This is a genomic window from Collinsella sp. AF15-51 (assembly GCF_003462845.1).
In the GTDB taxonomy this organism is placed as follows: domain Bacteria; phylum Actinomycetota; class Coriobacteriia; order Coriobacteriales; family Coriobacteriaceae; genus Collinsella.
The window spans coordinates 1-57671 of record NZ_QRYG01000007.1 but is presented as its reverse complement, the minus strand read 5'-3'; the positions used below and the strand labels follow the sequence as shown (position 1 = coordinate 57671).

The 57671-nt window shown below is 61.7% G+C and carries 45 protein-coding genes and 1 riboswitch (1 of these 46 running past the window's edge); of the genes, 17 read left to right on the top strand and 28 right to left on the bottom strand.

Annotation, left to right across the window (positions count from 1 at the left end; all coding sequences use genetic code 11):
- On the bottom strand, window positions 1-295 hold the beginning of the coding sequence (locus tag DWW51_RS05005) for a hypothetical protein (RefSeq protein ID WP_147344029.1). 377 nt of this gene lie to the left of the window's left edge; 295 of the gene's 672 nt are visible here — the first part of the coding sequence; it begins with the start codon at window positions 293-295; the stop codon falls past the left edge of the window.
- Window positions 296-529: 234 nt separating this feature from the next.
- Between DWW51_RS05005 and DWW51_RS05000 the strand changes: the two genes are divergently transcribed.
- On the top strand, window positions 530-1198 hold the full coding sequence (locus DWW51_RS05000; protein WP_117773728.1) for a hypothetical protein: 669 nt from the start codon (window positions 530-532) through the stop codon (window positions 1196-1198).
- A gap of 270 nt (window positions 1199-1468) precedes the next feature.
- On the opposite strand, the gene DWW51_RS04995 is transcribed toward DWW51_RS05000, so the two are convergent.
- The 5 genes from DWW51_RS04995 to dnaK form a co-directional block, all read right to left on the bottom strand.
- A complete protein-coding gene (locus tag DWW51_RS04995; protein ID WP_117773727.1) occupies window positions 1469-3769 on the bottom strand; it encodes a hydratase in 2301 nt (766 codons plus the stop codon).
- A gap of 297 nt (window positions 3770-4066) precedes the next feature.
- The gene (locus DWW51_RS04990; RefSeq protein ID WP_117773726.1) at window positions 4067-4483 is read right to left on the bottom strand and encodes a heat shock protein transcriptional repressor HspR; all 417 of its coding nucleotides are present in this window, start codon (window positions 4481-4483) and stop codon (window positions 4067-4069) included.
- Between the two features lie 72 nt (window positions 4484-4555).
- Window positions 4556-5521, bottom strand: a complete 966-nt coding sequence (locus DWW51_RS04985; protein WP_117773725.1) for a DnaJ C-terminal domain-containing protein — start codon at window positions 5519-5521, stop codon at window positions 4556-4558.
- 107 nt (window positions 5522-5628) lie between these two features.
- Window positions 5629-6471, bottom strand: coding sequence for a nucleotide exchange factor GrpE (locus DWW51_RS04980; RefSeq protein WP_117773724.1), 843 nt, complete (start codon window positions 6469-6471; stop codon window positions 5629-5631).
- 2 nt (window positions 6472-6473) lie between these two features.
- The gene (gene dnaK, locus DWW51_RS04975) at window positions 6474-8366 is read right to left on the bottom strand and encodes a molecular chaperone DnaK (RefSeq protein WP_117773723.1); all 1893 of its coding nucleotides are present in this window, start codon (window positions 8364-8366) and stop codon (window positions 6474-6476) included.
- A gap of 657 nt (window positions 8367-9023) precedes the next feature.
- Here dnaK and DWW51_RS04970 point away from each other — a divergent pair.
- The gene (locus DWW51_RS04970; RefSeq protein ID WP_006235216.1) at window positions 9024-9209 is read left to right on the top strand and encodes a DUF362 domain-containing protein; all 186 of its coding nucleotides are present in this window, start codon (window positions 9024-9026) and stop codon (window positions 9207-9209) included.
- A gap of 238 nt (window positions 9210-9447) precedes the next feature.
- On the opposite strand, the gene DWW51_RS04960 is transcribed toward DWW51_RS04970, so the two are convergent.
- Genes DWW51_RS04960 through nadA form a run of 4 tightly spaced genes read right to left on the bottom strand, consistent with a single transcriptional unit; the run spans window position 9448 to window position 13314 of the window.
- Complete coding sequence (locus tag DWW51_RS04960; protein WP_117773721.1) at window positions 9448-9993, bottom strand: transcription repressor NadR; 546 nt, start codon at window positions 9991-9993, stop codon at window positions 9448-9450.
- Complete coding sequence (nadC, locus tag DWW51_RS04955) at window positions 9993-10853, bottom strand: carboxylating nicotinate-nucleotide diphosphorylase (RefSeq protein ID WP_117773720.1); 861 nt, start codon at window positions 10851-10853, stop codon at window positions 9993-9995. Before nadC ends, DWW51_RS04960 begins: the two co-directional genes overlap by 1 nt.
- 3 nt (window positions 10854-10856) lie before the next feature.
- Complete coding sequence (locus DWW51_RS04950; protein ID WP_369832563.1) at window positions 10857-12260, bottom strand: L-aspartate oxidase; 1404 nt, start codon at window positions 12258-12260, stop codon at window positions 10857-10859.
- Between the two features lie 28 nt (window positions 12261-12288).
- A complete protein-coding gene (gene nadA / locus DWW51_RS04945) occupies window positions 12289-13314 on the bottom strand; it encodes a quinolinate synthase NadA (protein ID WP_117773719.1) in 1026 nt (341 codons plus the stop codon).
- Window positions 13315-13606: 292 nt separating this feature from the next.
- Here nadA and DWW51_RS04940 point away from each other — a divergent pair, with 292 nt between their 5' ends.
- Both DWW51_RS04940 and DWW51_RS04935 read left to right on the top strand, forming a co-directional pair.
- Window positions 13607-14329 (top strand): LytTR family DNA-binding domain-containing protein, encoded by a 723-nt coding sequence (locus DWW51_RS04940; protein WP_117773718.1) that lies wholly within the window; start codon window positions 13607-13609, stop codon window positions 14327-14329.
- On the top strand, window positions 14329-15606 hold the full coding sequence (locus DWW51_RS04935; protein WP_117773717.1) for a GHKL domain-containing protein: 1278 nt from the start codon (window positions 14329-14331) through the stop codon (window positions 15604-15606). The genes DWW51_RS04940 and DWW51_RS04935 overlap by 1 nt, the downstream gene beginning before the upstream one ends.
- Before the next feature lie 74 nt (window positions 15607-15680).
- Here the strand turns inward: DWW51_RS04935 and DWW51_RS04930 are convergent, their stop codons facing one another.
- Complete coding sequence (locus tag DWW51_RS04930; protein WP_117773716.1) at window positions 15681-16256, bottom strand: hypothetical protein; 576 nt, start codon at window positions 16254-16256, stop codon at window positions 15681-15683.
- A 136-nt stretch (window positions 16257-16392) separates the two neighbouring features.
- On the opposite strand from DWW51_RS04930, the gene trxA reads away from it, so the two are divergent.
- The 7 genes from trxA to hypE all read left to right on the top strand — a co-directional run bounded on the left by trxA (window position 16393) and on the right by hypE (window position 22830).
- A complete protein-coding gene (gene trxA / locus DWW51_RS04925) occupies window positions 16393-16713 on the top strand; it encodes a thioredoxin (protein WP_117564566.1) in 321 nt (106 codons plus the stop codon).
- Between the two features lie 220 nt (window positions 16714-16933).
- Window positions 16934-17182 (top strand): hypothetical protein, encoded by a 249-nt coding sequence (locus DWW51_RS04920; protein WP_006235225.1) that lies wholly within the window; start codon window positions 16934-16936, stop codon window positions 17180-17182.
- 1 nt (window position 17183) lies between these two features.
- Window positions 17184-17696, top strand: coding sequence for a nickel-responsive transcriptional regulator NikR (gene nikR, locus DWW51_RS04915; protein ID WP_197032176.1), 513 nt, complete (start codon window positions 17184-17186; stop codon window positions 17694-17696).
- Between the two features lie 42 nt (window positions 17697-17738).
- Window positions 17739-20207 (top strand): carbamoyltransferase HypF, encoded by a 2469-nt coding sequence (hypF, locus tag DWW51_RS04910; protein WP_117773715.1) that lies wholly within the window; start codon window positions 17739-17741, stop codon window positions 20205-20207.
- Window positions 20208-20338: 131 nt separating this feature from the next.
- Window positions 20339-20599 carry a HypC/HybG/HupF family hydrogenase formation chaperone gene (locus DWW51_RS04905; protein ID WP_117773714.1) on the top strand — a complete coding sequence of 87 codons (261 nt, stop codon included), beginning with the start codon at window positions 20339-20341 and terminating at the stop codon, window positions 20597-20599.
- A complete protein-coding gene (gene hypD, locus DWW51_RS04900; protein ID WP_231501575.1) occupies window positions 20599-21714 on the top strand; it encodes a hydrogenase formation protein HypD in 1116 nt (371 codons plus the stop codon). The genes DWW51_RS04905 and hypD overlap by 1 nt, the downstream gene beginning before the upstream one ends.
- Window positions 21715-21795: 81 nt before the next feature.
- On the top strand, window positions 21796-22830 hold the full coding sequence (gene hypE / locus DWW51_RS04895; protein WP_117637957.1) for a hydrogenase expression/formation protein HypE: 1035 nt from the start codon (window positions 21796-21798) through the stop codon (window positions 22828-22830).
- A gap of 181 nt (window positions 22831-23011) precedes the next feature.
- Here hypE and DWW51_RS04890 read toward each other — a convergent pair whose 3' ends face one another.
- Window positions 23012-27562 (bottom strand): FIVAR domain-containing protein, encoded by a 4551-nt coding sequence (locus tag DWW51_RS04890; RefSeq protein ID WP_117773713.1) that lies wholly within the window; start codon window positions 27560-27562, stop codon window positions 23012-23014.
- A gap of 167 nt (window positions 27563-27729) precedes the next feature.
- A riboswitch (cobalamin riboswitch) is annotated at window positions 27730-27857 on the bottom strand.
- Window positions 27858-28120: 263 nt separating this feature from the next.
- Between DWW51_RS04890 and DWW51_RS04885 the strand changes: the two genes are divergently transcribed.
- Window positions 28121-28786: an HAD family hydrolase gene (locus DWW51_RS04885; RefSeq protein WP_197032175.1), complete on the top strand. Its 666-nt coding sequence runs from the start codon at window positions 28121-28123 to the stop codon at window positions 28784-28786.
- 475 nt (window positions 28787-29261) lie between these two features.
- Here DWW51_RS04885 and DWW51_RS04880 read toward each other — a convergent pair whose 3' ends face one another.
- The 4 genes from DWW51_RS04880 to DWW51_RS04865 form a co-directional block, all read right to left on the bottom strand.
- A complete protein-coding gene (locus DWW51_RS04880; protein WP_117773711.1) occupies window positions 29262-29819 on the bottom strand; it encodes a hypothetical protein in 558 nt (185 codons plus the stop codon).
- A 235-nt stretch (window positions 29820-30054) separates the two neighbouring features.
- Entirely contained in the window at window positions 30055-30591 is a 537-nt protein-coding gene (locus DWW51_RS04875; protein WP_117735368.1) for a PTS glucose transporter subunit IIA, read from the bottom strand.
- A 140-nt stretch (window positions 30592-30731) separates the two neighbouring features.
- Entirely contained in the window at window positions 30732-32171 is a 1440-nt protein-coding gene (locus DWW51_RS04870; protein ID WP_117773710.1) for a glycoside hydrolase family 1 protein, read from the bottom strand.
- A 170-nt stretch (window positions 32172-32341) separates the two neighbouring features.
- Window positions 32342-33334 carry an AraC family transcriptional regulator gene (locus DWW51_RS04865; RefSeq protein ID WP_117773709.1) on the bottom strand — a complete coding sequence of 331 codons (993 nt, stop codon included), beginning with the start codon at window positions 33332-33334 and terminating at the stop codon, window positions 32342-32344.
- A gap of 114 nt (window positions 33335-33448) precedes the next feature.
- On the opposite strand from DWW51_RS04865, the gene DWW51_RS04860 reads away from it, so the two are divergent.
- Together DWW51_RS04860 and DWW51_RS04855 are read left to right on the top strand one after the other, a co-directional pair.
- Window positions 33449-36040 carry a glycoside hydrolase family 2 gene (locus tag DWW51_RS04860; RefSeq protein WP_117773708.1) on the top strand — a complete coding sequence of 864 codons (2592 nt, stop codon included), beginning with the start codon at window positions 33449-33451 and terminating at the stop codon, window positions 36038-36040.
- Window positions 36041-36205: 165 nt separating this feature from the next.
- Entirely contained in the window at window positions 36206-37060 is an 855-nt protein-coding gene (locus DWW51_RS04855; protein WP_117773707.1) for a MurR/RpiR family transcriptional regulator, read from the top strand.
- A gap of 143 nt (window positions 37061-37203) precedes the next feature.
- On the opposite strand, the gene DWW51_RS04850 is transcribed toward DWW51_RS04855, so the two are convergent.
- A complete protein-coding gene (locus DWW51_RS04850; protein ID WP_055250846.1) occupies window positions 37204-37824 on the bottom strand; it encodes a helix-turn-helix domain-containing protein in 621 nt (206 codons plus the stop codon).
- Between the two features lie 391 nt (window positions 37825-38215).
- The gene (gene pyrE, locus DWW51_RS04845; RefSeq protein WP_117655467.1) at window positions 38216-38896 is read right to left on the bottom strand and encodes an orotate phosphoribosyltransferase; all 681 of its coding nucleotides are present in this window, start codon (window positions 38894-38896) and stop codon (window positions 38216-38218) included.
- Between the two features lie 435 nt (window positions 38897-39331).
- On the opposite strand from pyrE, the gene mgtA reads away from it, so the two are divergent.
- On the top strand, window positions 39332-42100 hold the full coding sequence (gene mgtA / locus DWW51_RS04840) for a magnesium-translocating P-type ATPase (protein WP_117773706.1): 2769 nt from the start codon (window positions 39332-39334) through the stop codon (window positions 42098-42100).
- Window positions 42101-42179: 79 nt separating this feature from the next.
- Here mgtA and DWW51_RS04835 read toward each other — a convergent pair whose 3' ends face one another.
- The 7 genes from DWW51_RS04835 to DWW51_RS04805 form a co-directional block, all read right to left on the bottom strand.
- Complete coding sequence (locus tag DWW51_RS04835) at window positions 42180-42866, bottom strand: hypothetical protein (protein ID WP_117773705.1); 687 nt, start codon at window positions 42864-42866, stop codon at window positions 42180-42182.
- A gap of 35 nt (window positions 42867-42901) precedes the next feature.
- Entirely contained in the window at window positions 42902-43639 is a 738-nt protein-coding gene (locus DWW51_RS04830) for a hypothetical protein (RefSeq protein ID WP_117773704.1), read from the bottom strand.
- Between the two features lie 76 nt (window positions 43640-43715).
- Window positions 43716-45278, bottom strand: a complete 1563-nt coding sequence (locus tag DWW51_RS04825) for a zinc ribbon domain-containing protein (RefSeq protein ID WP_147344027.1) — start codon at window positions 45276-45278, stop codon at window positions 43716-43718.
- A 20-nt stretch (window positions 45279-45298) separates the two neighbouring features.
- Entirely contained in the window at window positions 45299-45748 is a 450-nt protein-coding gene (locus DWW51_RS04820) for a hypothetical protein (protein ID WP_117773702.1), read from the bottom strand.
- A gap of 145 nt (window positions 45749-45893) precedes the next feature.
- The gene (locus DWW51_RS04815; RefSeq protein WP_197032174.1) at window positions 45894-47438 is read right to left on the bottom strand and encodes a helix-turn-helix transcriptional regulator; all 1545 of its coding nucleotides are present in this window, start codon (window positions 47436-47438) and stop codon (window positions 45894-45896) included.
- 336 nt (window positions 47439-47774) lie between these two features.
- Window positions 47775-49088, bottom strand: coding sequence for a DUF4038 domain-containing protein (locus tag DWW51_RS04810; RefSeq protein ID WP_117773700.1), 1314 nt, complete (start codon window positions 49086-49088; stop codon window positions 47775-47777).
- Between the two features lie 210 nt (window positions 49089-49298).
- Window positions 49299-50726, bottom strand: coding sequence for a PTS transporter subunit EIIC (locus DWW51_RS04805; protein WP_117773699.1), 1428 nt, complete (start codon window positions 50724-50726; stop codon window positions 49299-49301).
- A 490-nt stretch (window positions 50727-51216) separates the two neighbouring features.
- Between DWW51_RS04805 and DWW51_RS04800 the strand changes: the two genes are divergently transcribed.
- Together DWW51_RS04800 and DWW51_RS04795 are read left to right on the top strand one after the other, a co-directional pair.
- Window positions 51217-52554 carry a prolyl oligopeptidase family serine peptidase gene (locus DWW51_RS04800; protein WP_117773698.1) on the top strand — a complete coding sequence of 446 codons (1338 nt, stop codon included), beginning with the start codon at window positions 51217-51219 and terminating at the stop codon, window positions 52552-52554.
- Window positions 52555-52816: 262 nt separating this feature from the next.
- The gene (locus DWW51_RS04795; protein ID WP_117773697.1) at window positions 52817-54328 is read left to right on the top strand and encodes a nucleoside hydrolase-like domain-containing protein; all 1512 of its coding nucleotides are present in this window, start codon (window positions 52817-52819) and stop codon (window positions 54326-54328) included.
- Between the two features lie 281 nt (window positions 54329-54609).
- On the opposite strand, the gene DWW51_RS04790 is transcribed toward DWW51_RS04795, so the two are convergent.
- The 3 genes from DWW51_RS04790 to DWW51_RS04780 all read right to left on the bottom strand — a co-directional run.
- Window positions 54610-56040, bottom strand: coding sequence for a 6-phospho-beta-glucosidase (locus tag DWW51_RS04790; RefSeq protein WP_117773696.1), 1431 nt, complete (start codon window positions 56038-56040; stop codon window positions 54610-54612).
- Between the two features lie 358 nt (window positions 56041-56398).
- Entirely contained in the window at window positions 56399-57043 is a 645-nt protein-coding gene (locus DWW51_RS04785) for a DUF4867 family protein (RefSeq protein ID WP_117773695.1), read from the bottom strand.
- A gap of 123 nt (window positions 57044-57166) precedes the next feature.
- Window positions 57167-57671, bottom strand: a 505-nt coding sequence (locus tag DWW51_RS04780) for an alpha/beta hydrolase (protein ID WP_147344025.1), incomplete at its 5' end; no start/stop codon positions are given.

Sequence of the window (57671 nt, the reverse complement as noted above, 5' to 3'; positions counted from 1 at the left end):
CCTTGAGCAACTCGGACGCCCTGTCGATCAGACTAGAATCCGTGGTATAGCGCATAGCCCCAAGCTGAATACGTGGATAATTACTAATACCCAGCACAGCCGGCTGCTCATCAAAATCAACGGTAATGGTCTCGGGCTTGTCGTCGCCGGTCAGAAGTTCGACAGATTGAGTCACAGGCTTGACCACCGGCTCCGTCACCGCAGCAGGTAGAAACGCCATGCCGACAGTGCCCATGCCAACCACGGTAATCGCAAGCGCCAAAACAATCAATCCAATTCGGGCAGGACTTCTCACAGCAAAGCACCTCGCAACGCAAACCTTCGCTACCTGCACTAATGATATCGCCAGCCAGCATTATTACCAAAAGAAGCCGCGCGCTCCTCACCACCACAAAGGGGACAGGCACCTTTGTGGTGGTTTTCGACGCTAACGGTCGACCATCTCGCGCCATGAGATTAAACTTGAATTGTTCTCTGAACATATCCATTTCTGCCTATCCTCAACAGATCTTTGTCTCGAGGAGCGCATATGAAGCCGTCTCATTCCACCGGTCGCAACGTCATCGCCATTCTCGCCATACCCATCGTGATGCTCTTCCTTATCGTCGCCACGCCCTTTTCCCTTGGCATCGCCTCGCCCTTCGATTTATGCGGAATGGTCGACGCCGGCTCGCGTGCCACCTCGCTCTCCTTTATCTGTCGCGGCGTGTTCTACGAAGATGGAATTCCCACCGGAATTTGGCGGTCAAAGTTACCGCTGCTCGGAACGATTGATGGATGCTTCCCCTATTTCAGCCTTGAACCTCAGACGATGAATTATTTGATCGACGACCAGCCACTCGACTCCATCACCCTCGCCTACGACTACGCACCAAACACCGATGAGCGCCACATGAACCAAGTCCTCGACAAGATGCTTGGACAGTGCGGGCTCACCGAGGAGGCCGGTCGAACCATCTATAGCAACCAGAAATTAAAGCGAACAGAACTCCGCCGTGTCGGAAAAATCAAAGGGCGAAACGGGGCCGCCTACTGGGATGCCTGGGCAACACGCGACAAGGGCGAATTCGGACACAGCACCTATATGGTCACTGTCTACACCAAAGACGGAATTAAGGACAATGTTGACGATTTCGCGTCATCCAAACTCGGCATCCCCAAAACAACCAAACCCGCCAACCCGGATGAAATCCTGTAGAGGCGCTTATTGGAATGTCGCTCAACGTGCACACCGACATTGAGCTCACCCCCACCACCACAAAGGTGCCTGACCCCAATGTGGTGGGTTTCGACAAAAAGAAGCCGCCCCAATAAAAGAGGCGGCATCAAGCAAGTCTATTTATTAGCATCCCTCAAGACCCAACGAGAACGCAGAAATGTAGCCCGGGGCCACCCTTTGCCGAACGCGACCCTCGCGAAGCGCGTGAGCGGGCGGGAAAGGGTGGCCCCGGGCGGACAATTAAGTGCGTTACTCGGCAGCGGCCTTGAACTTGTTGTAGTTGATCAGGCAGCCGGCCTTGACGATGGCACGCTCCTCTGCCGTCATGTCGGCAATGTAGAGCTCAATCTGCTCAACAGCACCGTCGGCGCGCACCACGTAGGCGGCGATGTCCTTTAGGTCGCCATCGAGCGCGGCACGGATGCCCGGCACAAAGACGTAGTCGCCCACCTCAAAGTTGGGCTCGGCCTCCATCTGGAAGGGCACCATGCCCCAGTTCATCACGTTGGAGCGATAGCGCTTGGTGGCGTACTCGTGGACGATATTGGCCAGGCCGCCAATTACGCGCTGGCAGCTCGCAGCCTGCTCGCGGGCAGAACCGTCGCCCGGCTTCTTGGCATAGAGCATGGAGCCGTACTCAGTCGCCTTGGCATCGGCCGCAACACCCGCGCCGGCCAGTGCCTCGAACACACCGGCAAGCTCGGCATCGAGCGCCGCCAGGTCACCCGCGGCCTCGCCGGCCACGCGACGCTTCTCCACGGCGTCGACCTCCTTGGAACGACCGACGTAGGCCGGATCGCGGCGGCTCAGCGTAAACTCGGCCAGGCCCAGCGGGTTGGAGCGGAAGGAGCTCGTCTCGCCCGAAGGAATGAGCTCGTCGGTCGTAGTGACCGGGTCCATGATCTTGGAGCACACCTTGAGCAGAATGTCGTCGCCGAGCGGCTCCATCGCGGGCCACGGCTTGATGTTGGGGCCTTCGACCAGCTCGTCGGCAGGCTCCGCCTTGCCAAAGCCCCAGTACACGCGCTTTTTGTACGGCGCGTCGTCAAAGGTGTACTCGCAGGCCTCGTCCCAAGTCTCCTCGGGCAGATCGGTCGCCGGCGTCAGGACGCCGCCGTTGGCAGCCGTCGCCGCAATGGAGCGAGCGTCCATCAGGGCCACGGCGCTCAGCTGGCCATTGCCCGGCTTGGAACCCTCGCGGTTGGGGAAATTGCGCGTGGTGTGGCGGATGGACAGGCCGTTGTTGGCAGGCGTGTCGCCGGCACCAAAACACGGGCCGCAGAACGCCGTGCGCACGATCGCACCGGCCTCCATGAGGTCGTAGATGTAGCCGCGGCGTGTAAGTTCGAGCGCCACGGGCTGGCTCGTGGGATAGACCGACAGCGAGAACTCGCCGCAGCCGGTATTGGCGCCCTTGAGCACGCGGGCAGCCTGGACCACGGAGTCATAGTTGCCGCCCGAGCAGCCGGCGATAACGCCCTGCTGCACGTGCAGCTTGCCGTCGACGATCTTGTCGAGCAGGCTAAAGTGCGTCTTGCCCTCGCCGATCTTGGCGGCCTCGAGCTCCACCTCGTGCAGGATGTCCTCGAGGTTCTCGTTGAGCTCGTCGATCTCAAAGCCGTTGGAAGGATGGAACGGCAGTGCGATCATGGGCTTGATGCTCGACAGGTCGACCTCGACGCAACCGTCGTAGTAGGCGACATCGGCGGGCTTGAGCTCGCGATAGTCGTCGCCGCGGCCGTGCATGGTCAAAAACGCGTGCGTGTCCTCGTCGGTGGCCCAGATGCTCGACAGGCAGGTGGTCTCGGTGGTCATGACGTCAACGCCGTTGCGGTAGTCGGTCGTCATGCTCGCGATGCCCGGGCCCACAAACTCCATGACATTGTTCTTGACGTAGCCCTTGGCAAAGACGGCGCGAATGATGGCGAGCGCCACGTCGTGCGGGCCGACGCCGGGGCGCGGGGCGCCCGTGAGGTAGATGGCCACGACGCCGGGATAGGCGACATCGTAGGTGTCGCGCAGCAGCTGCTTTGCCAACTCGCCGCCGCCCTCGCCCACGGCTATGGTACCCAGGGCACCATAGCGGGTGTGCGAGTCGGAACCCAGGATCATCTTGCCGCAACCGGCGAAGTTCTCGCGCATAAAGGAGTGGATGACGGCGATGTGCGGCGGAACGAAGATGCCGCCGTACTTCTTGGCTGCGGAAAGGCCAAAGACGTGGTCGTCCTCATTGATGGTGCCGCCCACGGCGCACAGCGAGTTATGGCAGTTGGTGAGCACGTAAGGCAGCGGGAACTGCTCCATGCCCGAAGCGCGCGCCGTCTGGATGATGCCGACAAAGGTGATGTCGTGGCTCGCCATGGCATCGAAGCGAATCTTGAGTGCCTCGGGGTCGCCCGACGTATTGTGCGCCTGGAGGATCGAATACGCGATGGTGCCGCGCTTGGCATCCTCGGGTGTCTGCGTAATACCGCGCTCGGCAGCCTCGGCCGCAGGCACAACCTCGCTGCCGCCGCGCAGGTAGATGCCGTCCTCGTACAGCTTGACCATACTGTCTCCCACTCTGCCCAAAAGATTTGGGCGCATAGCATACATTCGTTCAATATCGTGCCATAGAACGGTTGCGAGTGGGTTACGAATCTGCACGTTCACTTTATCTCAGTAAAGCAGAGGACGAGTTGGGTGCCAGGGGCAGACTTAGACGCCGAAATGACGAGAGTGGATAATCTCCCACTTTGAGCCTGCAAACAGGCCAAAAACGGGAGATTATCCACTCTCATTCTGTGGGCACTCATTTAAGTCTGTCCCCAATGAGTGCCCAATGAGTGCCCGGCAGCATCGGCGGAGCTATAGGTCGCCACCCGTACCTAGCAGTTTGCGCATGACTTGCTCGGGGTTAACCGAGCCGTCGCGCGGGGCCAGGGCGGTGATCTTCTTCTGCATCTTGTACTCGTGCAGCTCGTCCTCGAGCTGGCGCACGCGAGCGCGGAGCTTTTCGTTCTCGTGCTCACGCTCCTCGGCACGCTCCTTCATATCGAGGATGCGCACCACACCGGCAAGGTTGATGCCCTCGTCGGTCAGCTGGTTGATGAGCTCCAGGCGCTCGATATCGGCACGCGAATACAGACGCGTGTTGCCGCCCGAGCGCTGGGGGTTCACCAGGCCCTTGGACTCGTAGACGCGCAGAGTCTGCGGATGCATGCCGGTCAGCTCGGCCGCCACGCTGATCATGTACAGCGGTTTGTTCCTATTGTCCTCGGCCATACTACCTGACCCCTTTCCGTCTCGTTATCGTCCATCATAAGCCCGCGGGCGCGGGCGTGCGCCACGACCGCCCTAGTACGTCGCCTTGTAACGGTTGACCTTCTCGCGGTAGTCGCGCGTGTCGGTCTCCCGCAGCTTGGTCATGGCATCGCGCTCGTCGTCGGACAGGTTCGTGGGGACCTGCACCTTAATCTCGACAAGCAGCGCGCCTGTGCGGCCACGGTGCTTAACGTCGGGCGCCCCCATCTCCTTAAAGCGGAACTTCTTGCCCGTCTGGGTACCCGCGGGCACCTTCAGACGAACCGTCGCACCGCCGGGCGTCGGCACGTCCACCGTGCAGCCGAGCGCCGCCTCATAGACCGAGACTGGTACCTCCATGGTCACGTCGGCACCTTTACGCTTAAACAGCGGATGCTCCTCCACGTGCGTGGTCACGACCAGGTCGCCGCGCTCGCCGCCGGCAACGCCATACTCGCCGCGACGTTTGTAACGCAGCTTGCCGCCGTCGACCGCGCCTGCAGGCACCGAGACCGTAATGGTCTGCTGCTCGCCTGTCGAGGGAATGCGATAGGTGACCTTGTGCGTCACGCCGCGAAACGCGTCCTCGGCAGTTACGTCGACAGTCAGCGACAGGTCGCCGCCCTTGCGCGCGCGGTTGCGGCCCGCGCCCGCACCGGCAGCGCCCGCGGCCCCGGCAAAGCCCGAGCCCCAATCGCTGCCCCAGGCGCCGTTGCCGCTAAAGATGCTGTCGAAGATGTCGCCCCAGCCGCTGGCGCCCGCGCCGGCACCGTAGCCGCCGCCATACGCGCCGCCTGCGCCCGGCATGCCGCCAAACATGAGCATCTGGTCGTACTCTTTGCGCTTCTTCTCGTCCGAAAGCGTCTCGTAGGCCTCGCTGATCTCCTTGAACTTGGCCTCGTCGCCGCCGGCATCGGGGTGATATTTTTGCGCGAGCTTGCGAAACGCGCTCTTGATCTCTTTGTCGGAGGCGCTCTTGGATACGCCCAGGATGTCATAGAAGGTTTTGCCTGCAGCCATCGTAGCTCCTCTCCTGTTTCATCCGCCGCCCAGCGGGCGGCGGCTCATGCTTTCATATGGCACTAGGCCAGAAAGGGCCCCGGGTGTTGCCCCGGGGCCCTTCTCAATTACTCCTCGGTGCTCTCGGCCGTATCGGCCGCAGCATCCTCGGGCGCCGCTTCGGGCTCCGGTGCGGGGCGCTTCTCGCCACCGTAGGTCACCGTCACCATCGCGGAACGCAGGATGCGATCCGCCATGCGGTAGCCCTTCTGGTACACGTCGTTGACGGTCTCGTCGTACTGCGATGCGTCCTCGACACGCCCCACGGCCTGGTGCTCGAGCGGATCGAACGCCTCGCCCTTGGGGTCGATGGGCTCAACGCCCTCGTGCGCAAACACATCGAGCAGCTTGGCATGCACCGCATCGACGCCATCGACGAACTGCTTAAAGTCGTCGGAAAGCTCCTGGCTACGGGCATGGTCGATTGCACGCTCGATATCGTCGATCACCGGCAACAGCGCGGTGACAAGCTTCTCGGTCGCGCGCTCGCGCTCGGCGATACGCTCATTGGCGGTGCGGCGACGGAAGTTCTCCCAGTCGGCCTGCAGGCGGGCGGTACGCTCGGTGGCGTCCTTTGCCTTGTCCTCGGCGGCCTTCTGAGCCTCTGCCGCAGCATCGAGCTCATTGCGCACGTCGGCAAGCTCTTTCTGAGCCTGCTCGAACTTGAGCTTAAAGTCGTTGTCGGCGGCTTCTTCACCGGCGCGGATAGCGGCTTCCACCATCTCGTCCTCGGTCATCGTCGCCTCCTTGTTGGAATCCTCTACCTGGTTCTCGGCAGCCTCGGCGGCCGGGGCCTCGTTGGCCTCGGTATCGTCAACGGCCTCTACGGGAATCTTCACGTCCTTCTCCTCAGAGTCAACGGGGGCGGCGCCAGCGGCGGCCTCCTCCGTGCGAGCTTTACGGGCGGACATGATTATTTGTCCTCGTCGTCCACAACCTCGTAGTCGGCGTCGACAACGTCATCGTCGGCAGGCTGGGCGCCAGCGGCACCGCCGGTCTGCTGCTGAGCGTCGGCGTAGACAACCTGGGCCAGCTCGTAGGCCACGGACTGCAGGGACTCGCCGGCGGCCTTGATAGCCTCGACGTCAGAGCCCTCGAGCGCCTTCTTGGCGTCGGCGATAGCGGCCTCGGCCTTGGACTTCACGTCGGCGGAAACCTTGTCGCCCAGCTCGTTGAGGGTCTGCTCGGTGGAGTAGCACAGGCTGTCGGTCTGGTTGCGGACCTCGACCTCTTCCTTCTGCTTCTTGTCCTCCTCGGCATGAGCCTCGGCGTCCTTGACCATACGATCGACTTCGTCGTCGGACAGAGCGGTGGAACCGGAAATGGTGATCTGCTGCTCCTTGCCGGTGCCCTTGTCCTTAGCGGAGACCTTGACGATGCCGTTGGCGTCGATGTCGAAGGTAACCTCGATCTGCGGCACGCCGCGGCGGGCAGCCGGGATGCCGGTCAGCTGGAACTTACCGAGCGACTTGTTGTCGCGGGCAAGCTCGCGCTCGCCCTGGAGCACGTTGATCTCGACGCTGGTCTGGTTGTCGGCAGCGGTGGAGTAGACCTCGGTCTTGGAGGTCGGGATCGTGGTGTTGCGGTCGATCATCTTGGTCATGATGCCGCCCATGGTCTCGACGCCCAGCGACAGCGGGGTAACGTCGAGCAGCAAGATGCCCTCGACGTCGCCGGTGAGCACGCCGCCCTGGACGGCAGCGCCGTCGGCAACGACCTCGTCGGGGTTCACGGACATGTTGGGCTGCTTGCCGGTCATGGTCTTGACGAGCTCCTGGACGGCGGGCATACGGGTGGAGCCGCCGACGAGGATGACCTCGGTCAGATCGGAGAGCTTAAGCTTGGCGTCGCGCAGGGCGTTGGTGACAGGCTGCTTGCAGCGCTCGAGCAGGTCGCGGGTGATCTTCTCGAACTCGGCGCGGGTCAGCGTGTAGTTGAGGTGCAGCGGGCCGGACTGGTTCATGGTAATGAACGGCAGGTTGATGGTGGTCTGCTGGGCGGCGGAGAGCTCCTTCTTGGCGTTCTCGGCGGCCTCCTTCAGACGCTGCAGGGCCATGGGGTCCTGACGCAGGTCGACACCGTTCTCCTGCTGGAACTTATCGGCCATCCAATCGATGACGCGCTGATCCCAGTCGTCGCCGCCCAGGTGGTTGTCGCCCGAGGTGGACAGAACCTCAAACACGCCGTCGGCGAGGTCGAGGATGGAGACGTCGAAGGTGCCGCCGCCCAGGTCGAAGACCAGGATGCGCTGGTCGGTGCCCTGCTTGTCCAGGCCATAGGCAAGAGCAGCAGCAGTCGGCTCGTTGACGATACGCTTGACGTTGAGGCCGGCGATCTTACCGGCGTCCTTGGTGGCCTGACGCTGGGCGTCGTTGAAGTAGGCCGGGACGGTGATGACGGCGTCGGTGACGGTCTCGCCCAGATACTTCTCGGCGTCGGCCTTCATCTTTGCGAGCGTCATGGCGCTCACCTGCTCGGCGGTGTAATCCTTGCCCTCGATGTCGACGACGGCACGGCCGCCCTGGCCCTCCTTGACCTCATACGGCACGGTCTTGATCTCGGAGGTGCACTCGGAGTACTTGCGGCCCATGAAGCGCTTGATGGAGAACACGGTGTTCTTGGGGTTGGTGACCGCCTGGTTCTTAGCGGCCTTGCCCACGACGCGGTCGCCGTCGGCACGGAAGCCCACGACGGACGGGGTGGTGCGGTCGCCCTCGGCGTTCACGATAATGGTCGGAGAACCGCCCTCGAGAACGGCCATGGCGGAGTTAGTAGTACCAAGGTCGATACCAAGAATCTTACTCATTAGAAATTCCCTCTCTCTTTTGCGTTCGCGTCGCCTCGACGGTCTGTCGCGCGGCGCTTCGGCTTGTCTTTCAGGATGTAGTGTATCCCCTTATGGGCTGGAATATACAAAATCTAAGTCAATTCATATAAGATTTCTTATCTCTGAGAGTTTAGGTTCTCAAATGTGCAGGTAGATGCACTGTTTGAGTTCTCGGCAGATCTATTGAGATCTATGTAGAGTTGACTGAGGTTTGGGTCCGGGGGCGCCTGGGGCTGCCTTGCGGAAAGCTCGTCCCGGTTTGAGCGTGGATTCCGGGACACAGTTTCCTCTTGAAGGCTCAGCCGGAAGCTACATCCCAGTTTGAGCACCGATTCCGGGACGCAGCTTCCGCCGGGCGGTCCAACCGGAAACTAGGGCCCGTTTTTCGGCAAATTTATGGGATGCGCTTTCCGCAAGCGCGCTCAATAGCTCAATATTTCAAGTCACCTTTAGCTAACATTTACGCAGCTCAGCGGCCCCACCTGCGTGTTTTTTAGTAAACCTTGGCATACTCGGCGAACGGTATGAAGATGCCGGCCAGAGGGTATTGCAAACGGTCGCTCCCGTGGTATGTTTTTGCCCGAATCAAACCGACGCGCATCGCCTGTAGCGTCGGTCAACAGAGAGGAAACTACCATGGCTCATCCCGTAATTGATGCCGACGAGTGCATCGCTTGTGGCGTTTGCGTCGACTCCTGCCCCGCTGGCGTTCTGGAGCTCCAGGACGTCGCTACCGTCGCCGACGAGGACTCCTGCGTCGCCTGTGGCGCTTGCCAGGACGCTTGCCCCGCTGGCGCGATCACCGAGATCGTCGAGGAGTAACAACTCCCCCACTTGCACACTCAAAAGTACACCGTGCACAAAAAAGGAGGCTTCCGCATCGCCGCGGAGGCCTCCTTTTTTGTGCGGATAACTAATTTGGCACCGTCGCAGGTTGAGCTCACGTCAGCGAAAACGCCCCTAAGCGAGCAAGGTGACGTGAAAGAGGAGGGAAGCGTACTTTTGTACGCGACCGACGATTGAACGTCAGATTGCCGCTTAGGGACGTTTGCAGCATCGGCTACGACAGATCGTCCTCGTAGGGCATCAGGTCTGCCAAATAGCCTTTCTCCTTGAGCATCGTCTCGATCTCGTCGAGGGTCTGTTCGTCCTCCGCCGCAATGCGATGGAAGTGATAGCCGCTGGTCACCGTCAGCAGCGGGAAGCTCTTGCCGCTCTCGATATCGCGCAGATAGCGCTCGACATCGCGGCGGTTGCGGATGTCCAGGTCGGCCGTGATCTTGCCGTACACACGATGGTTGACGATCACGTTGAGCACGGCGCCACCCGCGTCGACGATACTCGTAAGCTCGTCGCCCGCCTGCTCCACGCTGTGGCGCACCTTAACAAGACGCGTGGGCACGGCGGGGCTACTCGCGGCTTCCTGCAGCACGTAGCCGCGGTTGGTCGCCACAATATCGTGCCCATCGGCACGCAACAGGGCAATATCCTGAACCACGACCTGACGGCTCACGCCAACCTCGCGGGCAAGCGCGCTGCCCGAAACGGGCTCCTTGGCTCCTTCGAGCACGCCCATGATGGCACGGCGACGCTCGCGGGCGTTCATTATTTACCGTCCAGCAGACGCAGGTGCTTAAGCGAGAGGTCGAGGATCGGCGCAGAGTGCGTCAGGGCGCCCGAGCTAATATAGTCAACACCCAGATCGGCCAGGGCGCGAATGTTGCTGGCGTCCACGTTGCCCGAGCACTCGGTCTTGGCGCGACCGGCGATAAGCTCGATGGCGGCGGCCATGTCGTCATGGGCCATGTTGTCGAACATGATGATGTCGGCGCCGGCCTCCACGGCCTCGCGTACCATGTCCAGGTTCTCGCACTCAATCTCGACCGTCGTGGTAAACGATGCGTGGGCGCGTGCCATCTCGATCGCACACGTCACACCACCGGCGGCGTCGATATGGTTGTCCTTGAGCATGACAGCCGTCGACAGGTTGTAGCGGTGGTTGCTGCCGCCACCGATCTCGACCGCGGCCTTCTCAAAGACGCGCATGCCCGGCGTGGTCTTACGTGTGTCGACAAGCACGGTCTTGGTACCCTCAAGCGCCGCAGCCATCTGATGTGTATAGGTAGCGATACCGCTCATACGCTGCAGATAGTTGAGCGCCACGCGCTCGCCCGAAAGCAGCACGCGCGCGTCGCCGCGCACTTGGCCCACGTGGTCGCCGGCGTGTACCTCGTCACCGTCGGCAACATCAAACAGCACCGAGCTCTGCGGGTCCAGCAGCTCAAAGGTGCGGGCGAACACGTCCAGACCGGCGATGATGCCGTCGGCCTTGGCGATAAGCTCCACCGTGGCGGGGCGCGCCGTGGGGCACACGCTCGCCGTGCTCACGTCCTCAAACGTAATGTCCTCGCGCAGAGCCTGCAGGATCAGATCATCGACGACGAGTTTCATGGTAATGGGATTCATGGTCTACTCCTCCACGGCCTGCGTGCCGACGGCACAGGCCAAATCATCGATTGCAAGGGTATCGGAACTCAGGGCGCGATGGCGTCCATCAAGCGCGGGCTCGCCCGCCTGCTCCACGGCCAGCGACTCGCCGGTGCGCATACGCCAAGCAGCGCGGCGACCCCAGACTAGGGACTCGAGCAGGCTGTTGGAAGCTAGGCGATTCTTGCCGTGAACGCCGTTGCAGGCCGTCTCGCCGGCGGCGTAGAGCTCGGGCATCGAGGTGCAGCCGTCCTTGTCGACCCACACGCCGCCCATAAAGTAGTGCTGCGTGGGTGTGACGGGGATGGGCTCATCCAAGATGTCGCGACCGTCCTCAAGGCAGCGCGCGCGGATGTTGGCGAAGTGCCCGGTCACCACGTCGCGCTCGACGGGGGCAAAGCTCAGCCACTCGTGCTCGGTGCCATCCTGCTTCATCTGCTCACGAATAGCGGCGGCGACCACGTCGCGCGGCTGCAACTCGTCAGTAAAGCGCTCGCCGGCGGCGTTGAGCAAAATCGCGCCCTCGCCGCGGCAGCTCTCGCTGATCAGGAAGGTGCGGCCTGGCTGCGGCGAGAACAGTCCCGTGGGGTGGATCTGCACGTAGTCCAGGTGCTCCATCTTAATGCCATGCTCCTGAGCGATGTAGCAGGCATCGCCCGTGAGCTGTGGATAGTTGGTCGAGTGGTCGTATACGCCGCCGATGCCGCCCGTTGCCCACAGCGTGTGACGGGCATGGATCTTAAACGGCTCGCCGGCATGCGCGCCCTCGGCGGCATTTATCAGCTCGTCGGCGGGGCGGACCGAGTTGTCCTCGTCCACGGGAACGGCGACGACGCCGGTGCACACCGTGGTACCATCGCGCTCGGCGGTCAGGATGTCGGTCATGGCCACGTGTTCCAGAATCTGCACGTTATCCAGTTTGCGAACGGCTTGGAGCAGCTTGGTCGTGATCTCCTTGCCCGTAATGTCGGCATGGAAGGCAATGCGGGGGCGGCTGTGCGCACCCTCGCGGGTAAAGTCGAGGCTGCCGTCGGCCTTGCGCTCAAAGTCCACGCCCATCGCCAGCAGGTCGTTGATGACCGAGCGGCTCGAGCGAATCATGATGTCGACGCTCTCGCGACGGTTCTCGTAGTGGCCGGCGTGCATGGTGTCCTCAAAGAAGGCATCGTAGTCAGAGCCCTCGGGTAGTACGCAGATGCCGCCCTGTGCGAGCATCGAATCGCACTCGTCGACCGCGCCCTTGGAGAGCATGATCACGCGCGTGCTCGTCGGCAGGTTGAGCGCCGCGTACAGGCCAGCTACGCCGCAGCCGGCAATGACGACGTCGCACTCCATATCGGGGTATTGCTTGGTTTCCACAGGAATCCTCTCCCTTGAATGTGACATAAGGGACGGTCCCTCATGTCACATTGTTCTAGCGCGCTGCGTACTCGAGCATGCGATCCAGCGTAAGTTTGGCCTGGCCGGCGGCCTCGTCCGACACGCCGATCTGCACCTCGCCCTCGCCCGTCTCCAGGCAGCGCACGAGCTTTTCGAGCGTGATGAGATCCATGTTGACGCAGGTGGGCTGCACCGCGGGGAAGTAGAACTTCTTGCCGGTGCCCTGGCAGCGGCGCTCGAGCTCGTAGAGCACGCCACGGACCGTCACGATAATGAACTCGCTCGCGTCGGACTCCTCGGCATACTTGATGATGCCGGCGGTGGAGCCGATGTAGTCGGCCTCGGCCAGGACGTCGGCCTTGCACTCAGGATGCGCCAGCACGAGCGCGTCGGGGTGGGCCTCCGTCGCGTCGACAATCTGCTCGACGGTGATGATGTGATGGCGCGGGCAGTAACCGTTGTTGAGGATGACGTGCTTTTGCGGCACCTGCCCGGCTACGAAACGGCCCAGGTTTTGGTCGGGAATGAACAGGATATGCTGCTGCGGCAGCTCGGACACGATCTTGACGGCGTTGGAGCTGGTGACGCACACGTCGCTCCAGCTCTTGATCTCGACCGTGGAGTTGACGTAGCAGACCACGGCCAGGTCGTCACCGTACTCGGCGCGGGCGGCGTCGACCGTCTCGCGCTTGACCATGTGAGCCATGGGACAGTCCGCGCCCGACTCGGGCAGCAGCACCGTCTTGGTGGGATTGAGCAGCTTGGCGCTCTCGCCCATAAACTCCACGCCGCACAGCACGATGGTCTGCTGCGGCAGGCTCTTGGCAAGCTTTGCCAGGTAGAAGCTGTCGCCGACGTAATCGGCCACAGCCTGGACCTCGGGCGCCACGTAATAGTGCGCCAGGATCACCGCGTCGCGTTGGGTTTTAAGTTGCTGAATGGCCTCGACGAGCTCTGCGGGCACCGGTGCCGCGCGCTCCGTTGCCGTCGTTGCCGATGCTAGGCCGGCCGCGATATCGCGTGCAAGCTCCGACGCATCCATGTTCGCGCTCTGTGCCATCAAGGCCCCTCTCTTTTGGCGAATCTTGGGGCTTTAGTATGACACCTAGGTTTACAGCTGACAAGACAGCTGTAAACCTAGGTGTAAAGTTGAAATAAAGATTCGATCATGCGGCAGGTCCATTTTCGAACTGGCAAGCTGAGGATAGCCGAGCTCTCGATAGCGCAGGAGGCATCTTTCGCCACCGCGATACCGCTCGGCGCGAGTTGCGCACCATGAGGCACGAACGAGCGCTCCCCCGCGAGTGGTCCGCGCCCAATGTGGCAAAATCAAACTACTAAGGGGGCTCAGAATGCTCAAGATTATTGCCTGCGACGACGACGTCGCTTTTCTAGATAGACTGCACCGGATGATCGACCGTTGGTCGACCGAGACGGGCACGGCGGTCGATGTTGCGCTCGTTACGCGCGGCGAGGACCTGCTGGCGCGCCATGCCGCATCGCGCGCCGACATCATCCTGCTCGACATGATCATGCCGCTCGTCAACGGCATGGACACCGCACGCGAATTGCGCCAGGCCGACACCGCCGTGCGCCTGGTGTTCCTCACCTCGTCGCCCGAGTTTGCGCTGGAGTCCTACGAGGTCCGCGCCTTCGACTATCTGCTCAAGCCCGTGACTTACGAACGCCTGGCGCAGTTACTCGACGAACTTTCGAGCATGCGCCCGGCGGCAACCGACGAGCTCGTGATCAAAACGTCCTTTGGCTACCACGCCCTGCGCCTGTCCGACATCGAATATGCCGAGGCGCGCAACAAGCACGTGGTCTTCCACCTGCGCGACGGACGCGATATCGAGGCACTCGAGTCGTTCCGCAGCGTCGAGGACCGTTTGGCGCAAAATGCCACCTTCTTTAAATGCCACCGTAGCTACCAGGTCAACTTGCGCAACATCGACCACTTCGATCGCACGGACATCGTCATGCGCTCCGGCGTGTGCATTCCGCTGTCGCGCAGCAGCAAGCAGGGGTTCCAAGACGCCTACTTTGCGGTGCGCTTTGAGGGCGGGAGGCGCTGATGATCTCCTCGGTCGAAATGGTCCTTTGGGCAATCCACCACGCCACAACGCTACTCTTTGGCGTCTTTGCTTCGGCGGCGCTGTGCGGTATCGAAATCAATCGACGCCATGCACTCGAGTTGGTGGGGGTCGGAGCCGCAACCGGCGCTGCCTTTTCGATCGCCAATGTCGTTGGCGGAGAGCTTTTTGCCCGTCAGGTCTATCCGCTCGTCGTGCACTTGCCGCTTACCGTCTACCTGTGCGCGCGCTACCGCCTGAGTCCGCTGCTCGTTATGTTGGGAGTCACCAGTGCCTACCTGAGCTGCCAATTCAGCAACTGGATGGGCATCGCCGCGCTCGCCGCCACTGACTCGCAAATCGCGTACTACGTGGCGCGCATTATCACCACGGTCGCCGTCTTTGCGATCCTGCTGCATTGGGCCCGTGACATTGGACCCCGTCTGGCGGTCAAAAGCCCTACCGAGCTCGAGATTCTGCTCATCCTGCCGCTCGTCTATTACGTCTTTGACTATGCCACCAACGTCTACACCACGCTGTTCCACTCGGGCTCGGTGGTAACGGTTGAGTTTTTGGCCTTTGCGCTCTGCGCGTTCTACCTTATGTTCCTCGCCGTCTACCTGCGCGAATACGAAGAAAAGGAAACCGCCGAGCGAGAGCGCTGGATGCTCGAAACCCGCGACAGCGCCGCCATCAAAGAGCTCGAGGCCTGGCGTCAATCTGGGCGCGAGCTGTCGATTCTTCGCCACGATATGCGCCACTTCCTACGCGGCCTGGCCACTTTAATTGAGGAGGGCCACACCGACGAGGCGCTCAAATGCATCGATGAGCTCTGCGAAGCCGGCGACCGAACCGCCGTACGCCGCTTCTGTGCCAACGAGACCGTAAACATTGCGCTTTCGTCATTTAACTCGGATATCAATAGAAACGGCATTACCGCCAACCTGCGCGCCTCCGTACCCCAGAGCGTGCATGTGGCCGATGTCGACCTGTTCAGCGTGCTTTCGAATACCCTGGAAAACGCCATTGCCGCGGCGAGCACCGCCCCCGAGGGCAAGCGCTTTGTCGATCTTGATCTGCGGTTTGAAGACGGGCAGCTGCTGCTTTCGGTTTCCAACACATTTGGACGGCCGCCGCATATGGTCGACGGCATGCCCGTAGCCGGGCACACCGGACACGGCTTTGGAACCAAGAGCATTAAGCTTGCCGTCGAACGCATGAACGGCAACTGCCAGTTCCGCATTAACGGCGATCGGTTTGAGCTGCGCGCTGTGATGTAAGGGCGCGGGCGCGACGGATTTGCGTTCCGCGGGTACGGCTCGCCCGCTCGGGGTCGTTTGTCGACGCAGGCTCGCTACAGCGGCGCGGCCGCCGGGGTCAGCTGCTTGATGTAGGCCCACATGCGCTGCTTAGCGGCCTTGTCGGTGAGTGCCGCCTCAAAGCCGTCGAGCGCGAGCACGCGGCGGCCCTGCACACGGGCGACCAGGCCGGGCTTGAGCATGGCGGTGTCGAAGTCATCGATCGCCACGAGCATATCGGCGTAGGTCTCGCGCATGGCATCAGCCGCGTTGTTGTCGAGCAGTAGCACCGCCTCGGGGTCCAGAGCCTCAAGCGCCTCGCGGAACAGGTCGCACGTCAGGGCCTCGCCCGCCGCGACCGCTCCGTCGCCCGCGCCGGCGACGCTTGCCAGCACACAAAAATCCTCGGGGGCATATCCGATGGCACCGAGCGCCTTGCGCAACGCGGCGCCATCCGCGCCGGCGGCCAGCTCGCCGCCCGAGCACTCGGCTTCATCCAAATCGCCTTTGACCAGCACAATCGGCGAGCACGCGTTGCCCGCGATACGCACACCGCGATCTGCAAGCGACGCGAGCTCCTGCTCGGTCGCCTGAGCGATGGCTTCTTTTTTCTGGCTTTGTGACGTGGGCATGCGCTCTCCAATCGTTTGCGTGCCCACCATTATATAAAAGAGCCGCCCGCGAGTGGTTGCTTTGCGGGCCGCTGGGTATAAGCACGGTCGTACTGAGTTTTACGCGGCCGAGCCGCGTCGTATTATGGAGGTCACCATGGCTGACATTAAGCAGATTACCCCCGAGAACTTCGGCGCTGTCGTCAACGATAGCCTGCCCGTACTGGTTGATTTTTGGGCCCCGTGGTGCGGCCCCTGCCGCTCGCTCTCGCCCATCGTAGACGAGGTTGCCGACGAGCTGGCGGGCAAGCTTGCCGTTGCCAAATGCAACGTCGACGACAACCAGGACCTGGCCATGAAGTATGGCGTCATGAGCATCCCCACGCTGATTGTGTTTAAGAACGGCGAAGAGATCGACCGCTCGGTTGGCGCTCTGCCCAAGGCGAGGCTGCAGGCGCTGCTGGAGAAGCATCTGTAATACGCTTGTTACTTACCCGCCGTCCATGAGCGCTTTTGCACCGCTCGCCGGACTTCTGGATGCACCGAGTGCAACCACGGATAGTATGGTAGTCACAAACAGCCCCCAGTGAACGGGTGCGGGTCGCACAGACTCGTACCCGTTTTCTTATGCAGCTGCGCGCAAAGCGGGCGTAGTAGAATCTGAACCACCATATCGCCCCGTACAAAAGGAGATTCCTATGCATGACGTCGGAATGAACATGAGCCAGCTTGCCATGAGCGTCAAGCAGGTCGACGACACCATTGAGCTCGCTCACGAGTGGAGCCATCAGTTGCTGCATGCGACCGAGAATTTTGACATGGAGCGCATCGGCGCCAAGCTCGAGGCAGCCATGGCCGCGCTGCACGAGGCCCACGACGCACTCGAGGGCTACGAAGAGGCCATCGAGGCCGACCACAACTCCGTCGGCTCCGTGAAGCTGGTGTAACGTGGCCGAACACGAGCACGGCTGCGGGTACGAGCACGAGCATCCGCACGGGGCGGACGGTGACGCAGACTGCCACTGTAGTGGCTCCGGCTCCGAGCTGGTCCGCTTTTCGGTTACCGCACCGGACGACCTGCTGCGCCGTTTTGACGAACAGATCGCGCGCCGCGGCGACGTGGCCAACCGCTCCGAGGCCGTGCGCGACCTGATTCGCGCCTCGATCGCCAAGGAGCAGATGCGCACGCCCGATGAGCATGTTATCGGGTCGCTCACCATGATCTACGACCACCATACCGGCGACCTGACGCGCCGTCTGGACGAAGTGCAGCACGACTACACCGACGAGATCGTATCGACCATGCACGTGCATCTGGATCACCACAACTGCTTAGAGATTCTGGCGCTCAAGGGTCGCGGCGAGCGCGTCTACGAACTAGCCGACCGCCTGCTGGGCCTGCGCGGCGTTAAGCACGGTGAGCTCACGTGCGCCGCCACCAAGCAGAGCCTGGGGCTGTAGCGCACCTGTCCCTATTTGGTCGGTTTTGATGAGGGGTGTCGCATGCGACATGTGCATATTCATGTGACGGGCATTGTGCAGGGCGTTGGCATGCGGCCGTTTGTGTATCGCGAGGCCATGGCGCATGGCATTTGCGGATGGGTGCTCAACGCGGGCGACGGCGTGCATATCGAGGCGCACGCTCCGGCCGATGCGCTCGATGCTTTTGTTGCCGCGCTTTCTGCGCATGCGCCTGCGGCAGCCCGCGTAGAATATGTCGAGGTTGTGGACCTGGCAGCCCACGGTTGGGATACCGCCAATGAACAGGGTTTTCGCATCGTAGCATCGCAGGACCAGACCGCGCACACCACACTTGTCTCGCCCGATATCGCCACCTGTGACGATTGCCTGCGCGAGCTGTTCGACCCCGCCGATCGGCGCTATCACTACCCTTTTATCAACTGCACCAACTGCGGGCCGCGCTTTACCATCATCCGATCGTTGCCTTATGACCGAGCGGCCACGTCGATGGATTGTTTTCCCATGTGTCCCAAGTGTGCCGCGGAGTATGCCGACCCACTCGACCGGCGTTTTCACGCGCAACCCGATGCCTGCTTTGATTGCGGGCCGCATATTACGTGGCGCGAGGCTGTGAACAGCGATGCGTGCGGGAATTCGTCCGCGACACCGGCAGTCGGCACCACACGCGAGGCCAGCGACGCCATTATCGACCGCTGTGTTGAGCTGCTGGCCAACGGCGGCATCGTCGCCATCAAGGGCCTGGGCGGATTCCATCTATCCTGTGACGCCTCCAACGAGCAGGCGGTAGCCGAGCTTCGCCGCCGTAAACGCCGCAGCAACAAGCCACTTGCCGTTATGGTGCGCAGCCTTGCCGACGTTGAACGCCTGTGCCATATCAGCGACGTTGAGCGCGGCTTGCTGGCCGGCAGCATTCGCCCCATTGTGCTGCTGCGCCGACGTGCTGTTTGCGAGAGCGGCGATTCCCCCGACGCCCTCGCGCTCGCGCCGTCCGTCGCGCACGACCTTCCCGAGCTCGGTGTTATGCTCCCCTACACCCCGCTTCAGCATCTGTTGCTTGCCGCGGCAGAAGCCTGCGGTATGCACGCGCTCGTCATGACCAGCGGAAACCTGAGCGAAGAACCCATCGAGACCGACGACGACCTTGCCTGGAAACACCTCGTTGCCGCCGGTATCGCCGACGCGTTGCTCGGTAACGACCGCGCGATCCTCTCGCGCTACGACGACTCTGTGGTACGCGTGGTCGACGGCGCCGTTATGCCCGTGCGGCGTGCTCGCGGATATGCACCCCAGCCGCTGCCGTTGCCGGCGCTCGACGGCACTCCGTCCTGCGTGCTCGCCTGTGGGCCACAACAAAAGGCCACGATTGCGCTCACACGTGAAGGGGCGAACGGCGAGGCAACCTGTTTTGTGTCACAGCATATCGGCGATGTTGAAAACGGCGGGACCTTCGATGCCTGGAACGCCGCGCGCACGCGCTTGGAAGATCTCTTTGACTTGGCGCCCGCCGCCTTAGCCTGCGATGTACATCCCAGCTATCTATCGAGCCAGTGGGCGCGCGAGCAGGCGCGAAAATGCAATCTGCCGCTCGTCGAGGTGCAGCACCATCATGCGCATATCGCGAGCGTAATGGCCGAGGCTATCGCCGCGGGCCAGCTTACAACCGACGAGCGCGTCCTTGGCATCGCCTTTGACGGCACCGGCGCCGGTACCGATGGGACCATTTGGGGCGGCGAGTTTCTTGTTGCCAGCCTTGGCGGCTTTGAGCGCGCCGCGCATTTGCGCACCTGGGCGCTCCCCGGCGGGGCGGCCTCCGTGCGCGACGCCCGCCGCAACGCCTTTGCCCTGCTCAGTGAGCTCGGCCTGCTCGAGCACCCAGGTGCCGCTCGGCTTTTGGACAGCCTCGGCGAGCAAACGCGCAGCGTGACAGCCACCATGATCGAGCGCGGCATCAACAGCCCGCGTACCAGCAGCATGGGGCGTCTCTTTGATGCCGCGGCAGCAATTCTGGGCATCTGCGACAAGGCAACCTACGAGGGCGAACCCGCCATCGAGCTTGAGGCTGCCGCCTGGCGCGCGTTCAGCAGTGAAAGTGCCTGCCCCACCGGCAATATGGCCAGCTTTTCCGTAACCGAATCATCCCGTCCGGACGACTTCCATGTTCTGAACTCCAGACCGCTTTTTGAGGCGCTTTTGGAGGGAATCAGGACCGGCGTGCCCGCCGGCAAGCTCGCGCTCGACTTCCATGTCACCATCGCACGCGCGTCGGCCCGCATCGCAAGCGAGATCTGCGTCCGTGAAGACCTCGACACCGTCGCGCTCTCGGGCGGCGTGTTCATGAACCGACTTTTGCTTCGGCTCCTTACCCACGAACTCAAAGACGCCAGTCTTGCCGTCTTGGTCTCCCACGCCGTGCCCGTCAACGACGGCTGCATCGCCTACGGTCAGGCCGCCATCGCTCGCGCTCGCCTCGCGCAGACAGCATCGCGATAGGCTGTTTTGCCAGCCTGCGCGCCGCCGTCTCACAGGTGTAACGCGTTTGCTCGTGACTCCCGCGAGCGCTACCATCAACTGATGGGTAATTAGGCGCCTATCCAGCGCAAAACGTATAAAAGGGGAACATTATGTGCCTTGCCGTTCCCGGTAAAGTGGTCAAACGCGACGACGACCTTAAGGCGACCGTCGACATGATGGGCATCGAGCGCCCCGTTTCGCTGCGCCTCGTGCCGACGGCACAGGTAGGCGACTATATTCTCGTGCACGCCGGCTTTGGCATTCAGATCGTCGACGAGCAGGAAGCGCAAGAAACGCTCGAGCTCGTTAATGCCATGACCGAACTGGTCGAAGAAGACCAACTGGCCAGCAATCCGGCCGAGGCATACTAGTGGCGGCCGGACAGCCGGCGCGCTCCGGTATCGACTTCTCGGCATTTCGCGACCCCGGGCTAGCTCGCGAGCTCATCGATCGTATTCATGAGCTTGTCGGCAGCCGCAGCATCAACCTTATGGAAGTCTGCGGCACGCATACCGTGAGCATCGGGCGCTATGGCTTTCGCTCCATTATGCCGACGGGGCTCAAACTGCTGAGCGGTCCGGGTTGCCCCGTCTGTGTTACCGCCAACCGCGATATCGACCATGCAATCGCGCTCGCCAAGATGGACGGCGCCATCATCACCACCTTTGGCGACATGATGCGCGTGCCCGGGTCGTCTACCTCGCTCGCCGCGCAAAAGGCGGCGGGGCGCGACATCCGCATCGTCTATTCTCCGCTCGACGCACTCGACATTGCCGAGCAAAATCCCGAACGCCCGGTCATCTTTATGGGCGTCGGCTTTGAGACCACAACGCCCACCATTGCCGCCGCTATCCTGGAGGCCGACGCGCGCGGGCTCCAGAACTTCTCGGTCTACTGTGCTCACAAGACCACGCCGCCGGCTCTGCGTGCGATCTCCAACGACCCCGAGACGACCATCGACTGCTTTATCCTGCCTGGTCACGTCGCTACCATCACAGGCCTGGCACCCTTTAGCTTTTTGGTCGACGAGTTCGAGACCCCCGGCGTAGTCACCGGGTTTGAGCCGGTCGATATCCTGCAGGGCATCTGCACGCTGGTCCAGATGGTTGTCGAGAACAGGCCCGCAATCGACAACGCCTACCGCCGCGGCGTCAATGCAGACGGCAATCCCGTGGCGCGCCAACTGGTCGAGCAGGTGTTTGAGCCGTGCGACACCACGTGGCGCGGACTGGGACCGATTGCGGCTTCGGGTCTTTCCATCCGACCCGAATTCGCGCGCTTTGATGCCGGCGCCCGCTTTGATGTGCCCGTTGAGGCGACGGTCGAGCCACGCGGGTGCCGCTGCGGCGACGTGCTGCGCGGAGCCATCACGCCGAGCGACTGCCCGCTGTTCGGCCACGCATGTACGCCCGAACACCCCGTCGGCCCCTGCATGGTGAGCTCCGAAGGCAGCTGCGCGGCGTACTTTAGATACCGCGACTATTAGGTTCCGCCGTTCTAACGAACGGCGGACCGGTCGACGCTGCGCCTCACCCATATAATTCCACCCACGATTGGAGTTTTCGATATGTCCCGTACTGCCACCGATAGCACTGTCCTGCTGGGCCACGGCTCCGGCGGCCAGATGATGAAGCGCATTATCGATGAGGTCTTTCTGGATGCCTTTGGGTCGCCCGAGCTGCTTGCGGGCAACGATGCTGGTGTCGCCGCGCTGCCCGCAAGCGGGCGAATCGCCATGTCGACCGACAGCTTTGTGGTAACGCCGCAGTTCTTCCCCGGCGGCAATATCGGCCGCCTCGCCGTATGCGGAACCGTCAACGACGTCGCGACCTCGGGCGCTAACGTGCGCTACCTCTCGTGCGGCTTTATCCTCGAAGAGGGCTATCCCATGGACAAGCTGCGCCAGATTGTGCAGACCATGGCCGAAACAGCACGCGAGGCGGGCGTGTCCATAATCACCGGCGACACCAAGGTGGTCGAGCGTGGCGGTGCCGACGGCGTCTACATCAATACCGCCGGCGTGGGCGAGGTGCCCGCAGGTGTGACGCTCAGCGGTGCCAACTGCCGCCCCGGCGACGTCATCCTGGTATCGGGTACGCTAGGCGACCACGGCATCGCCATCATGAGCCAGCGCGAGGGCTTGGCGTTTTCGAGCGCCATCGAAAGCGACGCCGCGCCGCTCAATCATCTGATTGCCGACGTGCTCGCCGCCGCCCCCGACACCCGCTGCTTCCGCGACCCCACGCGCGGCGGCCTGGCATCCACGCTCAACGAGTTTGCCCAGGCCAGCGGCGTTGCCATGGAGATCGACGAGGATGCCGTGCCCGTGCGCCCCGACGTACAGGCGGCATGTGAGATGCTCGGTTACGACGTTCTGCAGGTGGCAAACGAGGGCAAGATGGTTGCCGTGGTGCCGGCCGAGCAGGCCGATGCCGCGCTGGCCGCCATGCGCGCCGCCCGCTACGGCGAAAATGCCGCCATCATCGGTCGCGTGCTGCCACTTGCCGAGGGCGCCCGTCCCGCCGTGCGCGTGCGCACCGGCTGGGGATCGACCCGCATCCTCGACATGCTCGTAGGAGAGCAGCTGCCTAGGATTTGCTAGCGGCTGCTCTGCAAGCTGCCCAGCATCCGGCCACAATCGGCCCGCCCATTTTCACTGGGACGTTGCCCCACTCAAACTGCGGGGAGATGGAAGGGCCCTCCTGCCGAGCTAATCGGCAGGAGGGCCCTTCGCTTTGCAAGACCATACTCCTTGCAGTATTTACCTGGTAGGCAGAGGCTCGCTACGCCGCGCGGCGTTTGGTGTAGACAAACCAGCCGCCGACGGCCCCGATACCGACGATGCCCACGGCAACACCGGCGATGGCAAAGCCGTTCGAGCCCGCGTCCGCAGCCTTGTTAGCGGCGCCGGCGCTCAACGCGGCGGTCTTGCCGGACGTGCCCGACTTTTTGCCGCTCTTGTCTGTCTTGCCGGCGACGGAAGACTCCGTCGAATCCTTCTTGCCGGATTCGGCCTCGGCCTTGGAATCGCCAGCTGCCTTGGCGCCCTCGCTCGAGGAAGCACCGGCCATCTTGGCGGCCACAGGAGCCATTACGCCCGCAAAACCGGCGGTCCCGTTGCCGGCACCGCCGTCCGACCCGGCACCCGGCGTCAGGACGCCCGGCGGCACCGTGGGCTTCTGCGGGTCCTTGCTGCTCGAGCCCTTGCCCGCCGTCACGGCCGTCTTCCAGGCAATCGTCTCTCCCGAGGAGACACGATACGTCGTGAGCGCGCGGAGCGCCTGCTCGGTCGCCATGGCGTTGGCCGCGCCGCCCTTGCTGTGCGCATAGCCGTTGCCGCCGTCCACGCGGTACAGGTCCAGCGCGCAGACCACGTTGGTCACGGCATTTGCAAACCCGTTAACGGGGTTGGTCGGGTCACGGTCGAGCGAAAGCAGCGCGAGGATCACCTGGGCATTGGCCTCGGCAGAACCGAAATCACAGGTACCCGCGCTCATCTTGCCCTTGAGGTAGGAGAGGCCGTTCTCGATGGCAGCATCGACCTTGGTGTCGCCCTCATAGGGCGCCACGGCCTGGATCGCCATGGCCGTCAGGTCCACGTCGCCCAGACGCGTACCCTCCACGGCGTCGTCGCTGCCGAGAAGCTCGCAGACGGCGTCCGCGAGGCTCGCGCGCGTCCAGGCAGAACCGGCGGGTACATCCGAGCCGCTCGCATTAAGCGCCATCAGCGCAAAGATCTTCTCGTTGGCGCGCGCCATATCGGTGCGGCTGCAGATGAGCTCGACCAGGTTGACGCCGTCATAGTCGGTGATGTCCTCGCCGATGGCGGAGAGGGCCAGCGCCACACGCTCGGTCTCAGTCAGAGCGCAGGTCGCACTCCCCCACTCGGCCTTGTGCTTGGCCAGCGAGGCGCGGTAGTTGTCGAGCAGCTTGGAATCGATCTTGCGGCCCGCCTTGGCAAAGTCGTAGATCTCCCACTCGTCGCCGTACTGGAAGGCGTCGGAGCTGCGGCGCACGTCGATGAACGCAGCGGCAGCATCGATGCCCGCAGAGGCGGACTCACTCGTGGCGGGGCTCGCGGCCACACCGGCCACGGTGATGGTAAGCGTCACGGGCTCGGCACCGGCGGTCGTGTCCACCGGCGTGCCCGTCGCGACCACCGTGCCGGCCGAAAGCGCAGTCACCGTATAGTCACTCGAGGCCACGTACAGGCCGTCATCGGGAGCGCCGTCGACGTGCTTCCAGGCGCCCTTCTCGATGCGGTCGATGCCCACGATACCCGAGGCGTCCTTGCCGTCGAGCGTCTTGAACGTCCAGGTGAGGCCGGGCTCGGTCACGCTCCAGCCGTCCGCGTCGTTTTTACCGGTAAAGGTCAGGTCGAGCTTTTGCGCCGAGCCGGCCTTGAGGTAGAGGCTGTCCGTGCCGGCCGTCACGCTCGCAAGCGGATTTTGGTAAGCATAAGTCACGTCGCACGACGCGCTGATGACCTTGCCATCGGCGTCCGTGTCGGGCAGCGTCGCGGTAAACGTGGTGGTGCCAGCCTTGTACGCCGTGTAGCCGATCTCGCCCGCGGTGGCGTAGGCCGCCACGGCAGGATCGCTGCTCGTCACGGTAAAGTTGTCGCGGTTGGTGGCGTTGTCGGGCGCCACCACCGGGCGTGCGTGATCGGTCAAAAACGCGCCGCGCTCGGAGAGCGGGTTGCGGCCCTGCAGGTAGACGGTGGCGCCGTCCTCGTTATAGCCCATCGAGATGGACGTGGCGGCCACGGCTTCTGACGTCAGCGTCACGCTCTTGGAGCCAGCGCCCGCAGATGCGACGTCGCGCGGGGTAACGGTGATCGTGGCACTGCCGGCATGCTTGAAGTAAAAGCAGGCCGAGTAGTCGTTGCTGTAGATGGTCGTAGAATCGCTCGAGGCAAAGTGGAAGCGGCTGAACGAAACGGGCACGTACTCGCCCCTATCGGCGTCGACGTAATGCACGCGAATCTCGAGGTTGCGCACCTCGGAGCCCTGGACGGTAGCCGCACCGTCGGTCACGTTGCTCACGGTGCCGTCGGAGGCACGATACCACAGCTCAAAGTCGTCGAACTGCTTGGCCTTGGCCTTGATCTTGATGGTAGCCACGGTCTGCTCAGAGCCATCGACCTTGTGCTCGGTGGCGGTCACCGTGCCAGTAGCGTTGTCGTAGATGTAGAGCTCGCCCGTGGACTCGTTGATACCGATGTTTCCGCGGTTGGCATCGTCGGTGCCCCAGGTGATGGTGCTCGTGGCCGGGACGCCCTTAAGTGCAAAGACGCCAAGTTTGCGGTAGGCGTTCACAGCGTCGGGCGAAACCTCGAGCATATGGTCGGCAACCGCCTGGCTGGTGCCGTCGTTGGCCGTGAAGCTTACGGTGTAGGTGTCGTCGGGCGTGGTATCCTCGGGCGCCTGGTAGCTGTTGCCCGAGCCAAAGACCGGCGTGCCATTTTTATCGATACCCCAGCTGCTGCCGTTGGCGCCGCAGTTAGCGTTGATGAGGTCGGCGAAGGCGTCGGTGGCCATGTCGGCGGGGTCGACGGCATAGGAGTTGACGAGCGCCGAGGCGGGGGCGTCCATCTTGTTGGTGAGGAATGCGCCCCAGTAGGTGTTGACGAGCTGGCCCGCGCTATAGGTCGCGAACAGCGCGCCCGCTGTGCCCTCGGAGGTCGACACGCAGTTGGACACGATGCCGCCGTCGAGCGTACGCGCAAAGCCCGCGACGCCCTTGCCGGTCACGCTCGTGGAGCAGTTGAGCACGGCACCCTGAACCTTGTTGCCCAGGGGGCCGAACGCCTTGCCGTCCGTCGCCTGCTTGAGTTCACCGGAAAACGAGATGTTCTGCACCACGCCCGTGGAGACAACGCCGTCCATGAGCGACTTCACGCCGCCGCCGTTGGCGAAGGTGATGGTGTGGCCCTGGCCGTCGAGTGTGCCCGCAAGTATGCCCATGGGGGCAAAGAAGTACTCGTCATCGATGGTAATGTCGTTGTCGAGAACGTAATAGGCGTCGGCGTCGGCGGGTTTGAACTTGTTTTCGAGGTCGCTCTGCGAGCTCAGGTGCACTACATTCTGCGGCTGAGCCACGGGCTCGGTGGGCTTGGGCTTCTCGAGCGCGGCAATGGCATCGGTGAGCGTCTTGGTTGCGGCGTTGACCTCGGCCTGCTTGGCGTCATCGTTGGCGTAGACGTCTTGAGCGCTCACAAGGGCCTCAGCGAGCTTCGACCAGCTCTCGGCCGTGTAGTCGTTCTCGATCTTGGCGTTGGCATCGTCAATCGCAGCCTTGAGGGCATCCTTGTTCACAACAGCCGCAGCGCCGCCCGAGATCAGCACAGGCAAACCGCCCTGCGCAGACCAGGTAAAGCCGGTGGCAGGGGCATCGGTGTTGAGCTTATCGACCGAGGCCTGGGTCTTGAGGTCGTCGACAGAGATTTTGTTGCCAAAGGAAGAATCGACCTTGTAGCCGCACGCCTGATCGCCCGCAGTGAACAGATTGTTGGTCACGGTGCCAGACTGATACCAGGCAACGAGGCCGTAACCGCCAAAGGGCATGCCGCTGAGGCTGCCGGCGTAATACGAGTTGAGCACCGAACCGCCATCGAGCTTGCCTACAAGACCGGCAGCGTCAGCGAAAGTCCAATTGTCGTCAGAGGGGCTTGCCGTCGACCAGCACATTTGCACGGTACCCGAGCATGTGGTGGCGATAGGACCGTCGGTGCCAGAAATCGTCATCGAACCCGTCACGCCCAGATTCTGTACCGTACCAGCCACGCTCTTCGCCAGCGCCTTGCCGTTGAGCACGATGCTGTGGCCCTGGCCATCGAGCGTACCGGCCACGGTCTCGATCTGTTGGCCAGCCTCAAGGCTGATATTCGCCGCGAGCTTCACGACAGCCCCGGCCTCGATGGTGGTGGGCAGCTCATCGGCAAAAGAGACCATCACGGTCTCGCCGGCCTTGGCGACGCGCGCGCCGCGTGTCTGCTGAGCATCGGCATCGTCGTCGACGTCCGCCGCGGCGGCATTCTGCCCGTTCGCACCCAGCACGGCGGCAAGCCCCTCATCGGCAGACGGAGCAACGTCGGATCTTGCCTCGTCCGCCGACGCCTCGGCGCCTTCAACACCCGTCCGCTCGTCCGCAGTGAAACTCGACTCGTCGGCATTCTCGGCAGCATCCGCCTGCTGCGAGGCCTGGGTCTGCGCCTGCACAGCGATCTCTGCCACGCCCTCGGCAAATGCCGACGTACCCGGCATCGACCAGACGAGCAGCACCGAGAAAGCAGCGGCTCCCAGGCGCTTGAGCATAATGTTGTTTCGCGTCACCCGTTCTCCTTCTTTCGCGAACCTGCAATAGAGCCATGGCGAAGAAGGCGGGAGAGGCGATACCCCGGCAGCACAAAGGCGCACGTCAGCCACCCTATCGGCAGCAAAACGCACGCTCAGCAGCACCCCTTGTAGACCGGAATCCAGCGGCAAACAGAGAGGCCCTCGATTTCGAGAAGAGCGCGGGCAGGTAATCTGGCTCGCGGGCGCGCCCGCACACAGTAACCGCCTTGCTCGGGATTCTCACCCGATTCCCCTTTATGCGCTCGCGCGCACCCGTGCTCCGGCTTCTATTTTTTAACGGAGGAAGTGTACGTTACCGCAGGTAAATCGGTCAATGCGCTACACAAAAAACCGCCATGCCCGAGCCATATGGCTCCCGGATGACCACCTATAGGCAACCCATATCGCCACTAGGCCGCTAACGAACCAAGCCCGCCCGCAAGATTGAGCGGCCAGAATGTCCCCCGTGGGACTTTTGACCCGCTCATTCCCGGTTGGACGACACGCGCTATTATGGTTGCCGTTTACGTGAGCTATTTAGATGGGAGCGTACCTATGGCTGCTTTTTCCACCGTGATCTTTGACCTTGACGGCACCATCCTCAACACGCTCGAGGATCTGGCGGCCGCCGGCAACCACACCTGCGAGATGCACGGCTGGCCCACGTTTGCCGTGGACGAGTACCGCTACAAGGTGGGAAACGGCATGCTTAAGCTGGTTGAGCGCTTTATGCCCGCCGAGTACGCGGGCGACGGCCGTATGTTTGAGCAGACGCTTGCCGAGTTTAGGGCCTATTACGGCGAGCACAAGGAGGACCATACCTCACCCTACGCCGGCACGATTGAGATGCTCGACCGTCTGCGCGCAGCGGGCGTTCAACTTGCCGTGCTCACCAACAAGGACCATATTTCGGCAGCCCCGCTTATCGAGAAATACTTTGGTTCCGAGCACTTTGCGCTGGTGCAGGGCCGTGTCGATGCGTTTCCGCCTAAGCCCGAAGCGCCCGTCACGCTGCATGTGATGGAGGAGCTGGGCGCCGATCCGGCAACCACGCTCTATGTGGGCGATTCCAATGTCGATGTTCTGACCGGCCACAACGCCGGCCTTAAGAGCGCCGGCGTCAGTTGGGGCTTCCGCGGCCGCGCAGAGTTGGAGGCCGCCGGCGCCGACTACGTGGTGGACAGTCAGGCAGAGCTCGCAGCACTGGTGCTGGGCGAATAGCGGAGCCGCCGCTCAGCGCGGCTGCGACAATTCTTCCGCGAGAAAAGCGCATCCCGTTTTGGAGCTCCGGAATGGGATGCGCTTTCCGCTTGAGCCCCGTCGGGGAAACGGCATCCCGTTTTGGAGCAATATTCCGGGTCGCACTTTCCGCAACCCACCCCATCCGGAAACCGCGACCCACTATTCGCCCAAATACCGGCTCGCATTTTCCCGAGCATTTGATGCGGCGTTGATACAAGGAGTGTCCCCAACTGCCGGCAGAAAAGGAACGTCCCCAAGTGCCGCCTCAATGACTACCATGGCAACGCCGCAGGTAGAGGACGGGCAGCGAGCGGGCGCCAGAGCGAACAAATTGGCATGAAAAGAGGACGGCATAGACCTTCTGGTCATGCCGTCCTCTTTGAATGACAAGTTGTCGCTCTGGTGCCCGCGCAGCGTCGAGCCGTTACGGCGTTTGGTAAAACGCCGTAACCCCCTAGCTCATCATGGCATTCATCATCTCGTTGGTTGCAGAATCGTCGGCAGACCACTCGCCGTCGTCATTGCAGGAGTACTTGAAGGTGACCTTGGTGTCCTTGGTCTTAGCAGCCTTGGTCACATCGACCATAACCTGACCGGCCATCTTGTACAGCTCGTCATCGGAAGGCATCGAATCGAGCGCGGCAACCTTCTCCTGGTACTGGGTGGCAAAATCCTCAACGATCTGGTTCATGGACTTGCAGGTAATGGTGACCTCGGCAGTCGCGGTACCCTTGTCCTCGTCGACCGTCACGTCGCCGATCTTGTAGTCAAAGCCCTCGAGATAGCTCTTGGCATACTCCTTGGGATCGATGCCCAGCTGCTCGAACTCGTCGCCCGAGGCCTCTTCCAGACCGGCGAGGAAGTCATCGCCACCGTTCTTGACCTCGTCAAACTGCGTCGTAAGATCATCGGTGATGAGCTCCTCAACCGAAGGGCCTCCGCAGCCGGAAAGCACAACTACGCACGCGATCAGAACAGCCATCAGGGGCGCAAGCAGCAGCTTCTTCTTCATGACATTCCTCCCAACAAGCGGCACCGCGCTTCCCGACGCGGTGCACGTCGTAACAATAAGGCCATACTAGCAGCTAACGAACACCCCCGGCAAAGCAAAGGCGCAATCGGCTCGATTTAACGTCCGAACGGTTTACCGGTCCGCCCAACGTGCAATAAAACGTTCCGCCGCATTGTAATAAAAAAGGGCGGCCGGATAACCCGACCACCCTTGCACATCCTTATGTTGCCGCAGTTTACTTGCGGACGACCTTGACGATGGCATCGCCGGCGGCGACAGCAGAGTCAGCCTCGACGGCGAGCTCGACGTCGGCGAACTCGGCGGTGTTGGACACAGCCACGACGACGCAGTCCTTGTAGCCGGCAGCGGCGATCTTGGCGCGGTCGATCTTGAGCATGGGCTGGCCAGCCTTAACGACGTCGTCGGCCTTGACGAAGCCCTCGAAGCCGTCGCCGTTCATGTTGACGGTATCGACGCCAACGTGCACCAGGACCTCGATGCCGTTATCAGACTGCAGACCCACGGCGTGACCCATGGTGACGGTCACCTTGCCGTCGCAGGGAGCGTAGACCAGATCGTCCTCGGGCCACACGGCACAGCCCTTGCCCAGGACCTCGCCACCAAAGACGGGATCGGGCACGTCGGCCATCTTGATGACCTTGCCCTTGACGGGCGAGCACAGCACGTCGGCGCCGGCAGAAGCAGAGATGGAGGCCGGAGCAGCGGCAGCCGCGGGCTCAGCCTTCTTCTTGAACATGTCAAACAGACCCATACGTTTTCTCCTCTTGATTAAGCGCAACGTTGTGCGCATGCCTATGGTGATTATAGTGCCAAATGGTTCAAATGCTAAGGTGGGGACTCGAATCGCGAGCCCATCCCAACGCTTTTCCCCGGTGGCACTCATATTGTCGATTAATCCAGGCCCTCGGCACCGTTGGACTTGATGATCTTCTGGTAGGCGTAGAAGCTGTCCTTGCGGCGTCGCTCGTAGGTACCGGTGCCGTCGTCGTACTTATCGACGTGGATAAAGCCGTAGCGCTTGCGCATCTCGCCGGTGCCGGCGGAAACCAGGTCGATGGGGCCCCACCAGGTGTAGGCGATCAGGTCGACGCCGTCGGCAATGGCCTCGCCCATGGCCTTGACGTGGCTCTGCAAGTAGGCGATACGATACGGGTCGTGGATGGAGCCGTCCTCCTCGACCTCATCGTAGGCGCCCATGCCATTCTCGACCACCATCAGCGGAATCTCGTAGCGGGCGTAAATCTCGTTGAGGGCGATGCGCAGACCCAGCGGATCGATCTGCCAGCCCCAGTCGGTGGACTCCAGATAGGGATTCTTGCCGCCAAAGGTCATGTTGCCCTCGGTCATCTCGTGATCCTTGTGGGTGCCCACGGTGCCGGACATGTAGTAGCTAAAGGTGTAGAAATCGACCTTGCCGTCGGCGATATCCTGCAGGTCACCGTCCTCCATCACAAGCTCGACATCGTTCTCGGCCCAGAAGCGCTTGGCATAGAACGGATACTTGCCGCGCACCTGCACGTCGGAGCAGTACCAGTTCATGGTATTCATCTCCTGCTGCGTGGCGAACACGTCGGCCGGATCGCACGTGGCGGCATAGGAGAGGATGAAGCAGTCCATGTTGCCCATCTTAAACTGCGGATAGTGCTCGTGGGCATAGCGCACGACGCGGCCGCTGGCGACAAACTGGTGATGCAGGGCCTGCATACGGGCCTGCGGCGTGGTGTGGACCGCCGAAGCCGGGCCCTCAAAGCCCTGGATCATGCTGGTCCCAAAGAGGTTGCCCATGTCCTGGGTGCCGCAGTTGATCTCGTTGAAGGTGAGCCAGAACTTGACCTTGTCCTGATAGCGGTCGAAGACGGTCTGGCAGTACTTCTCAAAGAAGCCGATGAGCTCGCGGCTCGCCCAGCCGTTGTATTTCTCGACCAGGTGATAGGGCATCTCGTAGTGCGACAGGGTCACGAGCGGCTCGATATTGTGAGCGCGCAGGCAGTCGAAGACGCGGTCGTAAAAGGCGAGGCCGGCCTCGTTGGGCTCGGCGTCGTCGCCGTTGGGGAAGATGCGGCTCCAAGAGATGGACATGCGGAACATGTTGAAGCCCATCTCGGCGAACAGCGCGATGTCCTCCTCGTAGTGATGGTAGAAATCGATGCCGTCATGGTTGGGGTAGAAGCGGTTAGGGTCGATGTCGATCGTAATCTGGCGCGGCTCCTTGTAGCTGCCACCCAAGAAGTGGTCGTCGACCGACGGACCGCGGCCGTCAACGTTCCAAGCGCCCTCAAACTGATTGGCGGCCGTGGCGCCGCCCCAATAGAAACCCTCGGGGAATCCCATAAGTGCCTCCTCGCTCATGCGTGTTGCTGATGAAACGAGTATGCCGCCGAGTCGCTCCAGGCCAGGGCGAAGGCGCCGATTTGGACACTTCTTTTCGCAGACGCGCGCTGCAACAGCGCTGCAGCTGAAACTTTTTGACACCGAAGGAGCGAAGACAATCCGCCCCGCGCTTACCGGCGGTATGCCGTGGGGGTGCAGCCATACTTGTCGTGAAACTTACGGTAGAAGAAGCTCATGTTTTCATAGCCCACCGCATGCGCAGCCGCCCCGGCCGTGGCGCCGCCGCGCAGAAGCTCGGCCGCACGTACCAGGCGTCGCTCCTGCACAAGCTGCCTAAAGGTCTTGCCCACATGCCGCTTGAGGAGCGCCGTCGCATAATTAGGGCTCAAGCCAAACTCCGCCGCCATCCCCTCGAGGGAGCATGCAGCGAATTCGCGATCGATATAGCCAAGCATTCCCGTCACCAGGGCAGTGGGCCCCGCTGCGCCGTCCGCCGCGCCGCGCACCAGCTCGCGCTCGTAGCAATCCATGAGCTCGGCCAAAAACAGCTGAAACAGACGCAGGACGATCTCGGGACCGTTAGGGCTCGGGTCGCACAGCTCACAGAGCATCTCCTGCATGTAGCGCCGAATCCGACGGCTCTCGCCGCAATGAAAACGGACATGGCCCCGATGGTCCGTCTCGCTGTTGAGCGCGTTGAGCAAAAACCGCGAGACCGCGCTCTCGCGCGAGAGGCTCGACTCGAGACTCCGGCGCAAAAAAGAGCGTGAAACGGTCATGCTCAGCATGATGTCGTCCTCACCAAGCGCCGCCACGGCATGAGGGCAAAGGGCGTCGAGCAAAAGCACCTCGTTGCGGCCCAGCTCGAGCCTCTCCCCCGCCACCGTCTGCGGGCAGCGTCCGCGATACACATAGCTCAGCTCCACGTAATCATGCACGTGCTCGGGAACTGCATTAAAGCGCGAGTTTTTCCTTATCGTCAGGCCACGCGGCATGCCGGGCTGGGCATAGGCAAACCCTGGCTGGCCAATCTTGCGCACTGGGCATCCGTCGATTTCGACATGCTCGGTCATAATCGACCAATCAAATGCCATGCCGTCTTTATAAGCGATCTCACTGGCGCTCAGTTCGTTGAGCCTACGCTCGAGCTCGTCGATCTCCATGGCTTGCCAATCGTTGATTTGGTCATAGTTCGTCGTGATTCAGATATTAGCAGAACGCGCCGACGCGTCCATAATCTGTGCTATGCAGCAGATCGATCGAGCCAAGGAGGATCCATGACCGCGTACTATCAGCAGGTGCTCGAGGGCACATACGACAACCACGTGCTTCCGTTTTTGTGGATGAAGGGCGAGAGCCATAAGACCATTGCCGAGTATCTGGAAAAGATCGCCGGCGCCGACATCCACGAGGTCTGTCTCGAAAGCCGCCCACACCCCGATTTTTGCGGCGAGGGCTGGTGGCGCGACTTGCGCTTTGTCATTGACGAGTGCAGGCAGCTGGGCCTTAAGCTCTGGATCTTGGACGACGCGCACTTCCCCACGGGCTTTGCCAACGGCGCCGTCAAGGAGGCCGTGCCCGAGCTCCGCAAGATCGTGCTCACGCACCGCACGTTCGACATCGTGGGCCCCACGTCCGCCGCGAGCATCGCGCTCGCCAACATGTTCGACAAAACCGAGCACTTCTACGGCGTGACATTTATGCAGGACGGCAGCCCCGTCGACGTCGCTTACCGAGTAATCGACGATGCAGACGGCAACCCCAGCCGCCTGGTCTTCGATGCACCTGCGGGCCTCACGCAGGCATGCGTGATGTTCACGAGCGGCAAGACCTCCTACAACGAGGACTACATCAATATGGTCGACCGCGCCTCGGTGGCGCAGCTCATCGATGCTGTCTACGAGCCGCATTTTGAGCATCTGGGCGATGAGTTTGGCAAGACGATCCTGGGCTTTTTCTCCGATGAGCCCGGATTTGCCAACGAGAAGGGCACCACGGGCCCCGACGGCATCTCGGATACGCTCATCGGCAAGGCCACCGCGCCCCTGCCCTGGTCGGCCGAGCTTGAGCGTCGCCTGCGCACGGCGCTGGGCGAGCGCTACCTGGACGAGCTCCCGCACCTGTGGGACCGCGAGCCGGCCGGCGCGCATGTACGCCACGTCTATATGGACATCGCGAGCACCCTCTATAAGGAGTGCTTCTGCGACCAGCTCGGCGACTGGTGCCGCGCGCACGGCGTGCAATACATCGGTCACATAATCGAAGACAAGGACTGCCACGCGCGCCTGGGCGTGGGCGCCGGGCACTACTTCCGCGCCGTGGGCGGTCAGGACATGGCGGGCGTCGACATCGTGATCAACCAGCTTGTACCCGGCATGGACCGCGGCCTTCACAGCTACGGACGCGGCGTGTGGGACCTCGAGTTCTATAACTACGTGCTGCCCAAGCTGGGCTCCTCGGCAGCACACCTCGACCCCAAAAAGCAGGGGCGCTGCATGGCCGAGGTCTTTGGCGCATTTGGATGGCACGAAGGCCTACGCGAGATGAAGTGGATCGCCGATCATTTTTTGGTGCGCGGCGTCAATTGGTTTGTGCCGCATGCCTTTAGCATGGCCGCCTTCCCCGACTGGGACTGCCCGCCGCATTTCTATGCGCATGGCCAAAACCCCCAGTTTGCACACTTTGGGCAGCTTATGAGCTACATGAACCGTACGGCGAGCCTGCTGAGCGGCGGGCGCGCAACGACCCCGGTGGCGCTTCTCTACCATGCGGACGCCGAGTGGGCAGGCGAGGCGAACTTTATGCAGCATGCCGCCTCCGAGCTTATGCGCGCGCAGGTCGACTTTGACATCGTGCCGGCAGAGGCATTTGAGGACGCAGGGCGCTATGCCGTTGAAATTGCCGCAGACGGTAGCGGCTTTAGCGTGAACGGCCAGGCATACCGCTGCCTGGTGATGCCCGGAGCCGAGTTTGTCGGCGAAGCCGTGCTCGACTTTGCCGCGCGTGCCGCAGCCGCAGGTGTTGCCGTGTACGCGCTGGATGAGTTGCCGAACAAGCGCTACGACGGTGATATTGCAGCCCGCGAGGGCTTTGCCTCCGTGGATGCAGCCGCGGTCGCCGGCATCAAGCTCCTGGCAACCGCCGAGCTCGCAGGCACGCTTGCCGACGCCGGTATGCAGACCGTGGTTTGTGCCGAGTCCCAGCCCTGGCTGCGCGCACTGCGCTACGAGCGGGCGGGCGAGACCTATCTGATGCTCGTCAACGAGCATCCCAAGCAGGGTATCTCCACTCAGATTGCGCTTGCCGACGGCATACCCGTTGCAGGCGCGCGCCTCGACCTGCTCAACGGCACCGATCCCGCCGCCTTTGACGGCACGCTCAAGCTGGCTCCCTACGAGAGCTGCATCGTGGTCCTTGGGGCTACAGGTTCCGCCGGCGCGGCAACTGCTGGAGACGAAGCCACATGCGTCGACGGGCCCTGGGCGGTTGCCTTCTCTGCCCCTGGTACCGATGCCTTTGGCGAGTCTGTTGAGCTTGCAGACCTGCACGACCTTTCCTCGGCCGAGTTCCCCGGCAAGGCCGGCACGTTCCGCTACCAGGCCTCCTTTGTCCTGGGCGAAGCGGCCAGCCGCGCTGTCATCGACCTTGGGGAGGTCTTTGAGACCGCAACCGTCACCCTCGACGGCAAATCCCTCGGCACGCGCATCTGTCCGCCTTACTGCTTTGAGGCCGGCGCGCTTTTGGCCGGCGAGCACGCGCTTGCGATCGATATCATCAACACCCTCGACCATGCCGTCCCCGACGTGTTCGGCATGACCGAGCCCTCCGAGCCCAGCGGTCTCTTGGGGCCCGTACGCGTGCTCGGGTAACGCCCCGGGCGCAAACGGCCCAACAAGGACAGCGCCCTATGTTGAGCCCGCACGGCGTCGAGCGGTCCGTCGTTCATAGACCGGCGGACCAAAACTCCCAGCCAAGCCGAACGTTTTATTTATCGCTATGATTGGTTTATCGCGACGCAAACGCATAGGAGCCATATGGATATCAGGCGGAAGATCACGCAGGGCAAAAGCCTCACCCCCACCGAGCAACAACTTGGGCGAACGGCCCTCGCCATGGGCGAGGATGTGCGCGGGCTTTCCATTAAGGAATTTGCCGCGCGCGCCAACGTTTCGGTCGCGAGCGTTCACCGCTTTTGCAAAAAGCTCGGCCTCGAGGGCTTCAAAGACCTCAAGGTCGAGCTCATCCGCCAGGCGACCGAGGCGGGCAACCGGCGCGACGTGGACATCAACTTTCCCTTCGATGCCACCTCCACCCCTGCGCAGGTGATGGAGCGCATGGAGGGGCTCTACCAGACCACCTTGGCCGAAACGCAGGAGCTGCTCGACCCTGCACAGCTCGACCACGCCGCCAAGCTCATCATGCGCGCCGGCACCGTGGACATCTACACGGGCTCGCACAACCTCTATCCAGCGGGAATGTTCCGCGATCGCCTGCTTTCCGCCGGCAAAAGCGCGACGTGCCACGACAGCGTCGAGGCGCAGGTGCGCACGGCACTCGCCTCGGGTCCCGACCATGTGGCAATCATCATCTCCTACAGCGGCCTTGCCCCCAACCTCAAGGAGATCTTGCCGATCCTTAGCAGTCGACATGTCCCGGTCATCGTCATCGGCACGCCGTACTGTGCCCGCATTCACCCCGGCTTTGCCGCCTATCTCACGGTAAGCGACCACGAGAGCATGACGCACCGCATCACGCAGTTCGCCAGCCATATCGCCGTGCAATACGTACTCGATTCGCTCTATAGCAGCTACTTTGCCAAAGATTACGCCCGCTGCTCCGAGTTCTTAGAGCGCTCGTTTCCCTACACCCGCCTGCCCGGACTCAAGTAGCGACGAGCGTGGATTTTTGGACACTCAGATAACGAGCGTGGATAATCTCCCACTTTGAGCCCGCACACAGGCCAAAACCGGGAGATTATCCACGCTCATTTTGGGTCCCCCGGGAACGCATGAGGAGGGCGGATAGACAGCCGTTATTTGCGAGGCGTCAGCGACGTAAAGAGTCCGTGTTGGTTGCAGTAAAGATATATCCTGCCGCGCCCGGTAATATGGAAGCGCGGCTGCACCGATTGCTCTGGATAGAGCTTCTTAAAGCAGATGCCGTCCATAGTCGCATATGCCACAAAGCTAATGTAGTGATCCTTGGTCATGGGATGATCGAGCGTGACGTACCAATCGTCCTCGATGCGCTCGATGGAAAAGGCGTGGTCCGCGTCCGGCTCTTCGGCCTCCTGGGGAAACATCGTGGAGCCACAGCAGCTAAAGCTGCCTTCTCCGAGCGCGTGCACAACGTTTCCGCAGATAGGGCAAACGTAAAAGACGCCTTTGAGCATATTGCCTGCACGGTTAGCGTTGGCCCGAATGTCACCAGCCAAAAGCTCAGCCACGCTTATGCCGAGTCTCTGGGCCAAAGGCTCAACGAGGGAAATGTCGGGAAGGCCGCGGCCGGATTCCCACTTGCTGACGGCTTTATCGGTCACGCCAAGGCTTTCCGCCAGGGCGCGCTGGGTGAGGCCGCGCTCTTCGCGCAGCTGCTTGATGGCATGCGCTGCCAAAAAAGTATGGGAGGCATTGGTTTGCCGTGTCTGGTTCATGGGCTGTCCAATCAAATTGAAGAAATGGAGTGAACCGGTTCGACAGTCAGTATCCATTTGAAGGCCAGGCTCGACAACCTACGCTGCGTAGACATGCGCCAATCGAACGAGCGCGGATTTTTGGACACTCATCCTGAGTAGTCATTTAAGAACGTCCCCAACGACCACATCAGGAGTGTCCCCAGGTGCCGGCAGAAAAGGAACGTCCCCAAGTGCCGGCCCAGCAACGCCGATGTTTTGGCAACGACAGCGAGCGGACCGCATTTGAGGCAAGGTGACGTGAAACGAAAGGGCGCTGACCTTCTGGTCGCGCCCTTGAAGTTGAACGTCAGATTGTCCAAATGCGGCCCGCGCAGCGTCGAGCCGTTACGCGGTTCGTAGAACCGCGTAACTAACGAGCTCCGTACTGCTCGTAGTAGGCGTCGATAGCGGTCTTGAGCTCGTCGTCGATGACGACTTTGCCGTCGATCTCGTGGTTGTAGAGGGTCTCGACGACCTCGGCCATGGAGACGATGCTCGCGACGGGGAAACCGTACTTGGCCTCGATCTCCTTCTGCGCGGTGGTCACGCCACCCTTGCCGACCTCCATGCGGTTGAGGGACACGATGAGGCCCTTGATCTCGACATCGGCAGCAGCCTTGACCTTGGGATAGGTCTCGTCGATGGACTTACCGCTGGTGGTGACGTCCTCGACCATGACCACGCGGTCGCCGTCCTGGGGCTCGTAGCCCAGCAGGTTGCCCTTGTCGGCGCCGTGGTCCTTGGCCTCCTTGCGATCGCAGCAGTACTTGACCTCCTTGCCGTACAGCTCGTGGTAGGCAATTGCGGTCACGACGGCCAGCGGAATACCCTTGTAGGCCGGTCCAAACAGCACGTCAAAGTCGTCGCCAAAGTTATCGTGGATGGCCTGGGCGTAATACTCGCCCAGCTTCTTGAGCTGATAGCCCGTCACATAGGCGCCGGCGTTCATAAAGAACGGGGACTGACGGCCGCTCTTGAGCGTAAAGCTGCCGAATTTAAGAACGTCGGACTCAACCATGAACTTGATGAACTCTTGCTTGTAAGCCTCCATGCGGGCTCCTCTCGTAATCGCGTACGTGCCTTCCAGTTTAGCGCAGGCAGGGCGCGTTGCGGGCGCGCTTTGGGGCCTCGGCATTCTGTAAAGGCTTTGTCAGGGGCAATGGTTTTCCAAACATTGGGGTTGACACGGCAAACCCCCTCATCAAGAATACGGGCGGATTGTAACGGGTACGAGATACCCAAAGCGCGCCGCGCCCGGCCTTAAGGAGGTGTGCCATGGAAGGCAGTCATAGTCGAAAAACCTGCATGTCGCCCTCGGCACGCCGCGAGGATTCCGCACGCGCATAAGCGCCAACAGCCGATCGTCAAAACCACCACAAAGGTGCCTGTCCCTTTGTGGTAGCTCGCGAGCATGACGTGAGCGACATCTAGGTTTTTTGAAGCACATACGACACGTACGCTAACTCCCTTCAACAAGGAGGACCCTATGCTGATGCTCAAAACCGCCACGGTACTCGAAGCTATCTCCAAGCGCCGCCGCACGGCGCGCCCCGCCGCTCACACCGGCATGTCCAAGAACACCATATTCGCCGCCACCCATAGCGCCGAGGACGCCCTCGTGCTGCTCGACGCCACAGCCGACGGGCTCATCGCCGAGCACGCCGCCGAGCGCCTGAGCGCGGTCGGCCCCAACACCATCGAGGCGCCGACCAAGACGCTCGCCCGCCGCATCGCCGACGCGTTCGTCGATCCCTTCGCTGGCATCCTCGCCGCCCTCGCACTGGTCTCGCTCCACATCGACGTGCTCGCCGTGCCCGAGCCGCAGCGTGACCCCTCCACGGTCATCGTCATCGGCATCATGCTGCTGGTATCGGGCGGCATGAAGTTTATCCAGGAAGCCCGCAGCGGCAATGCGGCCGAGGCCCTCAAGGACCTGGTCTCCAACACCTGCTGTGCCCTGCGCGACGGTGAGCGCGTCGAGATCCCCTTCGACGAGCTCGTCCCCGGCGATGTAATCCGCCTCTCTGCCGGCGACATGGTGCCGGCAGATGCCCGCATCATCACCGCGCGCGACCTGTTTGTGATCGAGTCCGCACTCACCGGCGAGAGCGAGGCCGTCGAGAAGACCGCTGCCATCACCGTCGTCGAGGGTGCCGACGGCTCCGCGCTACCACTCTCTGCCTGCAAGAACATCGTCTTTACCGGCACCTCCGTGCAAAACGGCACCGCCATGGCGCTTGTCGTTGCCACCGGCTCGGACACCTACCTGGGCGGCATCGCCAAGATGCTCAACGGGCGCGGCGAGAAGAGCGCGTTTGACCGCGGCGTCTCGAGCGTCTCCATGCTGCTCGTGCGCCTCATGCTCGTTATGGCGCCGGCGGTCTTTGCCATCAACGCCGCCACCAAGGGCAACGTCATCGATGCGCTGTTGTTCGCCACGAGCGTGGCCGTGGGCATCACGCCGCAGATGCTTCCCGTCATCGTGACCACGAGCCTGTCGCAGGGCGCCAAGGACCTCGCCCGCCACCAGGTTATCGTCAAGGAGCTGCCGGCGATCCAAAACCTCGGCGCGATGGACGTCCTGTGCTGCGACAAGACCGGCACCCTCACCGAAGACCGCATCGTGCTCGAGCGCTACCTCAACACCGACGGCAACGAGGATGCGCGCGTGCTGCGCCATGCGTTTTTGAACAGCTTCTTCCAGACCGGCCTCAAAAACCTTATCGACCTGGCCGTCATCGACCGTGCCGATGTGACGCCCTCGACCGTCGTGCCCGATTCTATGCTGGGCCAGAGCCTGCGCGACCGCTATACCAAGATCGACGAGGTGCCCTTCGATTTCTCGCGCCGTCGCCTGAGCGTCGTTGTCGCCGACGCCCAGGGCAAAACCCAGATGGTTACCAAGGGAGCTGCCGAGGAAATGCTCGAGATCTGCTCCTTTATCGAGGTCGATGGCGCCGCCCAGCCGCTCACCGAAGACAAGCTCGCCCAGATTCGCAAGCAGGTCGCCGGGCTCAACGCCGAGGGCCTGCGCGTGATTGCCGTGGCGCAGAAGACCAATCCGCGCTGCGTGGGCGAGTTTGGCATCGCTGACGAGTGCGACATGGTGCTGATGGGCTTTTTGGCCTTCCTCGATCCGCCCAAAGCAAGTGCCGCGGGCGCCGTCGCTACCCTCGAAGCCAAGGGCGTGGCGGTCAAGGTTCTGACCGGCGACAACGACCGTGTCGCCGCCACCGTTTGCGAGCAGATCGGCATCGACGCGAGCAACGTCTTGCTCGGCTCCGAGATCGATGCGCTCGACGACGCCGAGCTTGCCGAACGCGCCGAGAACACCCACCTCTTCGCCAAGCTCTCGCCGCTGCAGAAGGCGCGTCTGGTGCGCGTCATGCGTGAGCTGCTCGACCACACCGTGGGCTTTATGGGCGACGGCATCAACGACGCCGCCGCCATGCGTGCGAGCGACTGCGGCATCTCGGTCGATTCGGCCGTCGACATCGCCAAGGAATCCGCCGATATCATCTTGCTCCAGAAAGACCTGGGCGTGCTCGAGCGCGGCATCATCGAAGGCCGCCGCACCTACGGCAACCTGCTCAAGTACCTCAAGACCACGGTGAGCTCCAACTTTGGCAACGTGCTATCCGTGACCGTCGCGAGCCTGTTCTTGCCATTCTTGCCCATGAGCGCTCTGCAGTTGGTGCTGCTGTCGCTGGTCTACGAGATCGTGTGCATCGCGCTGCCGTGGGACACCGTCGACGACGCCTGGACTGCCCGTCCGCGTGCTTGGGACGCCGCGTCCATCAAGGGCTTTATGCTCGAGCTGGGCCCCGTGAGCTCACTGTTTGATATCGCGACTTTCGCCGCGCTCTTCTTTGTGGTGTGCCCCGCCGCCGTGGGCGCAAGCTGGGCAGAGCTTGCCGCTATAGGCGACGTCGCAGGCATGGCGGCCTTTACGGCGCTCTTCCAGAGCGGTTGGTTTGTCGAGTCCATGTGGTCGCAGACGCTCGTGGTCCACATGCTGCGCTCCCCGCGCCTGCCACGCCCGCGCGACCACGCCGCGCCCGCGCTGTGCCTCCTCACCGTGCTGGGCCTGGTGCTCGTCACCTGGCTGCCGGCAAGCCCCATCGCCGATGCGCTGGGTCTCATGCCGCTGCCGCCAATCTTCTTCGCGCTGCTCATCGGCATTGTCGCCGCCTACATCGCGCTCACCCAACTGGCCAAGCGCCGCTACATCGCCCGCCACGGCGAGCTGCTGTAACGCACGAGTTGTGACGCTCGACCCATCAGGCGGTCAAAAAGTCCCGCCTCACTGTCCCCTTTGTGGTGGTTTTGGTGCGCTACGAGGCATTGGTCAGGCGGCTCCAGAGTTCGTCAATATCGATTTGGTCGCCGCCGCTCAGATAACCGGTGTGAATAAAAGACTCACTATAGATATAGATGTCATGCGCGCTGTCGCCATCATCTTCGGTGTCGTAGGCCGAAATCACGTAACGGCTGCCGTCGAGCGCCTTGACCAGCCAATACACGGAATCGTCGATTGTGCACTTCTCCTGCACTATCGACGCATCGCCGATTGCGCCGGTGAGCGCACGATCGCCCGTCGTATAGCCGCCCACCGAGAGCAAAATCGCCACGCTATCGTCTCCGCCGCCCGGCTCAAGTTCCTCGTACTCGGACACCGAAAGCGGTATCGCACTGTTCGCAAGTTCGTCCACGTCATCCGAAATCTTAGAAAAGGTAAAGGCGAAAAGTCCCGCATCATCGGCGGCACCGTAGCCCACGCTCTCGCCTTGCCACTCATAGTTTTGATGCTTGAGCAGGCGCACCAGGTCGGCGCCATCCAAGTTGATCGCAGCATAGACCGTCACGTTGGCGTTGTCGTCTACACAGGCGGCGTCCGCCGTGGTCGCCTTCTTGGCACCGCTCGCGCCGCCCAATCCGCCCGAGCAGCCAGCCAGCGCACAAGCCAACGCACCCGCGCCTGCCACAAAGGCCGCACGGTTCATCGTCACTTCATTCATCATGTTCGTTCCTCGCTATGGTATTGGCCACGTCGCACCTAGCCGAGCGCGCGTCCAGTCTTTTCCTGCCAAAATTCGTCTATCGTCGGAGCACCGCCGCCCTGGGTAAACCTACCGGTCTTGATAGCCTCCTCGGTAATGAGATCCAAGCGGTAGTCACCGTTTTCCATCGGGCTCGCCATGGCAACGTGCCGCGCCATGTTGGAACCGTATACGCATGCGATCCATGAGCCCGAAGTAATCTGCGCCCGGTCCTCGACCGGCACAGAAAAGCCCGCGATAACATCCTCGCAGCTCGAATAGCCCGAAAGTTGCAGCGTGAACATCACGGTGCTTCCGGTGCCGCCCTTGTCGAGCTTTCCGATTTCGTCCTCGCCGAGCCATTCGGTCGCGCCGTCCTTGCTGATATTGCAGACGCTGAGCACGTGTCCCGCCTCGTCCTCGTACATCTCGAGCGCGTCTTGCCAGGTATAGCCCTGCTGCGAGGCAAACTCCTGCAACTGCCAGCCCTTAAGCTCGAGGAGCGCCGCGATGCTGATGTTGCGGTGCGCATCCCAGCAATCATCCGACCACGTATCGAACGCATCCGCCGAGCCGCTGTCCGCGTCGCCGGAATCGCCCGACGTCGCACCCGCGTCCATCCTGTCCTTTACCGGGCGGTCGTCGTTAAAACCCGTCGCATCCTGCGTCCGCTGTCCGCCGCACCCCACAAGCGTCAGCAGCGCCGTTCCCGCCGCCGCGACAAATGCCGTGCGCGAAAGTACCGTCTCCCTCATCATTGTTCCTTTCCCGTTCTTTAGCACAATGCCGAGAAACACACCCGGCATCGATTCACACATAAGCCACCCCACGCTATTGAAGAGGCAGTTCCGTCCAGCCAAAACCGGGTTCAAAACCATCGCGTGTACCGATCACATCGCCCGAACCGTTGACCCAGGCCTGGTCGGCCATCACCGAGACCTCGACATCGGTGCCGTCGGGTCTGGTGTAATGGTTGACCCCGCGAATGGCATCGGAATACGAGGCGGCGCCCGTCCCCACGCCCGCGCTGGAAAAATTGGCGGCGCTGGCAGCCATATTCGCGGCGTGCTGACGGTCGCTGCGATCGAACCACGCCTGCTGGTAGCTGTCGAACGCCGCCTGTTGCGAGGCATGCATCTGTTGCCAGGCCGCAAACTGCTGTTGCTGCTGGGCAATGTTCATCTGCGTGCGTTGGCGTTGCTCAAGCACCATCTGTTGCTTTTGAGCTGACGCTTCGCGTGCAATCGCCGGATTGAGCCGCAGAGTCGACGCCATTGATGCAAGCGCCGTGGAGGCCGCCTCGTCCAGGCGACCTTCTGGCGCAGCCAAACAGAAGCTGTCCCTGATACGCCACTGCAGCAGGTCGGCCGCGCCCAGCTCGAACGACGCTCCGTCCGGGCAACCGCCTCGACCCGTGGGCTGTTCTTGCGCGACGCCCTGTCCCGCCGCTGCCGCCGCCTGGCGCTCGCGCAGGCGCTTGCCCAAAACACCGCCGATCAGTCCACTCGAAAGGCCCGCGCCCAGCAGCGCCTCGGCCCCAGCGGCAACACCTTTGCCCATAGAACCCGCGACACCGCCGATTGAAAACATATAGCCCTCGACTTTGGCCGCCACCGCGAGCTCGGTGGGCACCGGAGCGCCCGTGAGCCGATATCGACGCATGCGGCACTCATAGACCACATCACTCGGCTCCATCGAAAAGCCCTGGATCGCAAAGTCATTTGCCGCCTCGCGCTTTACGCGGGCACACTCGCGCTCGATATCGACCTCCGCGCTCGATGGGTACGGTTGCTCGGCAACAACCTCTGCCCGCGCACCCAGCCGTGCCGCACAGGCCTGAGCCAGCTCGTCGCAAGCTGCCTCCACGTGCACAAACACCTTGCGTTCGGTTTGCGTGGGGATACGCTTGGCAACGGCGCCCGCATCCACGTAGCAGAGCTCGGAGCGGTACATAATCCGCTCACCCATCGGACCCGCCGCCGTCACGCCAACCGAAATCGGGCAGTCGAAACTGCCGCTGCGCTCAAGATGCGCTTCTTCGATATGCCAGCCCCGCGGCAGCGCCACCTGCGCGAGTGCCTGGCCGCCAGAGGTATCGCATGCGGTATGAAGCTCAAGGTCACCGATGTGAGGCGCATCCGTCGTGGCCGCGTCACGAGACGACGACGCGACGTCGACAGCTTCTACCAGCGCATCGGCCGGCGCGTCCACGCTCGAGTCGGCGCCTTCGTCCGCATCGTCATCGGCAGTCGCCCCATCTGTAGGCCCCACGGCGCCCGAGTAGCCCACAACGCCCTCAAGTCGGACGCCGCATCCCGGGCAAAATCGTACCGGCACGCCGGCGACCCGAGGCAGCTGCGCCCCACACGCTGGGCAGAATCTCAACTCACTCATCCCGTACACCCCTAATTTCGTTAGCTGTTTTTGATCGCGGCAAGCTGCCGCCATAACTCATCGGCACCGTTAAGCCGATACGCCGTCTTATCGAGCACGATGTTTTTGCCCTCAAGTTCCACCGATTGCTCCGAGCCATCCGTATAGACAAAGACGAGCGTTCGGCCGGCATCGCTCGTCCGCTCATCCACCGCATCCCCCACGGTGCAGCCATCGAGCGCAGCAAAAGTCGATGCGACCAGTTCGGCATCGTCGGTCTCATAGACCGTCCGCGCCTCCCCGTCCTCGATAAGCTTGACCGCCACCGGAACGGCGGCGCAATCGTTGAGCGACACCTGCGCGGCAGTCTTTCCCTGAGCGCCATGGTCGCCGGCAACGTAAACTCGCAAGAGTGTCACCGCCGCGGCAAAGACCACCACGGCGATAAGCGCGCCCGCAATTTTATTAGACGCGCAATCCCGAGACGCCATAGGTGCACCCCCTCCGTTCTGCTCTGCTCAGCATCACATTCATATGCCTTTGAGCACCAAAACGGCAGGTGACAAATGTCTCATATTCATATTTTTGCAGGTAAAAAACCACCACAAAGGTGCCTGTCACCTTTGTGGTGGTTAGCTAGTCTTGGGGTGTCCAGGACCAGAAGAAGTTGATGAGGGCTACGCGCGAGGAGGCACCGGTCTTTTTGTTGATCGAAGCGATGTGGCGATAGAGTGTGGAGCGCGAAAGGAAGAGTGCCGCCGCCACGTCCTGCACGCTGTCGTCCGAAACGACCAGCGCCTCCAGAACATCGCGCTCGCGCTTGGTGAGCCCAAAGGCGGCAACGAAGCCATCGAGCCGATCGTCAAACGAAAGCTCCGGCGCCTCCAGGGGCACCGTGTCGGCCTGGCCGGGCTCACAGCTCACGCCAAGATCGTCGGTGGCAAGCGCCAGCCCGCCGTGCGTCGCCTCGCCCTCACCGTCTTGTCCAAACTGTCCCAACAGCGAAATCGCGATGCCGACAAACAGCACGAGCACGACGCTCACTGCCGCCAGCACGTTTTGACTCGAGATAATCGCCACCGCCGGAGCCGTCACGAGCATCGAGCAAACGTTGTTGATAACACGGCCCATGCACGGCCACAGATACGCCCAGCGGGCATACATCGAAATCGCGGCGAACTTCGTGGTGAAGAACACCACGAAAAAGCCCGTGCCAAGGTAAAAGATAATCGTGGCGGCAAGCGTGTTGCCACCGTTGCCATCGGTGATAAGCACAAAGAACGAGAGCGTGGACAGCATGGCGGCGCACGTCATGATGATATTCATATACGAACGCCCACGCAGGTCATACAGGACGCCGGCGGCAAGGGCGCTCACAACCAGCAGCAAGCGCGGCCAGTCGCCCAGATCGATAGCGCCAGCGGCATGCGAGGTCGTAAGGCCGGCATTGAGGGCCGCGAACACGCCGGTGAGGCAAGCGGTCGCCACCGTCAGACGCACCACGGCGCCCTGAAAGGTCGCCTTTGCCTCGGGGTCATCGTGCCACCTGGCGCCACGCTCCAACGCATCGACCGATAGCTCGGCAATCCCGACCTCGAACTCGGGCGCAGGCTCATCACGCAATTTAGCGCGGCGGGCACCGTGAAGCAGCCCCACCAGCGCGATCGCACAGGCAATGAGAACAGACTGCTGGGGAATGCCCGCAGGCATCACCATATGGTTGAGCACCTGCACCAAAATGCCCGCAGCATAGGAAACCGCCACGGCGCGCGCCAGGCAGGGCGTCTGCGCAAAACGCCGCGCAAGATTGGCATGGGCGGTCGATCCGCAATAGCCCAGGGCGCAGCACGCCACCAGGCCGCCGGCAATTACTACCTCAAACCGCACTGCCATAATCATCAGCAGCAACGCCGATACCAACAGCACGCCCGTAATATCGCTCGTCGCATCGATCGTCTGGGGACGGCGATAGTACAGAAATGGGCGCACGAAAAAGCCAATCACGCTCGCGCCGACAACGATGCTCTCGTAGATGACGACCTCACTCGATGGCACGAACTCGGCCATGCGCGCATCAAAGAAATACTCGCACGCCAAAAACGTGAAGAAGAACAGCGCTAGGCACAGAATCTCCCGCATGCCCCGGCGCAAATATGCGGTTGTGTCTCCCAGGTCCCTCATGGTAACCCCCACCCGCTTTGTTGTCCGGAACACCATTTTAATAAAGAACCAATCTCAATATCGAAGCCAAGTTCGAAATGTTGCAAATTCGACCCCAGCCGTCCGCATGACGCCGCGATTTTGAGCCGCATGACCCAGAAGGGGCGCGCGGTCTCTAGCTCGACAAAGAGTGTCCCCAACTGCCACTCATTTAAGCACTCATTTAAGTACGTCCCCAATGAGTAAACAAAGGGTGCGACGGAATGGCTCCCCTTGGCAGCTTGAAGCCGTCATGCAGGAACCATTCCGTCGCAGCCTAATGAAAGGGACTGGGTTGTAAATGTTGTAGAAGAGCCGTTAGCGCCCAGGGGTCAGGATCACCAGGGCGTCGTGCTCAAAGGGATGCTGAGCCACGCGCACGGTGCCGTCACCGTTGTCGCGAACGGGCAGCTTGGCGATGCGCTTGTCTTCCATGTCGAGAACCGTCGCCGTCCAGCCACGCGCGCCGTCGAGCTTAAACTTGAGCGCCGTGGTGCGCGGCAGGTACGCGACGACACGATCGCCAACGCGCGCCACGCGGATGGCCTCGCGCGCGTCGTCGAGGAGCTCCTGCGCCGGAACCACAGCAAGCGCGTCATCGCCAGCCGAAGCGCCCAGGCCGGCAAGCACGTGCTCAATCGCGCCAAAGTCCCAAACGCCCGCAAACTGCAGACACTCCTGCCAGCGGAACGGCATATCGAAGCCCTCGCCCAACACCGAGCCCTGGCTCTTGCTAGTCTGCCAGTTCCAAACACCGTGCGCGCCATAGGTCACACCCGCGCTGGCACCGGCAAGAATCGACGACCATACGCTCGCGCGGCAATCCTGCGCGGTGAAGCGCCAGTACACATTGCGCGACGCACCCATCTGCTCGTAACAAGGCTCAGAGTTGACCATCGGCTTTTTGGGATAGTTGGCGATAAAGTCCTGCGGCAAGTGCCAAGCCTCGGGCTGGCCCTCGTAGTTGTGCCCGGGCTGGAACATATAAAAGTCCAGACGGTCCAGATACTGCGCCGGAATGGTGCGATTGCCGCGGTTGATATGCATGGTGCGCAGCGCCTCGGGCGCACGCTTGACGACCTCGTCGAGCGCGTCCTCGTAATAGGCAATCGCCTCGTCGCCGGCAAAATCGGTATCACCCGTCACCACGTAGGCAGGATCGAACTCGCCCAGGTTCTCGACGACGCGGGCAACGTGGGCGCGAACCTCCTCACGCGGCATAATCTCGGCACCGCAACGCTCAGAGACCTTGGCACCCCAGGTACCGGGCACGTAATTGCACCACATGAGCACGAGCGCCGGACGAATGCCGTGCTCGACGGCAGCGCGACACATGGCGGCGGCACGATCCCAGTACGCTTGGTTGGGTCGGGACCAATCAAAATGCACGCCGTCCTCGCTGGCATAGGGCCAAATGCCCAGATCGGGGCAGCAGCGATCCCACTGCGGCAGCGTGTTGATCTGCAGCACGTTCATGCCCTGCTCGGCGCGACGGGTCAGATAGTAGTCCCAATCGGCCTCGGCAATGCTCGTAAACGCGCTCCAGCACGTATCGGCAAACCAAAAGAATGGCTTGCCCTCGCACAAAAAGCCGTCCTGGCGACCGTTGACGGTCAGCTTTCCCAAACTCATCTGCATGTCCTTTCGTTTGATAAAGGATTTGCGAACCGCCGGAAACTTTCGCGGTAACCCCGCGCGAAAGCCCCTGGCGCTTAGCAAGCCCCGGCGAGTAGGCGCCACGCGCCCCCAATCAGTCTACCTTGTAAGAAGGGCCCCGCCGGGCTTGCGCCTGACGGGGCCCTGTCGTGTAGGTAAGGTCGTATGTGACCGAATGGTTTGGCCTTAGGCCTCCATCTCGGCGAGCTCCTCCTTGGAGAAGCCAGTGGCAAAGACGACGGCTGCTGCGATGACAAAGGAGATTGCCATACCGACGATAGCCCAGACGGTGTTCATCTGTCCACCCTGCAGGTAGTTGGTGAAGACCAGGAAGTTGGAGGCACCGCCGGCCAGGTAGTAGGTAACACCCATGAGGCCGGAGAACACAGCGCCGATGGCACCGCCGATGAACATGCCGAGCATAGTGCGACGGAAGCGCATGAGGATACCGAAGAGCGCGGGCTCGGTGACGCCGCCGGCGATGGCGGAGATGACGTAACCGATGGCGAGAGACTTCTCGTCGGGGTTCTTCATCTTGAGGAAGGCACCGAAGGCGCAGCCCCAGACGGCGGCCATAGCGCAGTTGGTGGAAACGAAGACGAAGGGATCGTAGCCGGCAGCGATGATCTGAACCTGAGCGAGCAGGATGACGGGCATGTGCATGCCGCAGACCACGAAGAGCTGCCAGAAGGCGCCGAGGATGGCCATGACGATCAGGATGCCGATGCCGCCAAGGTCAGCAAGGCCGAAGAGGGCGTTGGCGATCAGCGTACCGATCTCGTTGCCGATCGGAGCGAGGACGATGAAGGCAATGGGGATCGTGACGATCATGGTGCAGAACGGCGTGAAGACCGTGGACAGCACGTCGGGCATGACCTTCTTAAAGAACTTCTCAACAAAGTACAGGACGGGCACCGAGAGAATGATCGGCAGGACGGACTGCTGGTAGTTGGCAGCGGCAATCTGGATGCCGTAGACGGAGATGATTCCGCCACCCTCCTGAGTCGCGACACTCACGACGGACGGGGCCATGAGAGCGCCGCCGAGGAGCATGCCCAGAACCGGAGAGGCGCCGAGCTTCTTAGCGGCGGCATAGCCCAGGTAGATGGGGATAAAGGTGAACGTGGCCTCGTACAGCGTGGTGTAGAGGAACGTATAGGTCGGGTCGTCGGCCGAGAGCACACCGAGCATGGTGGGGCCGAGGACGGCCGCGATGGTACGGAACAGACCGCCGGCCATGAGCAGCGGGATGAGCTGGGTCATGGAGCCCGACAGATAGTCGAGGATGATATTGGGGAGGTTCTTGAGCTCGAGCTTCTCCTTGGGAGCGTCGAGATTCTCGTTGACGGCCTCACCCTGCTTGACGCCGGAGATGGCGACGAACTCGGCGAGCACCTTGGGCACGTTCTGGCCAATGATGACCTGGAGCTGGCTGCCGGCGAACTGGCAACCCAGAACGCCCTTGACCTTCTTGATCTTCTCCACGTCGGCCTTGCTGTTATCCTTGAGCGTCAGACGCAGGCGCGTCATGCAGTTGGTGGCGACGGAAACATTCTCCGCACCGCCCACGAGCTCGAGGACATCGGTGGCAATCTGCTTGTTATCTACTGCCATGGGACCCCTCCCCATATCTTCGTGTGCCTACCCAGTTGGACGTAGGCACGCCTTTGGTCCGGCGGCTATAACCCCTTACGGCCACCGAACCCTTGGATACGCTGTCGTAAACAAAGTGTTTACTGAACGTTTACGGGCTTTAGTTTACACGGAGCGCCGAATTTATGGCAATTTTGCCGTCTACAGTCCGGTGAACGGTAGGAAATCGGGGGTGAACGTATTTGAATGGCGGGAGATGGTCTCTTTGACCCTCTATTGATATATAGCCATTTACGTGGGATTTTATTTTGATGAACACCTCACTGATCTGTTAACTCATCAACAGAATCCCTGCTAGAAGCTAGTAAACATGCGTTTAGTAGTTCACGACGTGTTCAATTTTGCCGTTTACCGAGTTCATCTGGTTATTCTTCAATTCTAGATTACACTAAACATGTTTAGTTTGTATTGCCGCAGATGCCAGGCATTCGCGGCGCAAGGGAGGCAGCTCATGGAACTCAAATTGTGTACCTACGCAACCGTCACCACCTTGGGCGACTTTGGCCCCTGGATCAGCAAGGTCGTACTCGACCTGCCCTGCACCGTGCGCGCCAACGACATCGACGCGAACACCTTCCATATATATGTAGAGCGTCACGAGCGCTCGGGCGATGTTCTGATGCGCAAGGAACGCGGCGCCGACCATGCCGCGCCCTCCGTGGGTTACATCGACATTCTCGCCGCATATCCGTGCGACGAGAACGGACGTAAGCTCGCCGTGGGCACCCATGTGGCGCTCGAGGTCGCCGAGCAGCGCCTGACCAAAAAGATCGAAGGCGGCGTCATGGGCTCGCGCATGCTCGATGACCAGCTGCACATCACGCAGCTCGCGGCTCTTCCCGGCAACGACGGCGACGATCCCACCTGCGGCCTGGTCTTCGACACCTGCCGTGGCGATATCTGCCCTGCGCTCAAAGGCTGGAGCAACGACACGCAAAAGACCGCCGTCGACGGTATCGCGCTCGAATACGGCTTCTTTGAGCCCAGCTTTAAGGCCGAGGACTCGGCATGCTTCAACCCCTTTGCGCCCGAGGCCACGGCCGTGCCCCAAAAGGCACCGCTCGTGGTGTATCTGCACGGCGCCGGCGAGGGCAAGGGCGCCACGCAGGGCGAAGGCGCCACGCGCGCCTATATCGGCAACCGTGTCACAGCCATTAGCCAGGCGCAGATCCAGCGCTACTTTGGCGGCTTTGCCTGGGTGCTCGTGCCGCAGTCGCCCACGTTTTGGATGGACAACGGCGTCGAGCAGCTTGGTCACTCCAACCAGAGCATCTACTCCCCCGTGCTCAAGGCACTTATCGATGAGTTTGTCGCCGAGCATGCCGACCGCATCGACACCGACCGCATCGTGGTCGCCGGTCTTTCCAACGGCGGCTTTATGACCCTGCGCCTGTGCGCCGACTACCCCGATTTCTTCGCCGCGGGCCTTCCCTGCTGCGCCCCGTGGTACAACGCCACGGACGAGGACGTAGCCGCGCTCGCCAAGACGCCGCTGTGGTTTACGCACTCCAAGGGCGACGAGCTCGTGCACCCGCAACAGACCGTGCTGCCGCTGTTCGCGCGCCTGCGCAATGCCGGCGCCAACGTGCATCTCACCTACTTTAGCCATGTCGAGGACCTGACCGGCGTGTATCGCGAGGCCGACGGCTCGGCCAAGAAGACGTTCAACCACGGCGTGTGGATCCACCAATTCAACGACCTGTGTTATCAAGACTTCGACGGGGGCAACGTACTCATCGACGGCGAGCCGGTGGGCTGCTGGGAGTGGTCGGCCAGGGTCGACCGCTAAGCCCTCCCATCGCGGGGACCGGGGTTTAGTCTTGCAAACGTCCTCGGGCATGCATGGGCTGGCGCTTTGCGCTTCGCGCTGCGCCTGCCCATGCCCCCTGCGGAATGTTTGCAAGACTAAACCCCGGTCCCCGCTGCGTTGACGTTGCCGTGACCCTGGCCGGCCGCTTCTAGCGGGCCGCCGGGTCGGTGGCGATGGGGGCGTGGGTCCCGTCTTGCCTTGCGCGTAACTGGCTGAATTGATTTTGATTGGAGCTGTTCCTATGTCCCAGAAGTTGACTCGGGTGATTGTTACCACTGATATGGAAGTCGATGATATGAACTCACTTGTTCATTTGGCTCTGTATCTCAACTTGCTTGATGTTCAGGCTGTGGTGTATACGGCTTCGCAGTATCACTTTCTTGGGGATGGGGTTCATACGCTCGGCGAGGTGAATTCGCATTGGCGGACCAAAGGGCGGCGCTCTTATGAGTGGGCTGTTGTGCCTCATGAGCCCGATCCGCTAGCCGGCGAGCTTCGTGAGTATCGGCCGTTTCCCGAGCATTGGATTGAGAGTCTCTGGAGTAATGAATATGCCCAGGCTTGGCCGCAGTTGCAGGCAAATGCGGACGCCGCCGGTGAACCGCCGTTTCCCACGCCTGCCCAGATGATCGAGCGTACGTTTGTGGGAAATGTTGCCTTTGAGGGTGATGTGACTGAGGAAACTGAGGGGTCTCGCGTAATTGCGCAGGCGATTCTGGATGATGATCCGCGTACGTTATGGTTGCTCAGCTGGGGTGGTATGAATACGATCGTTCGCGCCCTCATGAGTATTGCCGAGCGCTATCGCGCCACGCCCGAGTGGCCCGCCGTACAGCAGCGGGTCTATCAGAAGGTGCGCGTGATGGGCGTTGCCGATGGTGTGGGGCAGGATAACTCGTGGCTCGACCATGGGCGCAAGCTCTTTCCCGAGCTCATCTTTTGGCGTACGCCCTATATGTATGGCAACTATTTCGACGCCAAAACAGCTCAGCCCGATACGCTGCCGCTGTTTAAGGCTCCTTGGCCCGAGCAGAATCTCACGCAGGGCAACGGCCCCCTCATGGCGCGCTATATGCTCTATGGCGATGGTAAGGTCTACGAAAACGAGCCTGAGCGCTTTCAGTTTGGCAAGCATGCCCGTCTGGATTGGGGCCTGGAAGGCATGCCCGCGATGCAGTTTGAGCGCGGCGATTTTATGGCCGAAGGCGACAGCATGACCTATATTCCGCTGCTGCCGTTTGGCCTGCGCGGTATCGACGACCGCGGCTTCGATACGCTGCTGGGACGCATGTTTTTTGATGGGCATCCCGATGCGAACGCGCCCGCCGGTTTTGCCTCCATCGGCACGCCCGCAGACGACAATCTCAATCCCTATCTGCGTGCCTATCAGGAAGACTTTGCCGCCCGCGCGCAATGGTGTGCCCATGATCCGGCAGCCTGCTCGCATCCGGCACATGTTGTCGAGACCACGGCCGACCGCAGCGCCACAGCCGGCGAGCGCGTCGACCTTACAGCGACCATCGTCGACCCCGACGGCAAGGGCTTCGATGTACATTGGGATGTCGCCGTGGACCCGTCGAGCTATGCAGGCACCCAGGATCTGTCGCTGTGGCAAGAATGCACGGTAGACACCGCTTTCATCGTGCCCGCCGACGCGCGGCCCGGCGACCGCCTTGTGCTCACCCTTACCGTGCAGACGCGCGCCGAGCGCCCCTGCAGCCGCTACGCCCAGGTCGCCGTAACCGTGGCATAGCAAGGACGGCGCCCATATTCGGCAGCCGCCGCATTCGACAAAGAGTGTCCCCAGGCGCAAAACGAGCGAGGATTTTTGGACGCCCAAATGGCGAGAGTGGATAATCTCCCACTTTGAGCCCACAAACAGGCTAAAAACGGGAGATTATCCACTCTCGTTCTGCGAGCACTCATTTAAGTACGTCCCCAATGAGTGCTTTCACTTCTTTTAACAAGACGCCCGGCGGGCATTAACTGCTCGCCGAGCGTCTTGGTTAGGAGGCTATAGTTGTTGGGAAAGCCTTAGGCCAGGTCCTCGCCGTTCGTCTCGATGACGTGTTTGTACCAATCGAAGCTCTTCTTTTTGGAACGCTTGAGGGTGCCGTTGCCCGCATCATCGCGGTCGACATAGATAAAGCCGTAGCGCTTGGACATCTCGCCCGTGCCGGCAGACACCAGGTCGATCGGGCCCCAGGTGGTGTAGCCCAGCAGGTCAACGCCGTCCTCGGTCACCGCGTCGCGCATCGCGGCGATATGCTGGCGCAGGTAGTCGATACGGTAGTCGTCGTTGATGGAACCATCCTCCTCGACAACATCCTTGGCGCCCAGACCGTTCTCGACCACAAACAGCGGCTTCTGATAACGGTCGTACAGGTCGTTGAGGGTGATGCGGAAGCCCAGCGGATCGATGGCCCAGCCCCACTGGCTCTCCTGCAGGTAGGGGTTCTTGGCGCCGGCGAAGGCGTTGCCCTGGGTGCGCTCGACATCGGGGTTATCGGCGCCGGCGGAGCAACGGGTGCTGTAATAGCTAAAGCTGATGAAGTCGACGGTGTTGGCGGCCAGGATCTCGCGGTCCTCGTCGGTCATCCCGACGTCGATACCCAGACGCTCGAGCTTCTTGACGGCATAAGCCGGGTAGTAGCCGCGGCTCTGGACGTCGACAAAGAAGTAATTGTCCTGGTTGTCGAGCTGCGCCTGGCGCACATCGCCCGGACGACAGCTGTAGGGGTAGTAGCTACCCGCGGCGAGCATGCAGCCGACCTTGACCTCGGGGTCGATCTCGTGAGCAATCTTGGTTGCCCAAGCGCTGGCGACGAGCTCGTTGTGGGCGGCCAGGTACTCGACGGCCTCCTTGTTCTCGCCCTCCTCAAAGACCAGGCCGGCACCCATAAACGGCAGGTGCAAGATCATATTGATCTCGTTAAAGGTGAGCCAGTACTTCACCAGGCCCTTGTAGCGGGTAAAGATCGTGGTCGCGAGATTCTTGTAGAAGTCGATGAGCTTGCGGTTGCGCCAGCCGCCGTACTCCTTGATGAGATGAATCGGGCAGTCGAAGTGCGTGATAGTCACGAGCGGCTCGATGCCGTGCGCCTGGCACTCGCGGAACACATCCTCGTAGAAGGCCAGGCCAGCCTCGTTGGGCTCGGTCTCGTCGCCGTTGGGGAAGATGCGGGTCCAAGCCAGGCTCATACGGAAGGTCTTAAAGCCAATCTCGGCAAAGAGAGCGATGTCCTCCTTGTAATGGTGGTAGAAATCGATGCCGGTCTGCGCGGGATAGTAATAGCCGTCCTCGAAGTCGAGCATCTTACGCTGGCCGGAGACCACCGCATAGCGCTCGGGGCCGTGCGGAGCCACGTCCACGTTGGCAAGGCCGCGGCCGTCCACGTTGTAGGCGCCCTCGCACTGGTTGGCAGCCGTTGCGCCACCCCACAGGAAGTCTTTACGGAAAGCCATGCATCGATCCTTTCATACGCTGCTTGTCGTGTTTTTAGTATCCCCGCAAATAGGGCCTCGCTCAACGACAGCGGCGCAGGCCGACACTTCTTTTCGCGCACAGACGCCCGGCAGCCGCCCCCGTCTGACACTTTTTGATACCTGCCCGCCCAAACCGCCAACCACCACAAAGGGGACAGGCACCTTTGTGGTGGTTTGGGCCCGGTTTGTCTCGATCTGTAACAGGTAGGCCGCCAAAACCGGGCCTGGTGTTACAGATCGAGATCTTTCGGGCACCCTCTACGATTTATCTCAATCTGTAACAGGTAGAGGCGATTTAACCCGCTAGATGTTACAGATCGAGACAAACAGGAAGCCCCTAGTCGCAGGTGATGTCGAGGTTTTTGCCGACGAGGCCCACGTAGCCGCCTTCGGCTGCCTTGGGGCTGTCGGCGTGGCAGAGGACCCACTTGTCGGCCTTCCAGTAGCAGTAGCTGTCACCGGCGGCAGGCATGTCGGCTGCAGCCTCGGGGCGCGGGCCATTGGTGCCCGCCGGCAGCGCCACCATCACCTGGAAGCCACCGTCGTCGACCATGCAGGGCGTGTAGTGGAGCGTGGTGTTGAAGACCTCAACGACCTTGCCCGCCGGCACGCGGAACGCCTTAACGCACGCGGTGTCAAGCTTGCCGTCCTCGATCTCCCAGCGATGCGCCACGAGCAGGATAAAGTCGCGGGCGCCCAGGTTAAACTCGCTGGCGCGGTGATACTCCAGGCAGTTGAGGCGTGTGTTGTGCCCGTTGCACCAGCCGAGCTGGAAGGGGCGGCCGCCGTACATGAGAAAGCCCAGCTTATCGGCATCCTTGACGCCCTCGAGCTCCGGCGCGCTTGCTACGTACTTACTGCCCTCGGGGATGGGCGTGGCAGAGAGCGCCTCGATGAGCGGAGCGGTCAGGTTGGACGGAACGTCGTTCCACACGCAGCCATAAGATTTGAACTCGTGATCTGATACAGAGTAGATATGCATGTTCGCTCCTGTTCGTTTATGTGACAGTACGAACATTCTAGAACATCATTCATCCACGACCACGTTCAATACCGAAAACATTGCATGACGAAATCACCCGCTCAAAAAGCGACATGCAGTTTCCTAGTCGAGATAATCTTTAAGAAACTCAATAACGCTCATACACCAGTAGTCGGTCTCCGGCGCATGGGGCTTCATCAATGCGTGCCCCCCTTCTGAATACATGACTCCCTCATGGTGTACTCCAGCTGCATCCAGAGCATCGACCATCTTTTCATAATTGTCGGGCGATACAATATCATCGTCAGCGCATTGCCAAAGATATGTCGGAGGATACTGCTCCCACACATGCTGATTAATACAGAAATCATCGAGCGAGTCGCGACCAGCCCCGCCGCACACCGAATCAAGAAATCTATTGTCTGATGCGTTCTCAAAGCCATGAAGATCAATCGGTGCATAACACAGGGCCAAGGCTTTTGGCGCCTCGCATCCGTAGGACGCAAATCCCTTGTTGTCCGTCCCCCACTCGGCAGTTAAATGCGCACCAGCAGAAAAGCCGATAACTGCATAACTTTTGGCTCTGTTAGACCAAGGTTGACATAAAAACGATGTCACCGCGAGGCGG

Excerpts from the sequence above, each read along its gene's own strand:
- DWW51_RS04950 (WP_369832563.1), bottom strand. The coding sequence starts at position 12,260 with ATGTCACATTCAAGGGAGAGGATTCCTGTGGAAACCAAGCAATACCCC.
- DWW51_RS04885 (WP_197032175.1), top strand. The coding sequence starts at position 28,121 with ATGGCTGCTTTTTCCACCGTGATCTTTGACCTTGACGGCACCATCCTC.
- DWW51_RS04940 (WP_117773718.1), top strand. The coding sequence starts at position 13,607 with ATGCTCAAGATTATTGCCTGCGACGACGACGTCGCTTTTCTAGATAGA.
- DWW51_RS04870 (WP_117773710.1), bottom strand. The coding sequence starts at position 32,171 with ATGGGATTCCCCGAGGGTTTCTATTGGGGCGGCGCCACGGCCGCCAAT.
- DWW51_RS04800 (WP_117773698.1), top strand. The coding sequence starts at position 51,217 with ATGGAACTCAAATTGTGTACCTACGCAACCGTCACCACCTTGGGCGAC.
- DWW51_RS04875 (WP_117735368.1), bottom strand. The coding sequence starts at position 30,591 with ATGGGTCTGTTTGACATGTTCAAGAAGAAGGCTGAGCCCGCGGCTGCC.
- DWW51_RS04855 (WP_117773707.1), top strand. The coding sequence starts at position 36,206 with ATGGATATCAGGCGGAAGATCACGCAGGGCAAAAGCCTCACCCCCACC.
- nadC (WP_117773720.1), bottom strand. The coding sequence starts at position 10,853 with ATGAATCCCATTACCATGAAACTCGTCGTCGATGATCTGATCCTGCAG.
- DWW51_RS04990 (WP_117773726.1), bottom strand. The coding sequence starts at position 4,483 with ATGGCCGAGGACAATAGGAACAAACCGCTGTACATGATCAGCGTGGCG.
- dnaK (WP_117773723.1), bottom strand. The coding sequence starts at position 8,366 with ATGAGTAAGATTCTTGGTATCGACCTTGGTACTACTAACTCCGCCATG.
- DWW51_RS04810 (WP_117773700.1), bottom strand. The coding sequence starts at position 49,088 with ATGAGTTTGGGAAAGCTGACCGTCAACGGTCGCCAGGACGGCTTTTTG.
- DWW51_RS04790 (WP_117773696.1), bottom strand. The coding sequence starts at position 56,040 with ATGGCTTTCCGTAAAGACTTCCTGTGGGGTGGCGCAACGGCTGCCAAC.
- DWW51_RS05000 (WP_117773728.1), top strand. The coding sequence starts at position 530 with ATGAAGCCGTCTCATTCCACCGGTCGCAACGTCATCGCCATTCTCGCC.
- DWW51_RS04830 (WP_117773704.1), bottom strand. The coding sequence starts at position 43,639 with ATGAGGGAGACGGTACTTTCGCGCACGGCATTTGTCGCGGCGGCGGGA.
- nadA (WP_117773719.1), bottom strand. The coding sequence starts at position 13,314 with ATGGCACAGAGCGCGAACATGGATGCGTCGGAGCTTGCACGCGATATC.
- DWW51_RS04835 (WP_117773705.1), bottom strand. The coding sequence starts at position 42,866 with ATGATGAATGAAGTGACGATGAACCGTGCGGCCTTTGTGGCAGGCGCG.
- DWW51_RS04795 (WP_117773697.1), top strand. The coding sequence starts at position 52,817 with ATGTCCCAGAAGTTGACTCGGGTGATTGTTACCACTGATATGGAAGTC.
- DWW51_RS04905 (WP_117773714.1), top strand. The coding sequence starts at position 20,339 with ATGTGCCTTGCCGTTCCCGGTAAAGTGGTCAAACGCGACGACGACCTT.
- mgtA (WP_117773706.1), top strand. The coding sequence starts at position 39,332 with ATGCTGATGCTCAAAACCGCCACGGTACTCGAAGCTATCTCCAAGCGC.
- hypE (WP_117637957.1), top strand. The coding sequence starts at position 21,796 with ATGTCCCGTACTGCCACCGATAGCACTGTCCTGCTGGGCCACGGCTCC.
- DWW51_RS04805 (WP_117773699.1), bottom strand. The coding sequence starts at position 50,726 with ATGGCAGTAGATAACAAGCAGATTGCCACCGATGTCCTCGAGCTCGTG.
- DWW51_RS04820 (WP_117773702.1), bottom strand. The coding sequence starts at position 45,748 with ATGGCGTCTCGGGATTGCGCGTCTAATAAAATTGCGGGCGCGCTTATC.
- DWW51_RS04865 (WP_117773709.1), bottom strand. The coding sequence starts at position 33,334 with ATGGAGATCGACGAGCTCGAGCGTAGGCTCAACGAACTGAGCGCCAGT.
- trxA (WP_117564566.1), top strand. The coding sequence starts at position 16,393 with ATGGCTGACATTAAGCAGATTACCCCCGAGAACTTCGGCGCTGTCGTC.
- DWW51_RS04980 (WP_117773724.1), bottom strand. The coding sequence starts at position 6,471 with ATGTCCGCCCGTAAAGCTCGCACGGAGGAGGCCGCCGCTGGCGCCGCC.
- DWW51_RS04930 (WP_117773716.1), bottom strand. The coding sequence starts at position 16,256 with ATGCCCACGTCACAAAGCCAGAAAAAAGAAGCCATCGCTCAGGCGACC.
- hypF (WP_117773715.1), top strand. The coding sequence starts at position 17,739 with ATGCGACATGTGCATATTCATGTGACGGGCATTGTGCAGGGCGTTGGC.
- DWW51_RS04860 (WP_117773708.1), top strand. The coding sequence starts at position 33,449 with ATGACCGCGTACTATCAGCAGGTGCTCGAGGGCACATACGACAACCAC.
- DWW51_RS04935 (WP_117773717.1), top strand. The coding sequence starts at position 14,329 with ATGATCTCCTCGGTCGAAATGGTCCTTTGGGCAATCCACCACGCCACA.
- DWW51_RS04970 (WP_006235216.1), top strand. The coding sequence starts at position 9,024 with ATGGCTCATCCCGTAATTGATGCCGACGAGTGCATCGCTTGTGGCGTT.
- pyrE (WP_117655467.1), bottom strand. The coding sequence starts at position 38,896 with ATGGAGGCTTACAAGCAAGAGTTCATCAAGTTCATGGTTGAGTCCGAC.
- DWW51_RS04785 (WP_117773695.1), bottom strand. The coding sequence starts at position 57,043 with ATGCATATCTACTCTGTATCAGATCACGAGTTCAAATCTTATGGCTGC.
- DWW51_RS04920 (WP_006235225.1), top strand. The coding sequence starts at position 16,934 with ATGCATGACGTCGGAATGAACATGAGCCAGCTTGCCATGAGCGTCAAG.
- DWW51_RS04960 (WP_117773721.1), bottom strand. The coding sequence starts at position 9,993 with ATGAACGCCCGCGAGCGTCGCCGTGCCATCATGGGCGTGCTCGAAGGA.
- DWW51_RS04995 (WP_117773727.1), bottom strand. The coding sequence starts at position 3,769 with ATGGTCAAGCTGTACGAGGACGGCATCTACCTGCGCGGCGGCAGCGAG.
- DWW51_RS04880 (WP_117773711.1), bottom strand. The coding sequence starts at position 29,819 with ATGAAGAAGAAGCTGCTGCTTGCGCCCCTGATGGCTGTTCTGATCGCG.
- DWW51_RS04985 (WP_117773725.1), bottom strand. The coding sequence starts at position 5,521 with ATGGCTGCAGGCAAAACCTTCTATGACATCCTGGGCGTATCCAAGAGC.
- DWW51_RS04850 (WP_055250846.1), bottom strand. The coding sequence starts at position 37,824 with ATGAACCAGACACGGCAAACCAATGCCTCCCATACTTTTTTGGCAGCG.
- DWW51_RS04825 (WP_147344027.1), bottom strand. The coding sequence starts at position 45,278 with ATGAGTGAGTTGAGATTCTGCCCAGCGTGTGGGGCGCAGCTGCCTCGG.
- DWW51_RS04815 (WP_197032174.1), bottom strand. The coding sequence starts at position 47,438 with ATGAGGGACCTGGGAGACACAACCGCATATTTGCGCCGGGGCATGCGG.